48 protein-coding genes and 1 pseudogene (2 of these 49 running past the window's edge) are annotated in these 57,671 nt (G+C 47.7%); 21 read left to right on the top strand and 28 right to left on the bottom strand.

The features are described from left to right. From OXH00_23305 to OXH00_23320, 4 genes are all read left to right on the top strand, one after another. On the top strand, positions 1-118 hold the final stretch of the coding sequence (locus tag OXH00_23305) for a GerMN domain-containing protein (GenBank protein ID MCY3743953.1). The gene continues 644 nt to the left of window position 1, outside the view; the window shows 118 of its 762 coding nt (coding positions 645-762); its start codon lies off the left edge, out of view; the stop codon is at positions 116-118. 29 nt (positions 119-147) lie between these two features. Continuing rightward, positions 148-735 carry an aminoacyl-tRNA hydrolase gene (pth, locus tag OXH00_23310; protein ID MCY3743954.1) on the top strand — a complete coding sequence of 196 codons (588 nt, stop codon included), beginning with the start codon at positions 148-150 and terminating at the stop codon, positions 733-735. Positions 736-833: 98 nt separating this feature from the next. After that, the gene (locus OXH00_23315; protein ID MCY3743955.1) at positions 834-1,844 is read left to right on the top strand and encodes a 3'(2'),5'-bisphosphate nucleotidase; all 1,011 of its coding nucleotides are present in this window, start codon (positions 834-836) and stop codon (positions 1,842-1,844) included. 131 nt (positions 1,845-1,975) lie between these two features. Continuing rightward, positions 1,976-2,941 carry a zinc-binding dehydrogenase gene (locus tag OXH00_23320; GenBank protein ID MCY3743956.1) on the top strand — a complete coding sequence of 322 codons (966 nt, stop codon included), beginning with the start codon at positions 1,976-1,978 and terminating at the stop codon, positions 2,939-2,941. Positions 2,942-3,131: 190 nt separating this feature from the next. On the opposite strand, the gene OXH00_23325 is transcribed toward OXH00_23320, so the two are convergent. After that, positions 3,132-4,181, bottom strand: coding sequence for a Gfo/Idh/MocA family oxidoreductase (locus OXH00_23325; protein ID MCY3743957.1), 1,050 nt, complete (start codon positions 4,179-4,181; stop codon positions 3,132-3,134). Positions 4,182-4,321: 140 nt separating this feature from the next. On the opposite strand from OXH00_23325, the gene OXH00_23330 reads away from it, so the two are divergent. After that, positions 4,322-4,969 (top strand): tetratricopeptide repeat protein, encoded by a 648-nt coding sequence (locus tag OXH00_23330; protein MCY3743958.1) that lies wholly within the window; start codon positions 4,322-4,324, stop codon positions 4,967-4,969. Between the two features lie 58 nt (positions 4,970-5,027). On the opposite strand, the gene OXH00_23335 is transcribed toward OXH00_23330, so the two are convergent. The 11 genes and pseudogenes from OXH00_23335 to OXH00_23385 all read right to left on the bottom strand — a co-directional run bounded on the left by OXH00_23335 (position 5,028) and on the right by OXH00_23385 (position 14,183). Then, positions 5,028-5,243, bottom strand: coding sequence for an AAA family ATPase (locus tag OXH00_23335; GenBank protein ID MCY3743959.1), 216 nt, complete (start codon positions 5,241-5,243; stop codon positions 5,028-5,030). Positions 5,244-5,372: 129 nt separating this feature from the next. After that, positions 5,373-6,161, bottom strand: a complete 789-nt coding sequence (locus tag OXH00_23340) for a LamG domain-containing protein (GenBank protein MCY3743960.1) — start codon at positions 6,159-6,161, stop codon at positions 5,373-5,375. A 120-nt stretch (positions 6,162-6,281) separates the two neighbouring features. Further along, positions 6,282-6,656 (bottom strand): annotated as a pseudogene (locus OXH00_23345) (LamG domain-containing protein). A gap of 24 nt (positions 6,657-6,680) precedes the next feature. Next, positions 6,681-7,052 carry a hypothetical protein gene (locus OXH00_23350; GenBank protein ID MCY3743961.1) on the bottom strand — a complete coding sequence of 124 codons (372 nt, stop codon included), beginning with the start codon at positions 7,050-7,052 and terminating at the stop codon, positions 6,681-6,683. 627 nt (positions 7,053-7,679) lie between these two features. After that, entirely contained in the window at positions 7,680-9,344 is a 1,665-nt protein-coding gene (locus OXH00_23355) for a thiamine pyrophosphate-requiring protein (protein ID MCY3743962.1), read from the bottom strand. Between the two features lie 126 nt (positions 9,345-9,470). After that, entirely contained in the window at positions 9,471-10,283 is an 813-nt protein-coding gene (locus OXH00_23360) for a phytanoyl-CoA dioxygenase family protein (GenBank protein ID MCY3743963.1), read from the bottom strand. Positions 10,284-10,309: 26 nt separating this feature from the next. Continuing rightward, a complete protein-coding gene (locus OXH00_23365) occupies positions 10,310-11,122 on the bottom strand; it encodes a phytanoyl-CoA dioxygenase family protein (GenBank protein ID MCY3743964.1) in 813 nt (270 codons plus the stop codon). Between the two features lie 275 nt (positions 11,123-11,397). Then, entirely contained in the window at positions 11,398-12,432 is a 1,035-nt protein-coding gene (locus OXH00_23370) for a Gfo/Idh/MocA family oxidoreductase (protein MCY3743965.1), read from the bottom strand. A gap of 220 nt (positions 12,433-12,652) precedes the next feature. Further along, the gene (locus OXH00_23375) at positions 12,653-12,970 is read right to left on the bottom strand and encodes a hypothetical protein (GenBank protein MCY3743966.1); all 318 of its coding nucleotides are present in this window, start codon (positions 12,968-12,970) and stop codon (positions 12,653-12,655) included. After that, positions 12,939-13,241, bottom strand: coding sequence for a hypothetical protein (locus tag OXH00_23380; protein MCY3743967.1), 303 nt, complete (start codon positions 13,239-13,241; stop codon positions 12,939-12,941). Before OXH00_23380 ends, OXH00_23375 begins: the two co-directional genes overlap by 32 nt. A 60-nt stretch (positions 13,242-13,301) precedes the next feature. Further along, the gene (locus tag OXH00_23385) at positions 13,302-14,183 is read right to left on the bottom strand and encodes a formylglycine-generating enzyme family protein (protein MCY3743968.1); all 882 of its coding nucleotides are present in this window, start codon (positions 14,181-14,183) and stop codon (positions 13,302-13,304) included. A gap of 315 nt (positions 14,184-14,498) precedes the next feature. Here OXH00_23385 and OXH00_23390 point away from each other — a divergent pair, with 315 nt between their 5' ends. The 5 genes from OXH00_23390 (at position 14,499) to OXH00_23410 (ending at position 20,295) form a co-directional block, all read left to right on the top strand. Continuing rightward, positions 14,499-15,626: a mandelate racemase/muconate lactonizing enzyme family protein gene (locus OXH00_23390; protein ID MCY3743969.1), complete on the top strand. Its 1,128-nt coding sequence runs from the start codon at positions 14,499-14,501 to the stop codon at positions 15,624-15,626. A gap of 115 nt (positions 15,627-15,741) precedes the next feature. Continuing rightward, positions 15,742-16,542: a phytanoyl-CoA dioxygenase family protein gene (locus tag OXH00_23395; GenBank protein MCY3743970.1), complete on the top strand. Its 801-nt coding sequence runs from the start codon at positions 15,742-15,744 to the stop codon at positions 16,540-16,542. A 12-nt stretch (positions 16,543-16,554) separates the two neighbouring features. Further along, positions 16,555-17,355 carry a phytanoyl-CoA dioxygenase family protein gene (locus OXH00_23400; protein ID MCY3743971.1) on the top strand — a complete coding sequence of 267 codons (801 nt, stop codon included), beginning with the start codon at positions 16,555-16,557 and terminating at the stop codon, positions 17,353-17,355. Positions 17,356-17,499: 144 nt separating this feature from the next. Then, positions 17,500-18,564, top strand: coding sequence for a hypothetical protein (locus tag OXH00_23405; GenBank protein MCY3743972.1), 1,065 nt, complete (start codon positions 17,500-17,502; stop codon positions 18,562-18,564). 117 nt (positions 18,565-18,681) lie between these two features. After that, positions 18,682-20,295, top strand: a complete 1,614-nt coding sequence (locus OXH00_23410; GenBank protein MCY3743973.1) for a glutamate synthase-related protein — start codon at positions 18,682-18,684, stop codon at positions 20,293-20,295. Between the two features lie 93 nt (positions 20,296-20,388). Here OXH00_23410 and OXH00_23415 read toward each other — a convergent pair whose 3' ends face one another. Then, positions 20,389-21,216 carry a phosphoenolpyruvate hydrolase family protein gene (locus OXH00_23415; protein ID MCY3743974.1) on the bottom strand — a complete coding sequence of 276 codons (828 nt, stop codon included), beginning with the start codon at positions 21,214-21,216 and terminating at the stop codon, positions 20,389-20,391. 605 nt (positions 21,217-21,821) lie between these two features. Here OXH00_23415 and OXH00_23420 point away from each other — a divergent pair. The 6 genes from OXH00_23420 to OXH00_23445 all read left to right on the top strand — a co-directional run bounded on the left by OXH00_23420 (position 21,822) and on the right by OXH00_23445 (position 33,571). Beyond that, entirely contained in the window at positions 21,822-23,690 is a 1,869-nt protein-coding gene (locus OXH00_23420; protein MCY3743975.1) for a hypothetical protein, read from the top strand. A 158-nt stretch (positions 23,691-23,848) separates the two neighbouring features. Next, on the top strand, positions 23,849-25,807 hold the full coding sequence (locus OXH00_23425) for a WD40 repeat domain-containing protein (protein ID MCY3743976.1): 1,959 nt from the start codon (positions 23,849-23,851) through the stop codon (positions 25,805-25,807). Positions 25,808-25,995: 188 nt separating this feature from the next. After that, on the top strand, positions 25,996-27,000 hold the full coding sequence (locus OXH00_23430; GenBank protein MCY3743977.1) for a WD40 repeat domain-containing protein: 1,005 nt from the start codon (positions 25,996-25,998) through the stop codon (positions 26,998-27,000). A 305-nt stretch (positions 27,001-27,305) separates the two neighbouring features. Continuing rightward, a complete protein-coding gene (locus OXH00_23435) occupies positions 27,306-29,276 on the top strand; it encodes a WD40 repeat domain-containing protein (GenBank protein MCY3743978.1) in 1,971 nt (656 codons plus the stop codon). Positions 29,277-29,416: 140 nt separating this feature from the next. Further along, a complete protein-coding gene (locus OXH00_23440; protein ID MCY3743979.1) occupies positions 29,417-31,423 on the top strand; it encodes a WD40 repeat domain-containing protein in 2,007 nt (668 codons plus the stop codon). Positions 31,424-31,576: 153 nt separating this feature from the next. Continuing rightward, complete coding sequence (locus OXH00_23445; protein ID MCY3743980.1) at positions 31,577-33,571, top strand: hypothetical protein; 1,995 nt, start codon at positions 31,577-31,579, stop codon at positions 33,569-33,571. A 52-nt stretch (positions 33,572-33,623) separates the two neighbouring features. Here OXH00_23445 and OXH00_23450 read toward each other — a convergent pair whose 3' ends face one another. Further along, positions 33,624-34,799 carry a hypothetical protein gene (locus OXH00_23450; protein ID MCY3743981.1) on the bottom strand — a complete coding sequence of 392 codons (1,176 nt, stop codon included), beginning with the start codon at positions 34,797-34,799 and terminating at the stop codon, positions 33,624-33,626. Positions 34,800-34,803: 4 nt separating this feature from the next. Next, complete coding sequence (locus OXH00_23455) at positions 34,804-35,997, bottom strand: hypothetical protein (GenBank protein MCY3743982.1); 1,194 nt, start codon at positions 35,995-35,997, stop codon at positions 34,804-34,806. 116 nt (positions 35,998-36,113) lie between these two features. Between OXH00_23455 and OXH00_23460 the strand changes: the two genes are divergently transcribed. Together OXH00_23460 and OXH00_23465 are read left to right on the top strand one after the other, a co-directional pair. Then, complete coding sequence (locus OXH00_23460) at positions 36,114-36,386, top strand: hypothetical protein (protein MCY3743983.1); 273 nt, start codon at positions 36,114-36,116, stop codon at positions 36,384-36,386. A 78-nt stretch (positions 36,387-36,464) separates the two neighbouring features. Then, positions 36,465-37,025 carry a hypothetical protein gene (locus OXH00_23465; protein ID MCY3743984.1) on the top strand — a complete coding sequence of 187 codons (561 nt, stop codon included), beginning with the start codon at positions 36,465-36,467 and terminating at the stop codon, positions 37,023-37,025. A gap of 424 nt (positions 37,026-37,449) precedes the next feature. Here the strand turns inward: OXH00_23465 and OXH00_23470 are convergent, their stop codons facing one another. The 8 genes from OXH00_23470 to OXH00_23505 form a co-directional block, all read right to left on the bottom strand. After that, positions 37,450-37,965, bottom strand: a complete 516-nt coding sequence (locus OXH00_23470) for an adenine phosphoribosyltransferase (GenBank protein ID MCY3743985.1) — start codon at positions 37,963-37,965, stop codon at positions 37,450-37,452. Between the two features lie 229 nt (positions 37,966-38,194). Beyond that, positions 38,195-41,386 carry a DUF4955 domain-containing protein gene (locus OXH00_23475; protein MCY3743986.1) on the bottom strand — a complete coding sequence of 1,064 codons (3,192 nt, stop codon included), beginning with the start codon at positions 41,384-41,386 and terminating at the stop codon, positions 38,195-38,197. 172 nt (positions 41,387-41,558) lie between these two features. Further along, a complete protein-coding gene (locus tag OXH00_23480; protein ID MCY3743987.1) occupies positions 41,559-42,050 on the bottom strand; it encodes a hypothetical protein in 492 nt (163 codons plus the stop codon). A 102-nt stretch (positions 42,051-42,152) separates the two neighbouring features. Beyond that, positions 42,153-43,022 carry a phytanoyl-CoA dioxygenase family protein gene (locus tag OXH00_23485; GenBank protein MCY3743988.1) on the bottom strand — a complete coding sequence of 290 codons (870 nt, stop codon included), beginning with the start codon at positions 43,020-43,022 and terminating at the stop codon, positions 42,153-42,155. A gap of 8 nt (positions 43,023-43,030) precedes the next feature. Beyond that, the gene (locus OXH00_23490) at positions 43,031-43,450 is read right to left on the bottom strand and encodes a VOC family protein (GenBank protein MCY3743989.1); all 420 of its coding nucleotides are present in this window, start codon (positions 43,448-43,450) and stop codon (positions 43,031-43,033) included. A gap of 6 nt (positions 43,451-43,456) precedes the next feature. After that, on the bottom strand, positions 43,457-45,322 hold the full coding sequence (locus OXH00_23495) for an MBL fold metallo-hydrolase (GenBank protein MCY3743990.1): 1,866 nt from the start codon (positions 45,320-45,322) through the stop codon (positions 43,457-43,459). A 179-nt stretch (positions 45,323-45,501) separates the two neighbouring features. Beyond that, positions 45,502-46,890, bottom strand: coding sequence for a sulfatase (locus OXH00_23500; protein MCY3743991.1), 1,389 nt, complete (start codon positions 46,888-46,890; stop codon positions 45,502-45,504). Positions 46,891-47,007: 117 nt separating this feature from the next. Next, positions 47,008-47,307, bottom strand: a complete 300-nt coding sequence (locus OXH00_23505; protein MCY3743992.1) for a Dabb family protein — start codon at positions 47,305-47,307, stop codon at positions 47,008-47,010. Between the two features lie 139 nt (positions 47,308-47,446). On the opposite strand from OXH00_23505, the gene OXH00_23510 reads away from it, so the two are divergent. Continuing rightward, entirely contained in the window at positions 47,447-48,031 is a 585-nt protein-coding gene (locus OXH00_23510) for a hypothetical protein (protein MCY3743993.1), read from the top strand. A 325-nt stretch (positions 48,032-48,356) separates the two neighbouring features. Here OXH00_23510 and OXH00_23515 read toward each other — a convergent pair whose 3' ends face one another. From OXH00_23515 to OXH00_23535, 5 genes are all read right to left on the bottom strand, one after another. After that, positions 48,357-48,599, bottom strand: a complete 243-nt coding sequence (locus OXH00_23515; protein ID MCY3743994.1) for a hypothetical protein — start codon at positions 48,597-48,599, stop codon at positions 48,357-48,359. A gap of 2 nt (positions 48,600-48,601) precedes the next feature. Then, on the bottom strand, positions 48,602-49,729 hold the full coding sequence (locus tag OXH00_23520; protein MCY3743995.1) for a DUF362 domain-containing protein: 1,128 nt from the start codon (positions 49,727-49,729) through the stop codon (positions 48,602-48,604). Then, complete coding sequence (locus tag OXH00_23525) at positions 49,729-50,685, bottom strand: redoxin domain-containing protein (protein MCY3743996.1); 957 nt, start codon at positions 50,683-50,685, stop codon at positions 49,729-49,731. Before OXH00_23525 ends, OXH00_23520 begins: the two co-directional genes overlap by 1 nt. A gap of 265 nt (positions 50,686-50,950) precedes the next feature. Next, positions 50,951-51,757 carry a LamG domain-containing protein gene (locus OXH00_23530; GenBank protein MCY3743997.1) on the bottom strand — a complete coding sequence of 269 codons (807 nt, stop codon included), beginning with the start codon at positions 51,755-51,757 and terminating at the stop codon, positions 50,951-50,953. A 246-nt stretch (positions 51,758-52,003) separates the two neighbouring features. After that, positions 52,004-52,864, bottom strand: a complete 861-nt coding sequence (locus tag OXH00_23535; GenBank protein ID MCY3743998.1) for a LamG domain-containing protein — start codon at positions 52,862-52,864, stop codon at positions 52,004-52,006. Between the two features lie 589 nt (positions 52,865-53,453). Here OXH00_23535 and OXH00_23540 point away from each other — a divergent pair. Then, the gene (locus tag OXH00_23540) at positions 53,454-54,830 is read left to right on the top strand and encodes a PcfJ domain-containing protein (GenBank protein ID MCY3743999.1); all 1,377 of its coding nucleotides are present in this window, start codon (positions 53,454-53,456) and stop codon (positions 54,828-54,830) included. Between the two features lie 350 nt (positions 54,831-55,180). Further along, a protein-coding gene (locus OXH00_23545) for a site-specific DNA-methyltransferase (GenBank protein MCY3744000.1) crosses the window boundary here: on the top strand, positions 55,181-57,671 show its 5' portion. The gene runs 776 nt beyond the window's last position; 2,491 of the gene's 3,267 nt are visible here — the first part of the coding sequence; it begins with the start codon at positions 55,181-55,183; the stop codon falls past the right edge of the window.

A 57,671-nucleotide genomic window follows, 5' to 3' on the forward strand; every position in this document is an offset into this window, starting at 1 on the left:
CGTCTTTGACGCATTCCCTGATGACATTAAACAGGTTCAAATTTTAATTGATGGCGAGGAAGTGAAAACAATTGCAGGGCACCTCAACCTCTCGCAACCTTTACGCCTTCCCGAATAAAACGATATAATGCCCGAACCGGACTAAGCATGGACAAAAACACAAAACTCATCGTTGGACTCGGCAATCCAGGGATACGCTATGAACAGACAAAACATAACGTCGGTTTTCGCGTGATCGACGCGCTCTATGAAGAATTCTGCCAACGAGATTCTGAGCAGCGACCGACACACGCATCAATTTGCAACTCGCTGGTTATACAGACGACATGGCACAACGCGTCTATCATCCTCGCCAAACCGATGACCTATATGAACAACAGCGGTGCTGCTGTCGCGGCACTCGTTAGGCGGTTTGAGATTCCGCTGCCGGAACTCTGCATCGTTTATGACGATGTCCACTTAGACATCGGTGCACTTCGGATGCGGCGGAAGGGCAGCGATGGCGGGCAAAAAGGAATGAAATCTATCATCCATCACTTAGGCACCACAGAATTCCCGCGCTTGCGCATCGGTATCGGTGAACCGATCGGGGCCTTAGTCGATTATGTCCTCACCGAATTTTCGGAAGATGAAGAAATTGAAATAGCACATACTGTTGATCGTGCCGTCAATGCCCTTGAAACCCTCGTCAAAGACGACATTCTGACAGTAATGAATAAATTTAACAGTCGCTAAAATAGCAGTCAGTCCAATAATTGATAACCGAAAGATTTTTCATGCCTCGCAGTGAGAAAAAATCGTACTGACAACTATTAAAACCAAACAGGAAACTGATGACAACCCAAAAACCCTCTTTGCTGACGGACGAAAGTCTCCGAAAGCCGAAAGCCAAAATACAAACAGCCATTGATGCTGTCCTAAAAGCAATACAACTCTGTGAACAAGTGCAAGCCGAGATGGTGTCAACAGATGCGATTCAAAAGGCAGACCGAAGCCCTGTAACCGTCGCGGACTTCGGGTCGCAGGCACTGATATGTCAAGCGATTGGCGATGCTTTTCCCGATGCCACTATCGTCGCGGAGGAAAACGCAAAAGCACTCAAAGAGAACGCGTCGCTCTTGGAACGCGTCACTGACTACGTGAACCGTTTTTACAAAGACACATCGCCTTCAGCAGAAACCATTTGCGAATGGATCAATAAGGGGAGCGGTGAAGTCGGACCAAGTTTCTGGACGCTTGATCCGATTGACGGCACGAAAGGTTTTCTGCGTCGCGACCAGTACGCGATTGCCTTGGCTTACATTGTTGACGGCGTTGTTCAACTCGGTGTTTTGGGGTGCCCGAATCTGCCCTACCGACTGGACGCTGCAGAACCTGAGCGCGGATGCCTTTTTGTCGCAATTCGCGGCGAAGGCACACAACTCTACACCAAAACAGGTGAACCTTTAGAACCCGTACACGTATCAAAAGCAGTCCACCGATTCGCAGAGAGTTTCGAGTCCACACACGGTGACAGCGATGCACATGCCAAGATTGCGAACGCACTCGGGATTACAGAATCGCCTGTCCAGATGGACAGCCAAGCCAAGTACGGCATCGTTTCGCGTGGCGAAGCGTCCCTTTATATCCGTCTCCCGAATCCGGCTTTTCCAGATTACCGCGAGTGCATCTGGGACCACGCCGCGGGGATGATTGTAGTTGAGGAAGCAGGCGGTACGGTCACAGACGCGAATGGCGCACCCCTTAATTTTTTGACAGGAAAACGGATGCATGAAAATCGAGGCATTGTCGCAACCAACGGAAAACTCCATCAACACGTTTTGAAAGCACTAACTAAACTGTAATTCTGATACTCGACGAAATAGCACGTAGGTGGGATTCCCGAATCTCAACCTTCTCATCTAAAACAATTAAGGAACCTGTACGCCGAAGCGATCAAGTACAGACCTCATCACAAGAGGCCATAGTTAAAAACATGAAAGTTGGGCAAATTGTTGCACCCCGTCAGATCGAAATTATTGACATAGAACAACCGAACCTCACCAACTATCCCGACGGCACAGTGATGATTAAAACCGTCCACAGTGCCATCTGCGGAACGGATATGCCATCGTTCGTCCTTGAACACCCAGCAGAAAGTTACCCACTTGGAGCGGGGCTTTCGATTCACGAGGCGATAGGCGTTGTCACAGACAGCAAATCAGATAGATTCAAGATAGGAGATGAGGTGCTCGCACTACCACGCCACGTCGGTGGACTCTCAGAATACTTCCTCTCGGATGAAAGCGTCACGATGCCGTTGACGGACTTCCCACGAAAAGATTGCATCCTGATGTCCCAACCGCTCGGCACTGTGGTTTGGGCATGTCGGAAACTGCCGAACCTACTCAACCTTGATACAGTCGTTATCGGACAGGGACCGATGGGATTACTCTTTACACACATGCTGAGCAACCTCGGCGCGAAGACGGTAATTACGACCGATCTGGTCGATTTCCGACTCACAGTATCAAAGAAGATGTGTGCAACACATACGATTAACGCTGCCAAGGAAGACCCTGTCGCTGCCATTGAGGAAATTACGGAAGGTAGGATGGCGGATCTGGTTGTTGAGGTCGTCGGTCACCAAACAGAGACTATCAACCAGTGTCTTGAACTCTTAAAACGTGAAGGTACACTCCTCGCTTTCGGCGTACCGGATGACCATATCTACGACTTCCACTTCGCAGATTTTTTCCGTAAGAACCTCAAATTCATCGGTTCCGTTGGGCCGGATGCACAGAACGACTTCCCACTGGCGATGGATATGATTGCCCAAGGTCGCTTGGATGTGTCGCCGATTATTACACACCATCTACCTTTCACAGAAGCACAACTCGGATTTGAAATGGCACTCAACAAGAAAGACGAGGCGATTAAGATAGTTTTTGATTACCAATAGTAGTAGCTGATGAAGTTTAAGAAAATATTTCGGTAGACGGACAATAAATTGCTCTACTACAAACAGACGGGAAACCCGTAGTAGTGCGATTCTGCGGCGTACGCGAAGAAACACCCAAGCAAAACCCCAAATGCGACCTGCATTATCGCACGTTTCAACATTACCGAATTAATAAATTAATCTTCATCAGCTACAACGGTAATTCAACAGGACGTCCCTCACGGCTGGATTGATAAATAGCAAGGATAATCTCAACGGCTTTGCGTCCCTCACGTCCATCAACGAGATGTGAGGCATCACTTTCAAGTCCATTAATCAGGTTTTCCATCTGTCGCCGATGATTCGCATGATTAATCGCACGCGGGTCAGACGCACCGCCGCCGGTATCTGTCTTTTGGGCGAATTTCTCTCGGATTTCCGCATCTTCAGGAAGCTCCGGGTCGAATTCCCATGTAACGATGTCCTCTTCGGCTAAAACGACGGTCCCGTGTGTACCAGAGATTTCAGTTTTCTTAAGCATGCCGGGGTAAGCAGCAGTCGTGCCTTCAATGACACCGAGTGCACCGTTTTCAAACCGGAGCGCGGCGACCGCGGCATCTTCAACCTCTATCCGTTCATGCGCCAACGTATCGGTGAACGCTTGAACGGTTTTGACGGGACCCATAAAATACTGGAGTAGATCAATAGCGTGGATAGACTGGTTCATGAGCGCACCACCGCCGTCAAGGTCCCACGTGCCGCGCCAGCCGCCACTGTCGTAATACTCTTGGGAGCGGTACCATTTGATGTAGGCATCGCCTAAGGTCAACTTGCCGAACCGACCACTCTCAATTGTGGACTTAACGAGTTGCGTGCTTTCAGTGAAACGTGAATTGAAGATAGCACAGAGTCGAACATCTGCTGCATCGCACGCTTCAATAATCTGATCGCATCGTTGTAAGGTGATTTCCAACGGTTTTTCGACGATGACATGTTTACCGGCTTCTGCGGCGGCAACAGCAGGTTCTAAATGCGCACCGCTTGGCGTACAGACGCAGACGATATCTAAGTCGTCTCGTTTGAGCATCTCTGAATAATCGGTGTAGCTATCAACGTCGTATCGATCGGTAAGTCGTTTGGCGTTTTCAGCGTTCCGTGAACTGACTGCGACCAATTGCCCGTGTTCTAATTCAGAAATTGCGGCGGAGTGGAAATCGGAAATCATTCCGCACCCAATAATACCAAATCCGTAAGTTTTCATATTTTTAACTATGGTCCTTTGCTATAATCTGACCTACGGTCAGATTATCGGTTTCTGATGTATTCTGTATACTTTGGTAAACAAGCACAGATTTTATATCTATAGAATGAATCACACCTACGAAGCATGGAAAATAAATTATGACTTCCAACGAAAATCAAGTTCCAGAGCAGGCACCTACAGAGGAGCAAGACACTGAGCAGACACCTACCAATAAAGCCTTTAGAATCGTCTGCATGACGTTTTGCCTTGCAGTGACAGTGCTGTTTATCTGGGTCTGGCATCACCAAACCCAGTTCAATGACCACTATCGGAAGGCAACTTTCCTGATGCACAAAGGCGAAGCAAAACAAGCAATTGAAGCATATCAGAAGGCGATTAAAAATAAGACGCGTACGCTTTTCTTCACGAAAGATTCATCGATTTCCTCGGCTTACAATAACCTTGGACATCTGTACGCCAGCATAAAGGAATACGCTTCTGCTGTTGAGAATTTTAAGAAAGCGATTGAGATAGTACCCAATAGCGCGAAAGGTTACATCAATCTGACAACTGCCTATCTCCGGCAGAACTTAGCGGCAGAAGCGCGCGAGGTGTGCCTACAAGCCCTCAAAACTTTTCCGAAAACTGCCTCACTCCATTATAACCTTGCCTGTGCTTACGCCTTAGAGGACAAATCTCAAAAAGCGATAGACTCGCTCACTCAGGCGGTCCGTCTCAACCCAGAGCTTAAAACACTTGCGCAACAAGAGAATACCCTTAAGGGAATTGTGTCTGAACTTCCGTGAATTCCAAGCACTTTACAATATATCTGCTAACTTTCTACCACAGCGCGTTGTCTTAATTTCACATGATTTCCCACCAAAAGGCACTTGTAACTGGGGCCTTTTGAGTTGTTTCACTTCTAATGAGCGCGGAGAGATATGTTTTACCGGTGTTGCTCTCACCGACGAACACAGTCAGTGGACGGAGATCTATTTCTGCCTTCTCTATAGGTCCAAAATTCTCCACTGCAATACGAATATCTGGTGATTGCTGTATCTCTTTGGTTCTCTGCATCATCTTTACCTACCAGCAACGATCTTAAACCTATTATACGCCTATTCCTACCTACTGGCAACGAAAAATGGGCGAGATTGAAATCTCGCCCATCTCTATTTACAATAGGAAGTAGACAGATACAATTTACTACTATCTCTTCAAATTACCCCACATCGTCGCCAATTTACCACGCGCCGAAACATCAAGCGTATCGCTAACAATCTTCTGGAGTTCCGCTTCAGTCAGCGCATAGTTGGCTAACATTAATTCATCAATACGTCCCTGAAAGAAACGGGGACAACATCCGTTATTCTCACCGCCGAACCGTAAAGGCTTATCCGCTCTGCTTAGACCGGGTCCCTTCTGCGCGATAGCAGTGCCATCAGATTCACCATTGATATAGAAACCGGCTTCCTTGCCATCCCACACAACAGCAACATGGCTCCACTCTTTCGCTTTGATCTTGCCGTCAGAAATATGGTAACCAGGGACACTGGTCTCGTAGAAGTAGTAAGCGAGCTTCCCTTCTCCGGGTTCAATTTGCAGATAATAGGTGTTCTTGTAAAAGATAGTGAATTTATTTTCCTGACCACCCGCGGGGAGTTCGTCAGGATAAACCCACGCCATCATAGTAATGGCTTCGTCTATATCAATCTCATCGGAGTGTGCAACCTCTATGAAATCAGCTTTGCCAGCTTCACCCGCCATCTGCACGGCTTCGCCGAGAATGCCTTCAGCCCACTTGATATTTCCCTCGAATTCACCGACCAAGCCAGCAGTCGCCTCCTCGCTCTGTTTCCCGTTACCTTCGTCGAAGTGCCAGACATAAAGCTGCTTACCGAGTTGTTTCACATTACCCTTCCCGCCCGCAGTGTACCCCGCGAAGCAGAGCGATAGACTTAGAAAAACGCATAGCATCATAAGCATCTGGGTTCTCATCAGTGGTTCCTCCTTTTAGAATGAACAAAAGGGCGGGTACAAGCACCCGCCCCTACGATAAAACTTGGCAACAGGCAGGCATTGTGGCACTGCTGCTATGACAGAGAATATTTATCTACTTCACATTTTTAACTTGCCCCACGTCGTAGCAAGTTTATCCTTCGGAGACACAGCAAAGAAAACACCGTTTTCCATATCTTGGTTAATCTCTTCAACAGTGAGGGCGCGGTTGTAGATCGCCACCTCATCGACCAAGCCGACCATCCCCTTTAGTCCCGTTTGCGCCTTACCGATACGGAAGACAACATCAATGCTGTTAATCTTACCAGCAGGCGGTTCAAATTCGACATCCAATTCACCATCAATGTATTGGCGAATCATATCGCCATCGTAGGTAGAAGAGACGTGATGCCACTCCTTCAACGCCGGTTTAATGGTCTGTTTATTCCGAGAACCTTGCCATCCACCGATGTTGATCCACGTCTCGATTTGTGGGGAACCGGTAAACTGTGCACTCCACTAGAGACAATAACCCCCGACGTTCGCCCCGCTCCTGCGTCCCATCAAGTTAGAGTCACCTTGGGACTCCTCTGGGAAAAACCACGCTTGGATCGTGAGTTCATCAGTGATGTCAAGTTCAGGGACCGCGTCAACCTCTACAAATTTCTCAGTGTCTTCAAGATGGACAGCACCACCGAATTTGCCATCTTTCGACCAGACTGCACCTTCAAAGGTGCCTTCAAGGTTATTTCCACTCACGTCTAAAACTTTGCCACCGTCGTCTTCGTCAAAAGTGAAGTACAACATGAGCGCGTCATCATCGTTTATTGCCCACACACTGACACTGAAACTCAGAGCGATGACGATGAAAACTGTGATAATCGGTCTCATTACAATGGACTCCTTTTTTTATCAAATCTTCGGTGTCAAAACCCAACCCTCGTAGGTTTGGGATGTAGACACCGCCCATGTTTTTCGTTGTTTTTTTCTAATCCTTTTTCTCTCTAAATCGTCTAAATAAGTAGTGTTCGGCATAGGTTGTAGTTCATGTTGTGGTAGATACACTAAACAAGTGAGATAACTACGTAAAAGCCTCACACGACTCTATACTTGTTGAAAATCTGCTCGTCAGTCGTTAGTAGGAAAAGATTGCTTAAAAAAGCACATTCCATTTGAAACAGGCGACTCAAAACATTTCGTAAGGTGCTTTACGGCACGCAGTTAGGGCATTAGCTGTTGCAGGAGGCTTTGTAAGACTTGCTACGCAAGCCAAGGTCGTTGATCGCACGATCCGCCCCGCACAGGAGGTTTCTAAGAATCCCCCTGCTTTAGCGGGGGGAGTATGTCAAAGTTTTAACCATCAACTCGTGCCTTAACAAAAGTATCTGTAGACGAGTTGATGGTTAAAGTTATCGGTACGATTTGCCACGCAAACCTTTCAGTGGTCAGTAACAAAAGGTATTTGAAGTTCCATAAACCCTCTTAACTGACGACTGACGACTGATAACTGACAACTGCTTAGAAACTCGAAATCTGAATCTCCTTCGCGGTGATAAACTCAAGGAGGGCAGGCACGCCTTCCTGCGTTTTCTGAATGCCGCGCTGGATCGCTGGAATAATCTGGTCGGGTGTTTCGACGCGTTCGCCGTAACCACCGAATGCCTTTGCCATATCCGCGTAGTTGCCAGAAATGTCTGTAGATCTGAATTTTTCGGTGGAAACAGGCATAATCGGAATCTCAATCGCCATAGAGAAATTGTTGAAAAGAACGGAGAGGATCGGGATCCGTTCCCGTACAGCGGTCTCAAAATCCATGCCAGTAAAGCCGATGGCGGCATCACCCCAAACGTTAACGCAAAGATGATCGGGTCTCGCGAGTTTCGCACCCATAGCGAGCCCAAGACCATAGCCGAGCTGCGTTGTTTTGCCCCAACCGATATAGGTCAGCGGTGCAACAGATTGCCAGAAGGGGGACATTTGGTCGCGTGGACTCCCGGCATCGTGCGTAATAATTGTATTTTCGACATCAACAGTCCGCAGCAGATCCCAGATGACGCGATAGGGTGTCATCGGCACCTCATCAGAAGTGAGTTTAGAATTCCATTCTTCAAGCCACTCGGTTTTAACTGCACTAATTTCCCCAGTGACAGCTGCCGCGCGATCTTCGGACGCGCCGTTGGAACGGTCACGGACAGCTTCCACCAATCCATCTAAAATCAAACCCGCATCGCCGACAAGTGCCGTTTCTACGGGGACATCCTTGTTAATGTCTGCTGGGTCTAATGTCGCATGAATCACCCGTTTTCCCTCTGGAATCCTGACACCGAAACCGGTTCGGGTAAAACTACATCCGATACCAAAAATTAAGTCGGTTTTTTGGAGATAGTGATGCACAGGCTTCGGAATGGCACGCCCACCAGAACCGAGTGCCAATGGATGATTTTCAGGAAATGCGCTTTTACCACCTAAACTCGTTGTTACAGGGGCAGCGAGCAGCTCCGCCAATTCCTTCAAAGAATCCCAAGCTTGTGCATAATGCACACCCTGCCCCGCGTAGATCACAGGACACTCGGCATCAAGCAGTGCCTCCGCAACGGCTTCAATTGACGCGCTGTCAGGTCCATAGCGCACTCTCGGAACAGGTGTCGGATCAAAGGAATCCGAAATTTCTTCATTAAACAGATCCGACGGGAATTCAACGAGCGCAGGACGCGGTCTACCATTCCGAACTTGCGTAAAGGCGCGCCGCATCGCCTCCGGGACGGCTTCAGGCAATGTGACCTGTTCACATGACTTTGTCACGTGTCGATAGTTCAGAGCAGAATTGAAGTTCGGTTGGATCTGTGTTAAACCTCGGGAATAGCCGCCCGGCAGAACCACAATCGGGGCGGAATCACCGTACGCTTGTGCGACCCCTCCAAACGCGTTTTCGGAACCAGGTCCACTCTGCATACAGAAGACACCAATCTTCTTTCCAGAAGTCATTCGGCTCAGCGCATCCGCCATGTGAAGCCCAATTCGTTCCTGTCTGACAATAATCGGACGGATGTCCAGTTTCGCCGCCGCCTCAATGATATGATTAACGGGATACGCAAATAGGTATTCCACGCCTTCCGCTTTAAGGACTTTTGCAATTGCATCAACAACTTTCATATTTTTAACTTTCCTTTTTAGAGTCGTCAGTTTTCAGTTACAAGAGATTTTGGATAGTTCCAAAGTCTCTTGTAACTGAAAACTGAAAGATTTTTTTCATGCCTCGCAGTGAGAGAAAAATCGTACTAACGACTGATAACTGGGAAAAAAAAAGACTTATACACTGAGGTGCGTCGGTTTCCCAGCATCCATCACAAGCGGAAAACTATCGCCTTCCAACTTATCGCCATCATTAACGGTAACAAAAGGCTTCATGACGTGAGTGCCACTTTCATCGTAGAGCGTTTCACTGGTCATGTAATGCACTGCAATTGCGCGCCGTGGATTCTGACTCGTGTTGTCATGTGATCCATGCCATGTCAAGGAATGATGATAATGGACATACCCTTTCGGCACGGGACAGAACTCTGTCTTTAATTCGTTATCTTCAAAGCGATCCGGCATAGAATGGATGTCCTTGATGGAATGCAAGAATGGTATCTGGTTGCCCCAATGGTGAGAACCCGGGACCATACGCATACATCCGTTGCTCTCATCAACATCATCCAACGCCACCCAAGCACTTACCTGACTCGTTTTTGGGGTAAGAATAGGCCAATAGGGTGAATCCTGATGCCACATGTTGACACCCCCGACTTGCGGTGGTTTGTATTGGATCTGGTCGTGCCATACACGTAACTCTGTCGCTGACATCAGCTGTCCAATCTCTTCCACAATAATCGGGTTGTAAACGAGTCGATGGTAGGCAGAACTCGCCTCCCAAATATTAACGACTTGCCAGACAGGATTCTCCTCTCTACCCCCGAGATTGGCAATGTGCACCGGCTGCGGAATATCGACTTTCTCGTAGTCATCAATCACACGTGCCAATTCTGAGCGCAATTCCTCAACCTGTTCATCACTTAAAACACGGTTTCCGAGGAGAAAACCTTTCTCACGAAATGTGTCAACTTGGGTTTGGTTGAGCATATCTGTCTCCTATCGATTAAAAAGATTTATATATTTGCTTTTGTCGGTTTTCCTTCGTCCATCACAAGCGGAAAATGGTGACCTGCCAACTTATTACCACCATTGACGGTTACAAAACGTTTCATGATGTGATTGCCACTTTCATCATAAACAGTCTCACCCGTCATATAATGTACCGCAATCGCACGCCGCGGCCCCTCACTGGTGTTGTCATGGGACCCGTGCCATGTCAAAGCGTGATGGTAATGGACATGTCCCTTCGGTACAGGGCAGAACTCCACCGCTAACGCGTTATCTTCAAAACGATCCGGCATTGTATGGATGTCTGGGATTTCTCGTAGAAACGGCATTTGACTTCCCCAATGATAGGAACCGCGAACCATCCGCATACACCCGTTGCTCTCATCAACATCGTCCAACGCTACCCAGGCACTCACCTGACTCGTCTTCGGCATGAGAATCCCCCACAATGGCGAATCCTGATGCCAGCGATTGACCCCACCGACCTTTGGCGGTTTGTATTGGATTTGGTCGTGCCAGACCCGCAACTCTGTCGCCGACATGAGCTGTCCAATCTCTTCCACTATGATCGGATTGTGAACCAGTCGGTGATAGGCTGAACTCGCTTCCCAAATATTAACGATCTGCCAGACAGGACTCTCTTCTTTACCGCCGAGGTTGGCGATACGTACCGGCTGTGGAACTTCAGGTTTCTCATAATTATCAATGACGCGTGCCAATTCTGACCGTAATTCGTCAACCTGTTCGTCACTTAGTACACGGTTTCCGAGGAGAAAACCTTTTTCACGAAATGTGTCAACCTGCGTTTGATTGAGCATGTTTTTTAATTTTCCTTGCGGTTCGTTTAGGCGAATTGTATAAGGAAAAATCCCTTGCGTATATCCAGCCCGCCCGTTGGTTGGGCTTACACCCATTATTAGATAGGACTTACGCATTCCCTCTTAAAGTCCCCTTGATAAGGGGGATTTAGGGGGTTTAAAGGACAAAAATTACCGCTTTTTGCGTCTAAACGTCCGATATTTACGCAATGTGCGTAAGCCCTGTTAGATAAGATAGTAAGACCTTGTGATTCCTTACGCTATCATGTTTTACATTAGGTGTTAGTTACCCTGTTTTTGAGTTCCACCCATTCCTCATCGCTGAGTTTCGGGGGCCACGCAATCCGCTTGCCGATGAGCGCGGAACGATACGCTGCCATAATCAGATCAAACCCGAGCAGCGCGGGCTCCAATCTATTCCGATGCGGTTGATTTTCGTCATCAAGCCATGTCGCAATCGCCTCCGTAAACGCTCGCTGTCCGAACTTGTCATCTTCACCGAAGTGGGTTTTTTCAACGAAGTGCTCCGCCATGCCATCAAACTGATACCCCCATGACCCGTTTTCTCGCCACCACATCCGACCTTTCGTTCCCCAAAAATCGAGGTTGCACCGCGGATTACTACCGGGGAAATCAATACTCCCAAATGCCGTCCGTGCGGATTCAAAAAAGACGCGTGCCCCGTTCTCGAACGTATAAATCGCCATCAAGTCTTCAGGACATTGCCGATGCGGAACGTCATAGATTTCCGCACCTTGAACGGCACCCCACACGTGCGTAATTGGAATGTCTTTAAGCGCGAAAAGCACAACATCCATCAAGTGGGTATCCATATCGGTAATGTCGCCTTCGGTGCAGGCGCGAATGAAGTGTATATCGCCGAGGCTATCATCGGCAAAGAACTCCAGCAGCTTCTCAGCGAACGGCAGATACCGCCGTTGGTGATTGACAATAATTTTAAGTCCAGTTTTCTCATGCGCGGCGGCGAGTGCTTCTGCTTCGCTCGGTCTGAGCGCAAGTGGTTTCTCTATCACCAACGCTTTGACCCCGGCTTCAGCGGCAGGCTCTACCCAAATATGTCGCGGCACTGTCGGTTCTGTTACAGCGTGGACGATATCCGGTTTCTCTGTCTCCAACATCTCAACATAGTCTGTATACCCCGGAATGTTGAGTTCTTCCACTGCTGCTTTTAAACGTTCCTCGTCAATCTCGCAGATGGCAATTACCTTCATATTCTCAATGCCAGCATAGCATCGGGCATGGTGAACACCACGCCTACCTCCGGCAATTGCGGTACGATATGTCGCCATAATATGCCTCCTCGTTGAAGCGTGCAACTCACAGGTTTCCGAAACGTGCCATTATATTAACACGCCCACAAATTTGTGTCAACTGTTTGATTTGGAAATGATGAGAATGAATGGAAGTTGTAGGAATTCCAAATAGGACATCTTTGGACAAAGTGAGACAGGTGCTAAGAATGGAAGAATGGAAAAATCCGTCAACTTGTGGAGGTTTCCGACGGCTTGCTTATCTTTTTAAACTCTCGTAAACGACATCATGTTTTCCGATGAAAAACCAGACAAAGCCTTCCTCGTCTTTAGATGCTACTGCTCGATAACCTCTGGTAACCCTCACGGACCAATAATCATAGCCTTCAAGTTTCTCTAATCTGAGGGAGGGATGGTTTGGATCTTCTTTAAGCCGCTCAAATTGCTTGTCTGCAAGTTTTTGAATAGCCAGCGGAAGTCTTTGATAACACTCCCAAAAACGACGTGTCGTTTTGTGGACGTATTTTGGGAGTTCAGCACTTGATCTATAGATATTTGAATCTCCCTGCCTTGACATCTTCAAGTGCTTCCTTGCGCAGATGCTCCAACTTTCCGGCTTTCACATCTTCCTCAAACTTCTTTTCCCAAGTTTCTTCTTCAGCGACGAGTGCCTCATGAAGTTTTTTCTCAAGGGTTTTCAATAGCACTTCTTCTGTAGGTTCCTCACACTTGACTTCTGGAACCTCTGGAAACCACCCAAGCCAGCCCGTACCGTTTTTCTGGATGTGAGCAGTATAAATCTCCTCAAAGACCTTGTCATGAATCTCGACTGTCTTTATTTTTTCCATAGTTTTCTCCCCCAGTGAGCCAGACTTTGACTGTAAGTCATGAATAATGACGGTAGGAAGTTAGGGGTTTGTATCCCTTACACAGCGGAAACCGAAGCTGCCCCTCGGATCACGCTCACCACGATCAGCGACGCGCACAGCATGAGGAACGCAGCCGTTGCAACCATCACGCACTACACGAGACGTTTTAACCTTCGTAAAATTATCATTCAGCCACCCTACAGTATTAGCACTGGAAAGCGGATTCCAATGCGGGGACCCTGCGTAGAAATTTGGATCATATTCATCAAGACACCATTCAAACGCATTGCCCGTCATATCATACAGACCATATCCGTTTGCAGGATATGTTCCAACAGGAGTAGTATCACCAACGATTCCGCCGTAGTTCGCCTTGTCGGCATCTATTGAATCGCCCCACGGATACTTTTTGCCTACCAAGCCACCACGTGCAGCCTTTTCCCACTCTGCCTCTGTCGGTAAACGCTTACCAACCCACTTTGCATAGGCCATCGCCGCATACCAACTTACTTTCACTGGATGGTCGCCTTTACCATCAGGATAGTCATTTCCGTCCCAGTCTTTCAAGTAGTTTCCATTGTGGAATTTTCTCTTAATACGGTCTCTTTGCCACCAACGCCCTTTTTGCCACTGTGGGTTGGCATCAATGAATTTTTTGTACTGGGCATTTGTTACTTCGTGGGTATCCATATAGAACGCGTCAACGTAGACAATATGCACGGGTTGCTCAATATCGTCTCCTTCAACATCATCGCTTCCCATCTCAAACTCGCCTGCCGGAATCAGGGCCATACCTTCGGGCACAACAACCTCAGCAATCTCGTCCGCAACAGATTCAAGAGCATCTGGTTTAAACCCAATCATAAAGACGCAGAGAACGCCTACCATAACTAAAACTGAACCGCTAATTCTATTATTCACGAGAAAACTCCTTTCAATCAGACTCCTGAAATATTTCCTTGTGAGTAGATAGTATACCCCATACCAACTGAAAAGGCAAAGGTTTTTTAAGGTCAGAACCATTCAGTTTTCGGTTTTTTCGTTTAATTTCAGACCCTCCAGGCCCGGTAGGTGCGGTTTGGAACCGCACCGGATCCTGAAAAAAGTACGAGAAACTCTATAATTTCTTAAAACTGAATGGCTCTGAAGTTTTTTAGTTCTATGTTGTTAAATTCGCGCGCTTGTGATACAATGCAACGCAGGTAGATAAAAATCAACTTCTACAGGAGAGGTTATATGAAGATCGATAAAATTGAATCGTTTTTTATTAGAAACGGTTATGTGATCCGAATTCATACAGATACCGGTATCAGCGGTGTCGGACAGACCGCCTGCTGGGGCTATCCAGAAGCCGTTGATCAAATCATCAACACGTTTAAGAAATACCTCATCGGTCAAAATCCGCTGCGGATTGAACATCATTGGCAATACCTCTATCGCATGGGCCCGTTTCGTGGGACTGCGCTGAGCGGTGCGATCAGTGCAGTAGACATCGCATTGTGGGACATCAAAGGTAAACATTTCGGTGTCCCAATTTGGGAACTGTTAGGCGGAAATTGTCGTGATAAAATCCGGTTGCATCTGCTTGGCGGCGGCGGCACCCCGGAAACGATGTATGAAGCGGCAAAAGCAGCCGTTGAAGAAGGTTTCACAGCACTCAAATTTGACCCAGTGGTCGGAAATTTCCAAGATATGGCGGTCGATCGGCTCGTCAAGACCGCCCGCGACCTCGTCGCTGCTGCGCGAGAAGGCGGTGGACCCGACCTCGATCTGATTGTTGAAGTGCACCGTAAACTGACCCCGATGAACAGCATCGTGTTGGAATCCGCCTTGGCACCCTTTAATCTCTATTTCATTGAAGACCCCATTCAGATAGATACTATCACAACGCAAGGGGAATTAGCGAAACGGATGACAACCCCGCTCGCTATTGGTGAACGCAATGTAAGCATCTGGGAATTCCGAGAAATACTTGAAGCCGGGGGACCACAATATGTGCGTCCGGATGTTGGTCTCGCCGGTGGTATAACGCACTGCAAGAAAATCGCGGCACTCGCTGAGGCGTATCACAGTGCAGTTGTCACACATAATTTCCTCGGACCCCTCATCACTGCTGCATCACTCCATTTAGACACGAGCATCCCGAACTTCATCACACAGGAATACACAAAGGGAGATGAATCTGAGGATTTCGCCGTTTATAAAGTGGCATATCAGCGCGAAGGTGGATATATCCCGATTCCTGAAGCACCGGGTTTGGGTATTGAACTTGACGATAGTTTAATCGAGCAGAACCCTTATCAACCGATGAACACAGGCACAACACCTCTGCGTGAAGACGGCTCTGTCGCTTACGCAGTATAACAACAGTCAGCTATCAGCAGTTGGCTATCAGACAAGAGGTTTTTGGTGAAGTGTCCTTTTTTCATCGCTGACCGCTGAAGATTGATAGCCAGTAAAGAGGTGGAGGAAATCAAACATGAATGCTGACGAAAAATATCTATTTGATCTGAATGGTTACCTCGTTATCAAAAATGTGCTAACGCCCGAAGAGGTAGCCCTCGCCAACGAAGCGATTGACAAACATGGTGACCAAGTGCGTATCCGTCCACGGGATCAAGCATTTGACGGTGGTTCTCCTGAACTGAAAGGTGAGCAGGGGAGAGGAGACCTCGACGGTATGCTCAGCTGGGAAGAGCCGTGGTGTAACCCGTTCCGACACATGCTCGCGCATCCGACACTTGTTCCATATCTCAACGAGATACTCGGAAGAGGCTTCCGAATGGATCATCAGATGTTCCTGCTTTCAATGGACAAGGGTGCAGAGGGGCATATGTTCCATGGCTCCTCCGGTCCAGGCTTCGATCCGAACCAATACTATATTTTCCGGGACGGACGCATGCACAACGGCTTGACTGTCGTCGCTTTCCAATTGACGGATGTGCCACCCGGAGTGGGTGGATTAATCGTTATACCCGGAAGCCATAAGAGCAACTATCCGTGCCCGCAGAAGATGCAGCTCTATCAGGAACACCAAGAGCATATCCGACAGGTCGTCTGCAACGCTGGGGATGCGGCAATCTTCACAGAGGCGGTGACGCACGGAACGCTGCCGTGGACAGCTGACCATCCGAGACGCTCCATTCTAACCCGTTATACCGCAGGCAACATGGCGTATCTCCCTGCATATCCAATACCGGAATGGGCGAATGAGCGCCAGCGTGCTGTCATGGAACCACCTTATCATTCTCGATTAAATCGTCCCACCTTGGAAACGTAGGAAGGTTAAAAAATGAATGCTGACGAAAAATATCTATTCGATCTCAACGGTTACCTTGTCATCAAGAATGTGCTAACACCCGAAGAGGTAGCCCTCGCGAACGAAGCCATTGACAAACACAGTGATCATGCCCGCATCCGTCCACGCGATCAAGCACTTGACGGGGGTTCACCAGAACTGAAAGGCGAACAGGGTAGAGGCGAACAGGGCGGTATGCTCGGTTGGGAAGAGCCGTGGTGCAATCCGTTCCGACACATGCTCGCGCACCCAACGCTTGTCCCATATCTCAACGAGATACTCGGAAAAGGTTTCCGTATGGACCACCAGATGTTCCTGCTTTCAATGGACAAAGGCGCGGAAGGTTTTATTTTTCACGGATCCTCCGGTCCCGGCTTCGATCCCAACCAATACTACATCTTCCGAGACGGACGCATGCACAACGGTTTGACCGTTGTCACCTTCCAGCTGACGGATGTTCCCCCCGACGCAGGTGGGTTAATCGTCATCCCGGGAAGCCACAAGAGCAACTACCCGTGTCCACAAGAGATGCGACTCTACCAGCAACACCAAGAGCACATCCGGCAGCTGGTCTGCAACGCGGGCGATGTGATAATTTTCACCGAAGCGGTGACACACGGCACGCTGCCATGGACTGCTGACCATCCGCGACGCTCAATTCTGACGCGCTACACCGCAGGCAATATGGCATACGTCCCCGCCTACGAAATACCAGAATGGGCAAATGAACGTCAACGTGCTGTCATGGAACCGCCCTATCACTCTCGATTAAATCGTCCCGTATTGGAGACGTAGGATCGTAGGAGCGAAACCTTCTAAACCCTATGTTTTCCCTCAATTAGTATAAAAAACGCAGCGCGGAATGAAATGGAGCGCGGATTTAAGAAACCGACTCTAAAATACAAATCCGCTCGATTTAACCGCAAGGAAAATTAAAATATGTCTACTTCAACGAGTGCAATTCTTGGCTTGATCTTCTTAGGCCTCGCGAATGCCTCTGTTTTCTTGATGTTCAAACTATGGGGTTACCCATTTAACAAAGAGACACATAAGAGCGAAGCACCACCGTCCTTGATGCTGCTCCACCGACTCATCGGTTATGCGTATGCGATACTCTATATCTTTATGATGTGGCACATGGTGCCGCGTCTGTGGAACTATCAAGTCGAACTCCCACCGCGCACCGTTGCACACCTGATGCTCGGTATTACTATCGGTGTGCTGATCCTCGTCAAGATCGCCATCCTCCGGTTTTTCCGACATTTTGAGGAATCGATGCCGTATATCGGTACATGTCTGCTTATCTGCACATACCTGTTGATAGGGTTGTCAGTGCCGTTCACATTCCGCGAAGCCGCATTGCGTACACAAACAAATGCATTCAGTGATGAGGGGATCACGCGGACCCGCAAGTTGCTTGAAAACGCTGGATTGCCAGCAGAAGCACCACTTGATCAATTGGCATCAAAACGAAAACTGCGGGAAGGGCAGCATGTCTTACAACGCAAATGTGTTGTCTGCCACGACTTACGGACGATTCTTGTGAAACCACGTACCCCGACCGACTGGGTCCGCCTTGTCAATCGTATGGCAATAAAACCTATGATCGGCGAACCCATCCATCAGGAAGAAGAGTGGACGGTCTCGGCATATCTCATAGCGATTACACCCGATATCCAGACTTCCGTTCGACAACAGCGACAAGAACAGATGCGTATGGGTGAAGCGAGGGAGGCTGCGCAAATCGCAACCGTCGCTATGGAAGCGGAAACTGCGACCGGGACAGCACCAGTCGCCTATGATGAAGCAGAAGCAAAAGTGCTCTTTGAAGACAGATGCTCACAATGTCATCCCATCACGGATGTAGAAGACTATCCGCCGCGTTCGGAAGAGGAGACAACCGAACTCATAACACGGATGATAGATATCGGACTCTATCTTGAAGAGGAAGAAATTGAGTTAATAACTCGCTATATTAACGAAAACTATCTGGAAAGTGAATAGGAGGACGGACTCACTAAGAACTGTCCATCGCCTACCCTACCAAAGCTGCTGATAGGTTGGCATCTTATTGATCATACTATTCATCGGAGCGGAGAGTCTTGAATTAGTCCTATAAAAATGACGAAAACAAAAATCGCTGATCTGAACTCGCTCAATGATCGCGAACCGGCTTATGCCCTCGTTGCAAATGTGGATCTCGTCGTCATCCGATATGATAATGAAGTTTCCGTGCTTTACGGCAGATGCCATCACCGTGGCGCACTGCTCGCAGACGGTTACATTGACGGTGAAAATCTGATATGCGGTGTTCACTACTGGGATTATCGCTACGATAGCGGTGTCAGCGAATACCTCAACACAGAACGCCTCGCCAAATTTAAGGCGTGGATAGAAGATGATGCCATCTACGTTGACGCAGACGAAATCAGGGAGTGGGAACACCAGAATCCACAACCTTACCACCGCGACGAATATCAGGGGAACTACCAAGACATCCACAGCACCCCAAAAGAGCCTTATGTCGCTCAAATTCAGGAATTGGCAAAACATGGACTCAGTAAGGCGGGACACCACGGTCAAACCGAGGCAATGGGAGTACTACGTGAGGACTTACCGAATTGGGATGCGCTTCAGTTTGTGGTGGCGCAGCTGCACAAAACGCCGCACCTTGATGAAGTACCAGTCGGAACTGAATTGATTGTCGGCTCAAGAGCGAAAAAGCCGCTAAAACTGGAGATACCGATCTTTGTCTCCGATATGAGCTTCGGGGCACTGTCGGCTGAGGCGAAAATCGCATTGGCAAAGGGCGCGGAGATGGCAGGGACAGGTATCTGCTCCGGTGAAGGCGGCATGCTATTGGCAGAGGCAGAATCAAATAGCCGCTATTTTTTTGAACTCGCTTCCGCCCAATTCGGATTCTCCTACGATAAACTTGAACACGCACAAGCATTCCACTTTAAGGGTGGTCAAGGTGCGAAAACAGGGACGGGCGGACACCTCCCCGGCAACAAGGTAACAGAAGAGATAGCGGCGGTGCGGGGACTGCGTCCCGGAGAACCCGCAATCTCACCTGCCCGGTTTCCAGATTGGGAAACCCTCGACGATTTTGCGAAGTTTGCGGAACTGGTGCGGAAAGAGACCGGTGGTATCCCAATCGGGTTTAAACTCTCCGCGCAACACATCGAGAAAGATATTGAAGCCGCACTCCATGTCGGCGTGGACTATATTATTCTTGACGGTAGAGGCAGCGGCACGGGGGCGGCACCCATTCTATTCCGAGATAATATTTCAGTACCGACAATGCCTGCTTTAGCACGTGCAAGAAAATACCTTGATGAAACCGGAAATAGTGATGTTACGCTTATTATCACTGGCGGCTTGAGAACGCCTGCCGATTTTGCGAAAGCGTTGGCACTCGGGGCGGACAGCGTTGCGATTGCAAATTCAGCGATGCAGGCGATCGGTTGTATCGGGATGCGCGCCTGTCACACAAATAACTGTCCCGTCGGCATTGCGACGCAGAAGGCGCATCTCCGTTCTCGACTCAAAGTGGAAGTTTCCGCGCAACGATTAAACCGCTTTCTCGGTGCCTCTGTATCCCTCATGCAAGTCCTGGCGCGTGCCTGTGGACACAATCATCTGAATCAGTTTAACGCCGACGATTTGACGACTTCAGAGCGAGACATCGCCTATCTGACCGGCGTTAAATATGCCGGAGTTGTACCGTTGTAGGAAACATAAATACTCGTGGAACAGTTTTGTAAGCCCGATGCCCTTATCAACAAAACCCTGTTAGGCGAGGCCCCGTGCCTCGCCTACCTTTATTTATAACCGAATCTTCTTGAAAGCCTCAATCTGTGCCGTAATCGCGCGTTCGGTCGGGAGACGTTCTGCACTCGATGCGCCGTAGAAACCAACAACCCCCTCCGTATTTTCCAGAACATACGTAGCGTCTTCCGGTTCAGCAATGGGACCGCCGTGACAGATCACAAGGATCTCTGGATTGACCCCTTTCGCCGCGTCGTGGATGGATTGGACCTGTTTAGCGGCATCTTCAAGCGTGAAGGCAGTCTTTGCACCGATAGAGCCTTTTGTCGTCAACCCCATGTGTGCGACGAGGATATCCGCACCCGCATCTGCCATCTGTTCCGCCTCGGTTTCGTTGAAGGCATAAGGCGTGGTGAGCATGCCCAATTGATGTGCTGTCCGAATCATCTCCACCTCAGGTCCGTATCCCATATCGGTCTCCTCAAGCAGTTGACGGAAAGTGCCGTCAATTAGACCCACTGTCGGGAAGTTCTGAACCCCGGAAAATCCGATTGCGTCTATCTGTTGTAAGAAGACATCCATCAAGCGAAATGGATCGGTGCCACAGACGCCCGCGAGGACGGGTGTATCTGGAACGACGGGTAGCACTTCGCTCGCCATCTCAACGACAATCTGGTTCGCGTCGCCGTAGGGCATCATACCCGCGAGTGAACCCCTCCCCGCCATCCTGAATCTGCCGGAGTTATAGATAATAATCAGGTCAATGCCACCAGCTGCCTCGCATTTGGCGGAGATACCCGTGCCAGCACCCGCCCCGATGATGGGTTTACCAACATCAATATTGTTGCGTAGTTGTGTTAAAATGTCTTCACGTCTGAATTTCATTTTTCTAATCCTTTTTGGTTAACAAATATTTGAATATTACAGAAGATCCCTTGGATGGATTATACCAAAATTTCGGATTTGGTGTTATTTAATTTTCGCTTGAACCCTATGCAGATTCCTCTAAAAAATGCAAATTTATTTAATTTTTTCCCAAAATGCACGTTTTCTACCACAAAATTGTGTCTTTAAATAGCGGGAAAGATTTGTTCCTTGTTTCTAAGTGGATCCTTTAATTGATTCCGTTTTCAGCGAAAAAATAAAAAACTGTGTTGTTGCGGGATTTCACATCTGATAAAGTCTTGTAGGTCAGTAGGCGTGCTTTCTAAGCGCGCCAGGGTGTTTGAACCATGGTCGACTGCCGACAATTGATAGCCAATTATACCCTCGCTTTACCACCACCTCATGTTATAATAACGTGAGCTCGGTTTAAGAATTTTGAGTCAGGAAACGGACTGCAAATCCCCTGATAAGGGAGATTTAGGGGGTTTTCTTCAAGGTTAAACCATCATTTGCGCAATATTCTCACTTATAGCGGTTTGAATGTTTATATCGAGCTCACGTTATAATATGAATTAAAACAATCCCTCCGAAAAAGGACAATTTTCATGCAAAAAACACTGATTTTGATTTTAGCGATTGCGTTGACAATATCTGTTATTCCCAAAAACACCATCGCACAAGACACACAAGACTGGCATTTGCAGCACTTACCCGACGGTATCAGCGCGCGGATCGGTAAAGGCGAGATAAAAGGAGATATCGCAATCTCCCATGATGGAAAACGTTTAGCGGTGCCGTGTAGCATCGGTATTTGGATGTATGACACAGAGACCGACAAAGCCCTTGATCTAATAACAGGACATACGCATTGGGTTACAAGTGTAGCGTTCAGTCCGGACGGGTCCCTGTTAGCAAGTGGGAGTGTGGACAGCACTGTCCGTTTGTGGGACGCGCACACCGGCACGGAACTACACACGATGCAAGGACATTGGCACAATATTACAGACGTAGCGTTTAGTCCGGATGGCAAGACACTCGCAAGCGCAAGTTCAGACGAGACTATTCAGTTCTGGGACGTGAAAACCGGTGCCCATCTGCAGACGCTTGAAGGGTATAACAAGACAGTCAAGAGCGTAGCGTTCAGTCCGGATGGCAAGACACTCGTAAGCGGAAGCAATGACAATATGTTACATCTGTGGGATGTGCAGACAGGAACATTACTTCAAACATTGGAAGGACATAGGTCTTACGTCAATAGTGTTGTGTTTAGTCCGGATGGCAAGACACTCGCAAGCGGAAGTAGTGACGCTACCGTTCGCCTATGGAATGTGCAGACCGCGGAATTGCTTCAAAAGATGGACGGACATACGAATGGTATCGAAAGCGTTGTGTTTAGTCCGGATGGAAAGATGTTAGCAAGTTGGAGTTATGATTATACTATTCGGCTGTGGGATGTGCAGATGGGGAAACCGCTGCGGGTGTTATCTGGACATACTTATGGTCCCGTGAACGTTCTATTTAGCCCAGATGGGAAGACGCTGATGAGCAGTAGCAAGGACGACACCGTGCGCCTGTGGGATGTGGAAACCGGCGAAGAACTTCGGAAGATGGTAACGCATACGCAGGATTTCCGTAGCATCGCGTTCAGTCCAGACGGCAAAACCTTGGCAGGTGCCACTGGGGACAATGCCGTCTACCTCTGGGATGTGCAGACGTGTGTATTGTTGCGGACACTAAAAGGGCATACGAAGTCTGTTAATGACGTAGTATTCAGCCCAGACGGACGGATATTGGCGAGTGGGAGTTATGACGCGACCGTGAGTTTGTGGGATATAAAAACGGGTGCAGCACTTCCGGCACTGCCTGGAGAAACTTTTGGGTTCATAAGGGTTACATTCAGCCCGGATAGTAAAAGGTTGGCAGCTGTAGATGGTGGTGGCTATGTCTATCTATGGAATATGCAAACAGGTCTACTTATAAATAAGATGAAGGCACACCAAGCGAATGCCCATAGCATCGCATTTAGTTCGGACGGTTCTTTGTTGGCAAGCAGTGGTTATGACGACACCGTGCGCACATGGGATGGGCATACTGGTGCCCCGCTCTTGACGTTGGATAAACTACTGTATAGTGTAACGTTCAGTCCAGATGGAAAGATAGCTGCAAGTGCTGCTCGGGACAGGACCATACTTTTATGGGAGGCGGTGTCGGGTGAACCGATTCGGACGATAGAAGCGGATTGGCGGTCTATCTATAGCATCACGTTCAGTCCGGATGGAAAGATACTGACGCATGGATCTCATGATGGCTTTGTGATGCTGTCGGATGTGCATACTGGCAAACATCTGAGGATACTCGAGGAGCATCGGCGAAGTGGAGGTCCCCAAAGCTTAGTGTTCAGCCCGGATGGAAAGATACTGGCGAGTTCAAATGGTGGTATCGTGTATTTGTGGGACCTAAAGTTTGCAAAGTAGCAGACACGCACCGACGAATCAAGCAGAATACTAAAAGCGTGTTCTGCTAAGCACATTCGAGGTTGATTTGGCATAATCCGCAATTCAAACACTTCACCGCCAAACTTGATAACAACCCAATCCTATACCAATAACACACCACACAGGAGAACATACCTATGAAAAACAGATTGCTTTTGATCTTGATACTACTTTGGATAACCCCCTTATGCACACCTATCCTCATTGCCCAAGAAACCTTCATCCCCCCCAAAGGCATCATAGCACAGATCGGGAAAGGGGGAGTCGGAAGTGTCCAGCATTCCGCAGACGGCACACGGATCGGCATCATCAGTGGGACAGGCATTTGGATATACGACGCAACAACATTGCAACTCACCAGCGTTATCCCTAACACTCCGAGGCTGTATAACTCCAGATTTCCTCCAGATATCAACGTCATCGCAAGAAGCACTACTTTTAGATACTTACATATCTGGAATACCGACACAAGTCCGCATAAAGTACAACTCGCTGGAAGGGCATCTGGCAATTGTATCGCCTACAGTTCAGAAGGAGGCACAATCGCCATCGGTGGTTCAGACAGCACCACCCGTATATGGGACGCGAAAACCGGTGAACTAAAGCAAACACTTCAGAGAACAGACGATGTCCGAACGGAAATTCACAGTATAGCGTTTTCACCCGATGGAACACTACTCGCCGCTGGAGACGGACCGGACACCATCTCTATTTGGAATACAGCAACAGGCAAACACAAACACGAACTTGAAGGACACACCAATGATGTGAAAAACATGGCGTTCAGTCCGGACGGCAGCACGTTGGCAAGTATCAGTGGGGACAGCAACATCTTTCTGTGGAATACAAAAACATGGCAACAAACAGAAACACTAACCGGCGATATGACAGGTATAGAGCGCATCGCCTATAGTCAGGACGGAGAACTTTTAGCCGCAGGATGTGCGGACGGACGCATCCATTTGTGGGATGCAAACACAAGCAAGCTCCGCAAAATGCTCACCGCACACCAAAGCCGCATTTCGGGTGTCGTCTTCGTTAAGGACTCACGGATACTTATCAGTTGCAGCGAACATGGCACCCTACGTAAATGGGATGTCAATACCGGTGAAAATACGCTGTCAGTGGAAAATGATTACGACACTTTCTCCAAATTTGCATTGAGTCATGATGGGAAAAAACTCGCAGCACTGAGTGAGTTTAGCACCCCGTATCTATTTGATATCACAGTACCCACATCACCAAAACTGATAAAGAGAATCCACACCCGGCGTGTTGGAAATATCGCTTTCAGCCCGGATGGGGAAACAATCGCTACGGAGGAGACCGACGAGACCGCTTATCTATGGGACATGAAAATAGATATACCGAAACACTTGAATGGGATTCTCACGGAAATCGATACCACCCTATGGGACATGAAAATAGATAGGCCGAAGCTATCCTTCAAAGGACATACAGCACAGATCGCATGTATTGCCTTCAGCCCCGATGGCAAAACATTTGCTACCGGCGGATTTGATAATACCCTCCGTCTATGGGATACAACAACAGGTAAGGCGAAAATCGTCAAAGAACATAACGGATGGGTTGAAAGTCTCGCTTTCAGTCCCGACGGAAAAACAATCGCCAGTGGTAGCACGGATGCAACCCTCCGTTTATGGGATAGCCACACAGGTGCAGAAAAGCGAGTCATTCGTTTATCGAATACCGATCCGTTTGAAGAAAATCAGGCAATGCGTGGAGGTGGCAAGTCAATCGTAGACATCGCCTTCAGTCCAGATGAAAAAATGATCGCTGCTGCGGCTTATGATCCAAATATCTATCTGTGGGATGTGGACACAGGCAAGCGGGAGCCATTTCCGCATACGCATAGGCGGAGTATCGTCACCCTCGCCTTCAGTCCAGATGGTAAATTGTTTGTGACTGCGGATGCGGATGGGATTATGAAGATTTATGATGTCCGCGGAAAGAAGCTGCTCCGTATGTTTGACATAGGTAATAGTAGGGTTGAAAATCTGGAATTTATTATGGATGGCAAAATACTTATCAGTGTGTGCGGTGGTGTAATAACTCTGTGGGATATGACCCCGTAGGTTGGGTAGCACAAAGCGAAACCCACCAATGGCTATCAGCAGCCGGCTTTCAGCCATCAGTGATAGGCACGGTTTGTAACCATGTCGTTCTTCCTGTTGTAGATAGTCAACGATTATATGGCTTTTTGTCACTAACTCACGTTATGTTTAACTTACAAACAATCCCAACCGAAAAAGGAAACTTTCTCATGAAAAATACAGTGTTTTTGATTTTAGCGATTGGACTGGCAGCATGTGCTATTCCCCAAAACAGCGATGTGGAAACCGGCAGAAAACCTCGGAAGATGGTAGCGCGTTGGCAGAATATACTTAGCATTGCGTTCAGTCCGGATGGCAAAACACTGGCAGGTGGCACTGTGAGGGATACCGTTTATTTGTGGAATGTGCAGACAGGCAAATCTTTTCGGAAGTTGACGGCCCATAAAAGTCCCGTCGTTAGTGTCGCGTTCAGTCCGGACGGCAAAACACTGGTGAGTGGCTGTTTCGATAAGACCTTGGTTTTATGGGATACAAAAACAGGAAAATCGCTTCCGCCACTAATTGGACATATTTTTGATCCGCCAATCGTCCCAGTTAGCAACGTTGCAGCGAGCTACGTTGCATTTAGTCCAGACGGCAAAACGCTGGCAAGTGCGATAAACGATGGTAGCATCTATTTGTTGGATATGCAAACAGGTAAACGTATAAAGACGATAGCGTTGAATTGGGTTCCTTTCACAAGCATCGCGTTCAGTCCAGACGGTTCCCTATTGGCAACCGGATCTAATGACGGCACCGTGCGCACGTGGGATGTGCATAGCAGCGCACATCTCTTGAATTTGGATAAAAAAGGAAATCAAGTTAATTGCGTCGCGTTCAGTCCAGATGGAAAGATACTCGCAAGTGGGGATCTGGACAGTACTGTGATTTTATGGGATGCTGTTTCGGGTGAAAGGCTTCGGACGTTAGGAGCGCATCGGGACAACGTCAATAGCGTGGTGTTTAGTCCGGATGGAAAAATATTAGCGAGTGGCAGTGACGATCGCACCGTGATGTTGTGGGAGGTAAGCACCGGCAAACACCTGCGGACACTAAAAAGACATCGGAAAGATGTCCAAGCTGTAGCGTTTAGCCCTAACGGAAAAATTCTGGCGAGTGCGAGTAGTAGTGGCACCGTGTTGTTATGGGATATCGCGGTTGAGAATATGGATTAGAGAAACAGGCCTTCTGTAGGCGCGTTTTGTAAGAGCACTTTTTGTCTGAATCGCGGCTTGACGCGGATTTATCAGATGACGCAGATTATTGTTGGGTCTCGCTGTTTGAAATAGGTAATAGTAGGGTTGAAAAATCGGAATTTGTTATGGATGGTAAAATACTTGTCAGTGTGTGCGGTGGTATCGTAACTCTGGGGGAGATGACACCCCCGTAAGCCAAGTAGAGCAAAGCGAAACTCATCCTACGAACTAACTCATGCTATCATATAGCTCAAAACAACACCCGGAAAAAAGGAAACTTTCTCATGCAAAAAACAGTGTTTTTGATTTTAGCGATTGGATTGGCAATATGCGTTGTTCCGAAAAATACTATCGCCCAAGATACACAAGATTGGCGTTTGCAGCACTTACCCGAAGGCGCGAAAGCGCGGTTCGGTAAAGGCATGATAACAGGAAATTTCGCGAGTTCCAGTGATGGAAAACGCTTAGCAGTCACATGTGCCATCGGTATTTGGATATATGATACAGAGACAGACAAACCACTTAACCTGATAACAGGGTATACGGATTGGGTTACACATGTAGCATTCAGTTCGGACGATACCCTGTTGGCAAGTGCAAGCATGGATAGCACCGTCCGTGTGCAGGATGCGCGCACCAGCACTGAACTTTGGACGCTGCAAGCCCATGAAGACAAAATCACAGACATAGCGTTTAGTCCGGATGGAAAGACACTTGCAAGTGCAAGTTCGGACGAGACCATCCGGCTGTGGGACGCACGCACTGGCAAACATCTGCGTACGCTTGAAGGACACCTTGGGGGTGTCACAAGCGTCGCTTTTAATCCAGATGGAAAAACACTGGCGAGTGGAAGTCATGACGAAATCGTTCATCTGTGGGATGTGGAGACAGGAAAAACGCTGCACGCGTTCATAGCGCACCAAGACAAAGCCTCAGCGTTCAGCTCGAAAATCACAGACATTGCGTTCAACCCGGATGGGAAGCTGCTGGCAAGTGCGAGTGAAGACAAAACCGTCCGTTTGTGGGATGTAGAAACACGTGAGACTCTTCATAGATTGCGTGAGCGTAACAGCAATGCTTTCTTAAGTGTTGCGTTTAGCCGAGATGGGAAGACGCTGGCAGGTGGCAGTTACCATACGATCCATCTATGGGATGTGCAGACGGGGACATACCTGCGAAAGTTGGGAGATAGCATCAATAGCAAGCGTCTTGCATTTAGCCCAGATGGGAAGACGCTAATCAGCGGCAACAGATACAACACCGTGCATCTATTATTGAATGTGGAAACCGGCATAGAACTGCGGAAGATGATAACGCATACACAGTCCATCGGTAGCATCGCGTTTAGTCTGGATGGAAAAATACTGGCGAGTGGCGGTTTGGACAATACAGTTCATTTGTGGGATATGCAGACAGGCAAATTACTTCAGACAGATAATGTTGTGGAGTGGCATTTTCTTGCAGCAAGTGTAGCGTTCAGCCCGGACGGCAAAACAGTCGCAGGTAGCAGTTTGGACAAAACCGTGTTTTTGTGGGATGTAGAAACAGGGACAGTGGGTCTGGCGCCGCTTGAAGGTGTTACTGAGTACCAACCAGCAAGCATAGGCTCTCCTGGGGCTTGCTACGTTGCATTCAGTCCAGATGGCAAAAAACTTGTGGGGACACATTATAAAGGCTTACTCTATTTGTGGGATATGCAAACAGGAACACGGATAAGAACAATAACATTGAACAAGCAACCTGATGAACATATAGATATGATGGATGGAAACAGCAAGTTCACAAGCGTAACCTTCAGTCCAGACGGTTCTGTGTTGGCAATCGGATGTGATGACAGCACCGTGCGCACGTGGGATGCACATACCGGTGCCACGCTTTTGACGTTAGATAAACATAGAGATACTGTTTTTTCCGTCGCGTTCAGTCCAGATGGAAAGATACTGGCGAGCGGCAGTGCGGACAAGACCGTGCGCTTTTGGGATGCAGCCTCGGGTGAACTTATCCGGACGCTGGAAGAACATCGGGGTTCTGTTAATAGTGTCGCATTCAGTCCGGATGGCAAGATGCTGGCGAGTGGTGGTGGTGATGGCACCGTGATGTTGTGGGAGGTAAGCACCGGCAAACACCTGCGCACGCTGACAGGACATAAGGGTAGTGTCGAAGTGGCGTTCAGTCCGGATGGAAAAACACTGGCGAGTGGAAGTTGGGATGGCACCGTATTGTTGTGGGATCTCGCGGTTGATACCATGGATTAGGTTGCGCACCTCATAAGTAGGAGGGCTTTGTAAGCCCGATTGACTATCACTGATAACTGAAGCTGATAATCATATCCTTCCTATTCCTAACGCATGTTGTAAGAAAATTAAAGACAATCCGTCTGAAAAAGGAAATTCTCATGCAAAAAACATTGATTTTGATTTTAGCGATTGGATTCGCGATGTGTATTACTTCACAAAATAGCATTGCACAAGACACACAAGACTGGCATTTGCGGGGATTACCCGAAGGTACCAAAGCGCGGTTCGGCAGAGGCACAATAACTGGCAGCTTCGCGAGTTCACATGATGGGAAACGTTTGGCGGTGCCGTGTAGCATCGGTATTTGGATATACGACACAGAAACCGACAAACCACTCAACCTGCTAACACGGTATACAAGTGAAGTTTCGAGTGAGCGAACTGTTCAAGATAGAAAGTTTCTCCGGATATTTACAGAGGATATAGAAGGCGTTTTGAGCGTAGCCTTCAGTCCGGACGATACCTTGTTGGCAAGTACAAACCACGATAAAACCGTCTGTGTGTGGGATGCACGCACCGGCACCGAACTTCAGACGATGCAAGGACATAAGGATAAACCCACAGATGTAGAATTTAGCCCGGATGGCAAGCTGCTGGCGAGTGCAAGTGATGACGAGACCATCCGTTTGTGGGAGGTAAGCACTGGCACCCATCTCCGCACGCTTGAAGAACATATTGACGGTGTTACAAGTGTAACTTTCAATCCAAATGGAAAAACACTGGCAAGTGGAAGTGATGACAAAACCGTTCGTCTCTGGGATGTGGAGACAGGGAAAACGCTGCACACCTTCATGGGACATGAGTACAAAGTCTATGACCTTGCGTTCAGCCCGGATGGAAAAATACTGGCGAGTGTAAGTGAGGACACGACCGCGCGTTTATGGGATGTGCAGACAGGCGAAACGCTGCATAGATTAGATGAGCATAACCATAATGACCTCTTTAGTGTAGCATTCAGCCCGGATGGAAAATTGTTGGCGAGCGGAAGCTATAGAATTACGCTTCTATGGGATGTACAAACAGGGACCTACCTGCAAATGTTGGGAGATAGGATTGGTAGCAGCAGCCTTGCATTTAGCCCTGATGGGAAGACACTGATAAGCGGCAGCAGGTACAACACCGTGCACCTGTTGGCGGTCGAAACCGGCATAGAACTTCGGACGATGATAGCGCATACACAGACGATCCGTAGCATCGCCTTCAGCCCGGATGGAAAAACACTGGCAGCTGGCGGTTGGGACAATACAGTGCATTTGTGGAATCTACAGACGGGCAAGTCTCTTCAGATGGATAATGTTGTGGAATGGCATGCCCCCGATAGTGTTGCATTCAGTCCGGATGGAAAAACAGTGGCAGCTGGCAGCTCAAACAAGACCGTGTTTTGGTGGGATGTAGAAACAGGGGCAGTGCGTCCGGCTCCGCTTGAAGGTAATGCTGTTACCGATCCAGTCAGCCTCGTTACGAGTTGCTACGTTGCGTTTAGCCCTGATGGTAAAAAGTTTGTGAACGCGAATGAAAGGGGTTTCATTTATTTCTGGGATTTGCAAACAGGGAAACGTATAAATGAGATAACATTGGATGTGAAAACAGATAAACCTATAAAGACGAGGATCGTGAATCAACATGTGTTCACAAGCGTAGTGTTCAGTCCGGATGGAAAAATACTGGCGAATGGGAGTCATGACGGTACCGTGCGCACGTGGGATGTACATACCGGCAATCCGCTCTTGAAGTTAGATGAACATAAAGCTAATGTTTATTGCGTCACGTTCAGTCCGGATGGAAAGATATTGGCGAGTGGCGGTGCGGATAATACTGTGCGCTTTTGGGATGCAGTGTCGGGTGAACGCATTCGGACCCTAAAAGCGCATGGATTTATTTATAGTATAGCGTTTAGTCCGGACGGTAAGACCCTGGCAAGTGACGGTGGTAATCACACTGTGATGTTGTGGGAGGTAAACACTGGCAAACAGCTGCGGACACTAAAAGGGCATCGGAATGGTGTTACGAGCGTAGCATTCAGTCCGGATGGAAAGACGCTGGCGAGTAGCAGTTGGGATGGCACTGTGTTGTTGTGGGATATCGCAGTTGATACTATGGATTAGGCTGCGCACCTCATAAGTAGGAGGGCGTTGTAAGCCCGATCGACTATCACTAATAGCCGACAAATGAAAGCCAATAACCAATAATCACATCCCTTTTTATCACTAACGCATGTTGTCCTTAAAGACAATCCCTCCGAAAAAGGAAATTTTCTTATGGAAAAAATATTAGCATTGATTTTAGCGATTGGGTTCGCGATATGCGCCGTTCACCAAATCACCATCGCACAAGAGCCGCAGGACTTGCATTTAAGGTACTTACCCAAAGGCGTGAAAGCACGGCACGGGAAAGGCTCGTTATCGGGAACGATCGCAAGTTCCGCTGATGGAAAACATTTAGCGGTCGCGTGTAACATCGGTATTTGGATACATGACGTAGAAACGGGCAAAATACTTAATCTGCTAACAGGGCATACAAATTGGGTGCTAAGCGTAGTGTTTAGTCCAGATGGGAAGATGTTGGCAAGCACAAGCGAAGACCACACTGTCCGTTTATGGAACGCACAAACCGGTGCTGAACTTCGGACGATACGAGAACATGAAAAATCTACCAAGAGCGTAGCATTCAGTCCGGATGGGAAGATGCTCGCAAGTGGCAGTATAGACGAGACCATCCGGTTGTGGGATGTGGAGACCGGCACAAATCTTCGCGTGCTGGTAGCGCATGAAGGGGGTGTCATATGCGTAGCGTTTAGTCCGGACGGGAAAATACTGGCAAGCTCAGGTTTAGACAGAACCGTCCGGCTGTGGGATGTGAAAACGGGAAATTCTATTCGGACGCTAACAGGGCATCAGGGCGATGTCTATGCCGCAGTATTCAGTCCGGATGGCAAAACGCTGGCGAGTGCAAGTCAGGATCAGAGCGCGCGTTTGTGGGATGTGCATACCGGCAAGTCTCTTCAGACATTGACTGGGCATAGTTCTGTTGTTGAAGATGTAGCGTTTAGTCCAGATGGGCAGACATTGGCGAGTACAAGTGCCGACAAGACCATCTGTCTATGGGATGTGCAAACAGGGACACAGCTGCGAGTGTTGTCGGGGCATCAATGGGGTAGCGAGCGCGTTATATTTAGTCCGGATGGGAAAACGCTAATGAGCGGTAGCATGGATGACACCGTGCGCCTGTGGGATGTGGAAACCGGAAAGGAACTTAGAAAGATAGTAGATCGGATAATAATGCCTGTCTATAGCTTAGCGTTCAGCCCAGACGGTAAAATACTGGCAGGTGGCACTCGGGATTATATCCTCTACTTGTGGAATGCACAGACGGGGGCATTGTTGCGGACACTTGTGAGTGATAACTATCTTGTCAGAGGCGTTGCGTTCAGTCCAGATGGGCAGACATTGGCAACCAGCGGTTTAAACAATACCGTGTATTTGTGGGATATAAAAACAGGGGACAGACTGCCGCCACTGGTTGCACATAAACACGGGGTCTCAAGCATCGCATACAGCCCGGACGGAAAAACGCTCGCGAGTGCAAGTCGTCAAAACACTGTGTATTTGTGGGATATCCAAACAGGGAAACCTATACGTCCGATGCCCAAACATAAAAAATTGGAGGATCCGGAAGAGATACAAAAACTTACTGATCGTATGCTAAAGGGTGATAAGGAAGCAGCACAGAAGCTTCGTAAAAGTCTACATCAGGTATTGGATCCTCGGGGATTTGTCTCTCACATCACGTTCAGTCCAGATGGCACCCTGTTAGCGAGCGGCGGTGATGATGAGATTGTGCGGGTATGGAATGTGCAGACCGACACCCTTCTTTTCACTTTGGATAAACATAGTGATTCTGTAAATTGCGTAGCATTCAGTCCGGATGGAAAGATATTGGCGAGTTGCAGTACGGACGGCACCACGCGTTTCTGGGATCCAATGTCGGGTGAACTCATGCGCACGATAGAAGCACATCAGGGACATGTTTATAGCATCGCGTTCAGCCCGGATGGAAAGACATTGGCAAGTTCAGGTCTGGACGAAGCTATTCGTCTGTGGGATGTGGAAACTGGCACACATCTGCGGACACTGGATGCACATCGGAATGCTGCTATTGAAATAGCATTCAGCCCGGACGGAAAGACGTTGGCGAGTGCAAGTCCGGATGGCATCGTGTTGTTATGGGATCTCATATCTGATAATGTGGATTAGACTGCACATCAGACATTATGAGTAGGCGGGTGCTGGGACCCGCCCTTACATTTTAACGCCGCGCATACTGAGATTCCGCAGGTGCGCGGTATTTGACATTGAGGTGTGGTGTTTCTAATCTGACATGTCCTTGAAGGCGCGAAGTCAAGCAACTCTCCAATGCACCGCTTACCAACAAAGTGCGCTCTGCCGGATACGGCGCTATACCCGTCTCAAAAAGTTCCTCAATCTTGGCGATAAGACACGCGGAATAGGTGACGTTCGGGGTCGGCGTTAAGAAAAACTGCGTAGACACTGGCACTGGCTCATCCTTGAGTTTCGCGGCGAAACAGTAGTCACGGACCGCACCGTTAAGCATCAAAAGTGTCGCCCTTAATCCGTCGTTATATTCAATGAAATAGGCAGATGGGTTCTCGACGAGCCGATAGATTTCACCGTTACGGATCATATCTTGCGTTCGACCGTCTTCATCTGTTAAACCGCACGGTGTATCGCTCCTCGAAAGTGCCGCTTCCAGCAATTCCAGAGACCAACGTCCATCTTCACCTGCCTTCCAGACCTCCTCACCATCTATTAATTGGACAGCAGCGACTCCAGTTTCACCACCTTTTCGGCGTTCTATCATACACTGCATCGCCTCCAAAGCGTGATAATCCATCGGGTCTGAACCGCCAACGCCTACCATGAGCCCCTCTTCTATTTCGCACTCCAACGGCAGTTCGACATCCGGCAATCGCCACGTGACGGGCAGCGACGAACCCGAAAGCACCCCAAAACCGAGCCGGTGTCCGTCGTCTACCATCTCCTTCGCTTTCTCGAAACTGTAAGAGAGGTGTTTATCGTTGAAGATAGGCACAGCGCGTCCGTCTTCTTCAAAAACCTTGACACACTCTTTGAAAAATTCATACCGTGGGTACAACACCTGACTTTTTTCATTCGTAGGATAATCACCGTGTTCGCCAATCGAAAGCACTGCGTCCACAGCGAGTTCATCACCACCGCATCGGAGTGCCTCGGCAATCGTAGGATAAACTGAAAATCCAAATTCTCTGGCACGATCTTCGCTCTGATTGCCCTCTGGTTTCTGGTCAACATAGAGAGAAACGACTTTCATATCTGGTCGGTGCCACGTGCCCTCTTTTGGATAGCCGACAAGAAACCGATCTGCAAAATGTTGCGCATGTGATAGGTAACGGTAGATCGTGGTAATAACTGCAATTCGTTTCATAGCTTCATGTCCTCCAGAAGGTCGAATCTTTTGTTGACTGATACGCGATGTCCAGATGTGGTGTCTCCTGTCTTGTACTATCGGCAAAGAGGCTATCAACACCTGCTGCGACAAGTCCTGTCGTCAACAATGTGCGTTCAACTGGATAGGTTGCCTCGCCTGTCAGAAACATTTGCTCAATATTGTTGACCAGCGGCGAAAAGAAGTTCGCTAATGTCGTCCGCGCGGGTGGCATTGGGAGATACATCTGCGTTGAAAGGATTTCGTCGCCTGAACCGATGTAAGCAGCAAAGTTGAAATCCTGGACCAATCCGTTCATCAGAATCATCGTAGACTTCAACCCATCATTGTGTTCATACTGATACGCGATCGGGTCTTTCACAATCTCCTTTAGTTCGTCCAACGTCGGAAACGGATTGTTAAACCCTGGGCGTGATGGTGTAAGCGTATGACTCCGACAGAGTGCCGTTTCAAAGAGTTCTCGCGACCAGAGTTCGGTGTGATGCGCTTCCCAAAACGCGTCACCGCGATATGCCTGCAGCCATTTCACGCCACTTTCGCCACCTTCGCGCCGTTCTACCATACACTGTAAGGTTTCTAAGGCGTGGAAATCGTAACTATCTACACCGCCGTAGCCGACACATACCCCCTCAGAAACCGGAACACCGAGCGGCATATCAATTGACGGCGTGCGCCACGTAACGGGTAGTGATGAACCCGCCATAAAAGCAAAGTTCATGTCTTGGGAGATGTCGTACATCTCACGCGCCCATTCCCAGTTCCACGAGAGGTGTTTATCATTGAATACTGGCACACCGCGTCCGCTACGTTCAAACACCTCACCCATCTGCATGAAGTGCTCATAGCGCGGATAGAGGCGTTGTCCCTTCTCGTTGGAAGGATACTCGCCGTGTTCCCCGATAATCAGGACCCCGTCAACAGCCAATTCTTCACCGCCGAGCGTAAGTGCTTCGGCAATTGTGGGATACCCCTTCATTGAGGGGAAACGCTCCAGACGGTCGCGGCTGAGGTCATTATCTTTAACCTGTTCAACGAAGAGAGAAACGAGATCCATCGGCGGGTGATGGTGTCGGCTGTTCCACCCATACCCCTCTAAGAACCGATCAACGATGTGCTGTGTGTGTGAGTATTTATGATAAATCGTCGCAATCGCAGCAATTTTGGGTCGTTTTTCCATAATCAACTTCCTTGTTGCAGCCCAACCATGCCAAACGAGAATTATTGGGCTGTGGTATTGAGTTCCGACAGGATTGACTATTATAACGCCCAATCGAGACAAAATCAAGTAAAAAAGTGGAAGTGTTAAAAAGCCGTGAGGCGGAATTCGTCTTTACAAATGAACCGATAAAAGAGATGTTACTGTGGCATTTTGGTCGAAAATATGGTATCCTAATATGCCACATTAATTACATGGAACTTTATCCGATGTCCAGCGAGAGTGAAACTGTTACAATTGTTGCAGTGTTTTATAGTGAAGTGGGTGCTCAGGAAGCGTATAATGATGTCTTGAGTGCTATAAAGGAGGGAACAAAATTCGTTGAGATTACAGGAGATGCCTTAGATTAATTACGAAGAGAGAAGTATATTTGAGGATGTCTCAATCCAAAAATCGGCAGCTAACCGAAAACAAATAAGGAAGGTTTTATGATAAATAAAAGGTTTCTCACTGAAACGTTCACTGTTTTTCTGATGGTTCTGTTGATTTTGGTAAGCGTTGGAGACACGGCTGCCCAAACGGATATTGCAGCCGTGGCAAAACGTGATGCCGAAAGAGATGCCAAACGGGTCTCTAAATTAAAATGGTTTGCCAGCGGCTTTTTCGGGAGTGCGCTGCCTTGTCTTTCGTTGTTCGCTTTACTTTATGGCGACGCCCATGGGGTCTATATTGAAGATGATATTCCCCGTGTCTTTGGACCTGACACACTTTATATGTGTTGTACAGCGGGTATCGGCGCGGGTATGCTGCTGCCGACGGGGTATGCGATCTTCCATTCACCGACGCTCCCTGCTGAGGCGTTTTTAGGGAAATCACCGGATTACATTGCGGCTTACACTTCGGTTGACACTTTGGTTGACAGAAGACAAGCTCGAGCTCAGCGTGCCGCATTCAGCGCAATGGGGTGTCTGACCGGTATATCTGTCGGGACATTGATCCTTTCTACATGCCTCCCAGAAAGTTACGAGACAGAGGACAAGCCATTTTAGTGTGCAGAGTGTCTATCAGGACAAACTGTCTCTTTTGTTAAGTTCGAGCAAAAAACTTGACCTTATTTTCAATTGTGTTCACACGCGCTTTCCCGTTTGAAGACGTGAGTTTAAAAATTAAACGTGGGTTGAAAAATAAAATACAAATATGGATGTAGGCTCTTTCCCAGTAACGGGTGGGGCCCCGGGTTTCACTCGGTTTTTGGTAATTTCAGGTTTCTCTGCTCTCTGAAAACATTGTGCTGTGTGCGATTTTTAGTAGGTCTCCGTTCAACCTATGGGAAACACCCAAGCAAAAACACTTACAGGACGCTTCAATTTTTATTTTCAAACTCACGTTATGTTATACTCACGACATATATCAACAAAAGGTTCTTATGATGTCAACGACGTTTTGCAAACTCTGTTTCATATTTACGGATAGCTAAAATTCAAAGATAGAAAAGATTGGTAAATTCCTCATCTTTTCTCGACCGTTGAGTTCGGTGAGTTCTATTAAGAGGGCAATGCCTACAAGGTCCCCACCTGCTTTTTCAACAAGTTCAATCGTTGCTGCAAGCGTACCACCAGTAGCCAAAAGATCATCGCATAAAAGGACGCGGCTCCCCTTTGGAAAATCGTCTTGATGAATCGTGAGTGTGTCTTCTCCGTATTCAAGGTCGTAGGTCACTTCAAATGTGTCGTAGGGCAACTTCCCTTTTTTACGTACAGGAACAAAGCCTGCCCCCATCCGATACGCAAGTGCAGACGCGAAAATGAACCCTCTTGCTTCGGGTCCTGCGATTATGTCAACTCCCTCACTTTTATAGTGGTTTGCGTAAACCTCAATGACAGCATTGAAAACAGGTGCATTTGCTAAAAGTGGCGTAATGTCTTTAAACATAATACCCGGTTTAGGATAATCAGGTATAGTTCGGATAAATTTAGATAACTCGTACATAACGTTGTAAAACCTCCTGTTATTTTGTATATGGCAATTAGTAGTTTCGGACTTGTGATAATACCAGTTTTGTTCTGAAAATAAGACATATCTTAAAAAGAAAAATATAAGTGCGTTTCATTTCGGCTCTCCTTGTATTAGTACGGGGTTTTACGTCTCCCCACAGGACGCGATTGAAGCGTTTTGTTGCGGATATTTTCATCTGCCTCCGTGGCGAGGTCTTGTGTTTTCACTTCCGTATGAGCATCCTACGCGTTGCCTTAAACCCTCCGGCAGTTAGCGTGTAAAAATAGACACCACTTGCAACAAACTCACCAACGTCATTTTTACCATCCCAATATCCAGCTCGGCCCTTGTTCTGATAGATACCCGCAGGCATGAGTCCCAACGCTAATGTCCGAACTGTTGTTCCATTGATAGTATAGATTGTCACGGTCACCTCTGCTGGTTCGGATAACTGATACGGTATCCATGTCTCTGGATTAAACGGGTTCGGATAGTTCGGCAATAACGTCGTCTTTTCAGGTATAAGGACTGTTAGAAGTCGTTCGAGATTTGCAATTCCCTTTTGGAAAGTGCGCGACCCATCGTCCTCAGCGCGTGCGTGGTCTATCCACGCTTGAACTGTTGCGGGGTCTAATCCCTTTATGTCTTCTATTGCAATAGTAGTCGGCGCTGCGCCGCTTGTTGATTCACCGAGATGTTGTGCAACAAGGACTAGGTCCAAGATGTTAATAGTGCCATCGCTGTTTACATCTGCTGGCGAATTAGTGGATGTGGGTTTCCCCAGGTTTTGGGCAACGAGAACCAAATCTAAAATATTTACCCCTCCATCTTCGTTGACATCCCAAGGTAGGTTGCCTTCCAACATCAGTGAAAGATAAAGCGGACCCGCAGGGATTTCTCTACCCGTGCTATCAACGAGACTGAAGTGATTCAGCCGTAATTGTGTTTCACCCCCTGCTTTTGCTGCGAAAGTTACTGATAAGAGCACGCCTGTGCCACTCACACTGCTGCCACTACTTATTGCGTTACGGATCCCGGTAATCTTACCGGTCTGATTATCAATTGTGCCTTGCTGAAACGCGGTTACAGCACCCGCTGACTCCAGTAAATAGCCTTTATGCACCGCAAGCACTTCGAGAAGCAAGGGGTCAAAAGCGAGGTCAAACTGCCATTCCGCTAAATCGGTCACATTTTCTCCGTATAGGTCAACAGTAAAAGTTTCAGATGCGGAGAACACACCCCCAGAAAGGGCATAATTAGAAAGCGCATATCCAACACCCGCAAAAGGGAGTACTGTATATTCTGCATCTGCTTGGAAGCCAAAGTATCCGCTCCATCTGCCTGTGCCGTTACCCACAGCAACTAACAGTGTATTTTGACCTTGCTTGAGCGTGACAGGAAAAGCCCTTTGGTAATCGTAAGCATTATAATATACGATTCTTTCATGAACCAGGCTGCCATTCAGCCAAACCTTGAGCGTGTCATCATGCCCAACAAACATCCTTGTGTGCTGTTCTTCTGGAGAATTTATGGAGATAGTGCCGTAAATGACACGTTTTTCTCCGTTCCAGCCGATAGCACTTGTCATTTCGTTTATGTTGTTTGCCGCACTTGGTGAAATTTTTAAGGGAGTCCACGCATAGTCGCCAACGATGTCCCCGGGTGATGCACCATGCGTTGCGATGTGTTGCTCTGTAACACTTCCGCCACTTACTTTCGCCAATAGGTCTGTTATGCTCTCAAGATGTTCATCTGGCAACAGGACCCATAACCAGGGTCCCTCTATTTTCGGACCCCCGCGTGTTGGATCTAAGTTGACGGCTGAATCGTCAGGCGGTGTTTCAGGTCGCCCTGGATCAACGATAATGCTCCCCATAAACTTTCTATGTTCTGCTTTTGCAGCCTCCACCCATGCTGGGAGCGCACCGAATCGGTGTTCAAGTTGTGCCTCGTAAAGTGAATTAGGATAGACGTGCGTCCCAAATCCTTCAACATAAGCGTTGCGCGGGATCAAACCGCCCAGTGTTTTGTATCCGATCACACTGCCTTGAGTGATGGTATGTGCGTCGGGCACCCATAGGTCAAAAGTGCTATTCGTAAAAACAGTGTTGTTCCACCGGACGTATCCATCTAAATGGTGCGGCAAACTATCTCGCCCACCGCCAGATGCATGATGGTTCATGCAGATGTAATTATCGAACAATGAATGGCGCGCCTGCGCGCCGTGTGTATCAGGTCCCTTTACTAACGGACCTCGGACATGCCATACAACACTTCCTGCCGCGTAATGCGACACGGCTGCACCATGCCACATCCCTCTGTCGGTATAATCTTCTAAAAATGCCGTGAGGCAATATGTTGAACCAAATAGACTCCCTAAATTATGTCCGAATCTGCCATCAACGATATTACTAACAGCAGTCGTCCCATAAGAATGACCGATAAAATAGGAAGCAATCACATTAGAAATCCGACAACGGCGTATCCATGAATGTGCGGTTTCCCATAATGAAATGCCACCCCGTCCGCCTTGAACTAAATGCTCATAAACTTCATCAAAACTTCCATCAATATGGAGATATTCAAAGCCGATCCCCTCTTGTAAATCAATCCAATGTACACCCATACCGTTACTTAGGTGGGTTACAAGTGGCGCCTTTAGATAGACCCGGTTCCCTTCAATTCTATCAATCTCATGATATTCTCTAAGTGTAATCCCCTCACGGATGCGAGTATACGACTCAGGGAACTCAGCCATGGGTCGTGAGGAATATTTCTCATAATCCTCTCCACGAAGACTAAACCCTCTGATTGCAATATACTTACGGTCTATCAAACTGGTTGCGTTGTACACCTCAAAGGACTTTGCGCCACTGGGATATGACCCGCGGACATTTGTTTTTGACCCCCAATCAAATTCAGCATTGATTGTTTGAAATAAAAATGGTGAATTGGACGCTATGGCGTTATGTGCCTTAATAGTTGTCCCACCGTTGCCTGCCCCTTGCGCGCCGCTCCCACGTACGATTGTGTGATGACCTACAATGACAAACGGCTCTTTTATATCGTTATCAAGTAAAACATCATATTGTCCGGGTGGAAAAAATACGATACAGCTACCAGAAGACGCTGCGTCAAGGACTACTCTGACAGCAGCCGTATCTGACTTATTATCATCAGGGACAGCACCGTAATCGGTCACATTGTAGGTTGGATAGTCAAAATCTTCGGGGATGCCTTCTTCCCCATTTTTATAGCCTGCATAAGAAAAATCAATTAGATCAGGTGTGCCCGCCGGAACAGGTTCTCCGATATATTTCTTATAGATGTTCGGTGTGAGTTGCGCTGAGGCAAGCGGCAACATGAACAAAAATAACAGTGCAGCGGCTGCGCAGTTTCCTATTTTGTTGATCATGGTTGCTTGTCCTCACTATCGTGCAAGAAGAAAAAATAAGGTTTTCCCTTTTCCGCGGACTGAGGATCATATAACCTTTTCTCATCACCAAAGGCAAAGGGAACTCGTAGTTTTACGCTTTTAGACATGACAAAAGCGTTCCTTTCCTTGCAACGGAATCAAGAATCTACACCTATGGTGACAGTATTGTGGAATCGACATTTAACGGTCTTTCAATCAACACAACCGGTGCCTGACAGCAATCACAATTCCCCGGTGCAACAGTGCGGATATAGCATGTATCACAGTAATAGTAGAGATCGTGGAGAACACCGTTGCGGATAGACAAAAAGCGAGTTACCTCCAGCAATTGCGTCTTTGGAAAGACACGACCTTTGATGACCAGGTTCTTCTCAGGCAACCGCTCATCAACAAAGAGCGCCTCCGCTAACGATGTCCGTAAAAGCGTGTAGTATTTCCCATCCTCGGTTTTGACACCATATAGGTGATCATGCTTATTAAAGAGTTCAACCTTATAATGCGTATGCATCTCCTCCGCTAAGCAGACGATATTGCCACGGAGTTCAACGTCTTGCGGCTTCAACTCTTCAGTTGGCGGCTTCGCACCGCTCATCAGGAGGACAAGAACGATGAACAGTGGTGATAATCGTTTAAAATTACGCATTACTCATCTCCTTCAGAAAACTAAATTGTCGCAATCCTGTTTTGATCTTGGCAAAAACCGGTTTTTCGACAACGGAGAAAAACCGAGCAAAAGCCGCCATAGTTAAAGGTTTGCCCAGCGATTTGGACCGGGACCGGGTTGATGTTCATCACGAACCCGTTTAAATTCCTCAGGTGTGGTGACAACCTCTTCAGGGTGCAGTCGGCTCCGGGCAAGGAAACCGGCTTCCGGTTGATAGCCGGTCGGTTTCGCCGCGTCCTGATAGCGCGAATCAACGCTCCATCTGACTTGATTGCTGACATTCGGGATAGAACGATGCGGCGTTAGATTGGTAAATAGGAGAACGCTGCCAAACTTAACAGGAACTACAACCGGATCGACTTCCGGTAATGCATCATTCGGTATCTCAAGATAAAAACGCTCAGAGTGACGATGTCGGAAAACACCGTCCCGATGGACGTGTGGGATGACCTCCATACAGCCGTTCTCAACAGTCGCATCTATCAGCGGAATCCAGATTGTGAGTTGTAAAACCGAATCGCATTTCGGCTCCATATAGCCTGCGTCTTGATGCCATGGGACGAGGGTTCGATCGTGCTCGGGCAGTTTCGGACGGACTCGGTATGCAGGATGACACATAATTTCCGATCCGACGAGCGACTCAGCGATGTCAAGGAGCTTCGGATTGACGAGCAGCTCAAAGAGTGCGGGCCCCGTGTGCGCACCACTAAACACCTTCTGAAATACGACCGAGGATTGCGCCGTAATTTTCGCCAACCGAGTGTCAAACCCTTCCGTCTTAAATTCGGAATCCAGTTCGCCTTCCGCGTAGAGTTGTGATGCTCCAGTGTCAACAATCTCCTCAAACTCAGCGATCAGCGGATTCAGGTCGTCGGAAGAAAGCGCGTCTTCAATTAGGAGATAGCCGTTCTCGTTAAAATCGTGGATTTGGGAATCAGTCAACGCTCTCATAACGCTCCTCATATTTGGACAAGTTCAATTAAAATGCCATCTGGATCCGGCGCGCAGGCGACACCCGCGGCATCCGGCGCGCTTATAGGTTCAGATAGAAATTCGACACCGTTCTGTTTTAAGTCTTTGACAGTCTGCTGAATATCCTCAACAAAAAAGGTGAGCCAACGGACACCCGCTGAGAACTCGCCTGTTGGTGCTGGCGGTGGCGATTCAATATCCATCAACTTGATGAGTGTGTTACCTGCCTTGAGACGGACCTGCCGAAAACCGATAGGCGCAAGCCCCACGTCGCGCGCGAGGTCGTCTGGAATCTCCAGATCCAGCACAATCTCAAAACCCAACTTGTTGTGATAGAAGTCCAACGACGCTGCGAAATCACTACAGGTAATAGCAACGTCAACAGTAGCATGTGATAAGTTTAGCACAAGTTTTTAACCTCCAGTGAGAACAAAGATCGCTTCTCGGAATTGACCGAGTGGACGCGCGTTATAGGTGATGTCCACAGGTATAACAACTCGTCCTAACGTTTCGCAGTGTTGTGGAATTGGAATGGAAAAATCGATGTATCCCTCTGCTTTCGGTGGAAGCGTTGTTTCTCCGGGAACAATTTCCATACCCCATGATGCAGGAAGAATTGGCTGCGCAGTCGCTGTGCGCGGCTCGTCCGAATGGTTCGTTACCCCTACGCGCAGCTGTGCTGTTCCGCCAAGTGCAACTTCTTGTTCATAAGGATAGCAGCGTACCCAGTGTTCGTCCATGCCATAGTTGGCGTGGTCCCAAGGAAAGAGCGCGGTATAACATTTTTCTCGCTCAGCGAGTGTATCAAGCATGCACGCAATCTCAGCATCGGTAAAGTCAAACGCTGGATCGACATGGCAGTTAAAAATATGCGTCGGCTTGAGTTCCTGAATCAGACGCAGGCACTTTTCGTAGCCGACATCCGCACCGAGCAGATTCCGATTGCCGGAGCAGTAGTCATCAATCCCTGCCATCGTGAAGGAGTCCCCCGCAAAGAACATCCGTACGCCGTGTCCCTCGACAAGCAGTCCACCGTGATAATAGGTCTGACCCGGAAAATGGTAGGCGGTCATTGTAAACTCATTCCACTGCCAAGAATCACCGTCCTGTGTGACGCGATCTACCCGCGTAACAGAAGGCGAAATACATGGGAGTCGAAAACCGATCGGATTCGTGATAACCTGTGCGACAACCGTATCCGTTATCGTTTCACACGGGAAAGTTTCTTGAAATTCGGGGATAGCGTTAACGTGGTCGTCGTGGTAGTGCGTTACCCAGAATTGCGTAACCTCCGAAATTTCGTTGTCTGTCTGCAACTGTTGAATCTGTTTAATTACATTTGGCGAGCCACAATCCATGACGAACGCTTCGCCTTTCGGCGTAGCTTGCGAGCCGAAACTTGCTGTAGAAAAGTCGGAGATAATGATCCATGTTGTGCCGAAGTGACGTAAGAATTCGGGAGGCGGTTTTCCTTCACGGATCGGCATGTGCCCGGGATGTCCTTCAAACTCGGTAAAAAGCTGCGGAAAGTAGTGCCGGAGCGCAGAAATCGCCACATATTTATCGTAGCAGTACGCCAACCGCTCCAAAAGCCTGTCAATTGCCCTGTCTGAATTGTCCATGGTGACACCGTGCGTCGGAATAAGCGCAGTTGGCGATGCCTGACGCACCTTTTCAAGGCTCTCCCTGAGTTCATCTCGCGCACCGAGGAACCCGTGATAGTCGCTGGTCTGCTGTCCCTTCTGTAGACTATAGAGTTCCCACAACTGACCTTCGTCGTAGATGAGGTCCCCGGAGAAAGCGAAGCGTTTATTGTCAACATCAATGAGGTAGGTAACACTGCCATCGGTATGTCCAGGTGTTTCAATAACTTTCACGGACGCTGAACCCCACGCAATCTGTGCACCCTCGGCATACGTATCTGTCACTCGGATAGCATCGGCAAGCATGAGATTGTGTGGATGGTAATTGTAGAGGTGCCATCGGTATTGTGGATCGTTCCAAAAGGTTTCGACCTCGGCAAACCATGCTACCTCTTTCTCTGGCACGCCAACACGGACGTTCTCAGCTATCGGGAAACCGATTGTGCTATCGCGATGGTGGTGCGTAAAGAGGATCTGCTCAATATTCGTGATGCCTAACTCCGCGAGTGTTGTATGAAGGGTAGTCCCACTTGGGTCAATGAGCAGCGCGCGATCGCCATCACGGAGAATACCTGTGTTAACATGCCCGTGGTGAATATATAAGTGTTCACTGAGTTTGGAAAATCGGGGATCCATTGAAAATTCTCGCTTTTAGCCTGTTGCTGGAACAATGGTTCAACAATACGCCAATGTGTAAGAATATCTTCAGCAATAACGCCCATTTTCTCCATTTTTTAGGGCTAAAGACGGACGTTGTAGCGCAAACTAACAGTCTACGCTACAAAAAACTATCAAACTCACGTTTATCCAAAAGACTACGCCTCTGCGAACTGCGGCCTGCCGAGGGCATCCGTTCTGCCTTGGCGTTTGTAGTGCGGTAGATGTCCGCCTGCGTCGGCTAAGATCCGTTCTTGGGCAAGCGCGATCCGCTCTGCGCCTTGGTCAGCGATGTTGTGCTGGCAGTCGATGTCTGACTCAAGGTCAAACAGTCGGATACCGTCATTAAAATCAACGCTGGAGAAATACCAACTCTTCGCGTCTTTATACCAGACAGAGTTGACATAACGACAGGTCAGGTATTCACGCGATTCAAAACCGCCTTTGCCTTCAACGAGCGGGAGTAGACTCTGTCCTTGAATCTCGCCAGCAGGTTCAACTTGACTTGCTGCCATAACAGTAGCAGGCACATCCAACGTATAGACGAACTCATCGCACGTTGTACCACCATTTACCCCAGACGGGTGGCTCACGAGCATAGGAATGTCCATTGTGCCAGGATACATAAAGTTCGCAGGCTTGCCGGTGGCTTTATCCGGATTCTCTGCGAAGTTTGTGCCGTGGTCTGCGAGGAACATAATCAACGTATTTTCGCGCAGTCCGAGGCGATCAATCGTATCCACTAACCTTCCAAACCACGTATCCACGAGGGTTACCAAACCGGCGTAGTTGGCTTTAACGCTTGGCAGCCGTTCCTCAAGTTCCGCATCTTTGAGTGAACCGTAAGGGAGGTTGAGACAGATAGGTTCCCGATCTTCTCGGCTACCGTAGAGATCGTAGTAGTGGATGGGGGCTTCCCATGTCTCGTGCGGTGTGAACCCATCAACGTAGAGGTAAAACGGTGTGTTTTCATGGTTATGCTCAACGAATTCAATTGCGGAACGGAACAGTCGAGCGGTGGGCCATGTCTCCTCTGGACGTTCGGGTTGAACGTTCACAATATGTGAGCGGATACGTGCTGGATTCCCGCGGTATCGAGAGACCAATGCCGGATCGGCGTGCGCGCCGCCACGGTATCTGTCTTCGGCTTGACCACGGACAAACTGCCACTGTCGGAACCCTCTTGTGAAGTTCATTCCGGGTACGAAATAGTGCGGTACATCGGCGAAAAAGCCTGTGTGGTATCCATTTTGGACGAGCGATTCAGCGATTGCGGGTTCATCGGACGACATCGGTTGCCAACCCGGCGTATAGACGTTGTCCCACGGTACAGGCGTATACGTACTGAACGGATAGGCGCGTCTGCCGGTATGTAGGGTGCGGCGCGTCGGAATCGTCGGTAAGCATTCCGGGTGTGCGTTCGTAAATCTGACGCTCTGTTCGGCAAACCGTGCTAAATTCGGTGTCCGAATCCAATCGTTACCATAGGGACTGAGATATGCGGTTCGTAGGGTATCTGAAACAACAACGACTATGTTCCAACTCATGTATTTGACCTCCAAGGAACGAGAGAGACACTTTAAAAAAGGATCTCGCAGTAGAATAAGAGATTGGGAATTTTGTGTTGGGACCGCGGACAGCAATACTAAAGTTATTGTGTTGAATTAAGCGGAGTAATCGAAAACAAGGACATCCTCAACAAGTGGACGGATGTGTTCGCCTGCTACCTGACGGTGAAAAGGATGGGGTAGATACGCATCGCGTGCCGCTTCGTCTGTGAAACGGACGATAAACCCGTACGCGTACCCTTGACTTTTGCCTTCAGGACTGTTGTTTGTGCCAGCAGTTATAGATTCAATGCCGGGGATCTCGTCAGCCATTCCCATAAGGGCATCGGACAAGGTCTCCAATTGTGCGTTAGTAACCTCCGACTTCAACTTGAGTAGGACGATATGCTCAACCATTATGATTTCCTTCTTCCATAGAGAAATTTGTTTTGGTAAATTCAAGAAAAGTGTTGTATAATCTAAAGTATTACACAAACAGTGTTTTTTTTCAAGTTTTCTGTAGAGTTTGAAAAGCAACCTACAAAGGAGGGTCAAAATGAGACTGATTTATGTTTGCATGGCAACACTGTTCCTTGTTGCTTCGTTAATTGCCTTCGCCGAAAAGGTGGAAGTCACGAATATAGAAGACAATAAGAACGGTGCTTATCAAGCCACTGAGTTGGAAGAAAAGGGGAAATTTTTCCACGATAGGGACTACACGATTACAAATATCCCGAAAGAATTCCTTGGATTGACACAAGTCTCCACGTCAGCGGACTGTCCCGGTGGACAGGATTACCGCTTAACGTTTGAAATCGACCGACCGGCTTATGTCTACCAAGCATGGGATAGCCGTCATAAACGACCAGAAGACCGTGGGCAAGAGCCGAAGGGTTGGTTTACGGACGGATACACGGATACAGAAAAAACGCTGGTCCTTGATGCGCCACACCCACCCGTTGAGTATTTTATCTACAAATCCAATGAACCGTATCCAGAAGGTAAAGTAGAGTTGCTCGGTATTGATGAGGTTATCGGAGACCCGGTCATCATGTGGACGATCTTCGTTGAAGAAGGGCAGCTTCCGGTAAGCCCAGTTGGGAATTTGACCACAACTTGGGGCGACATCAAGACAGATTAACAGCAGTGTTTCCAAACCGAATTCCATCACAGGCGGACTTCTCAGTCCGCCTTTTATTCTCCTACTGTCTCAAAATTTCACTCTCCTTCTTCCCATAACAAACTCTACAATATAACTGAAAGTAAACTTTCAACCCTTAAATTAGCCGAGAGATATGAATCTATAGCAGCATGGGATTGGGAGGAAATCACCACTAAAAGGGGGCAGGAGAACAGATAGAGTTTCTCGGAAGGGAGACCTACCGGACCTGAAAAAAACTGAGATTACCGGTGTAAACCAAACTGCCCTACCTTGGTTGGGGAATAGAGAAACGGTTAAAAACGTCCTAATAGATGATGCACGCGCCACCGGCACAGACACTTCCGGCCTGCTGTGTGACATCGCCAGCGATGTTGTCCGCCTCGCCTGCCTCAAACTCAGCAACGAGAGACATTGCCTTATCTGTCGGCTCTGATAGACTGAGTTGGAGCGTGTCACTCTGCGTGAAAGTCACGGTACATCCTGAAAACGTGATTGCGACACAGAAGAGACCGAGCAGTACAAAAAGAAAAACACGTTTGTGTATCATAATTAAACCTCAACTTTCCGAAGATCCGCTTGATCCAGTGTATTCGTACCTAAATCAAGCTTACCCGCCGTATTGATGTGGTTCGCGAGCTTAGACACAGAATCTAACTCCAGCTCCTCGCGTTTCTGGTTGACTGTCTGAAGCACCAATACGTCAAGAACAACCGGGTCAGCACTGATAAAAAGGCTACCGTATTTCCACGCGCTTTCGGCGTGATATGTCGGCCCCTTATCGAACGAGGCGACCAGACCATCAACGATATTAAGAACAAGTTTCTCCTTCAAGACCTTATGCTCCAGAATTTCGGCAATAGCCGGGTTGCAATAGCGCGGTTTTCCATGGAATCGGCGTGTGTTATCAACACTCCCGAACGCGAGATTCTTTAAACATCCGCTCACACCCGCCATCGCATGGTGCTTCAAAACGGGGACATTGATGAGCACATCAACCTGCTGGGTAACAATCCGGGAATACCGAGAACGGGTGCTTTCATTCTCTCGACGCGTAATACTATCCTTTTCGCTCTCATAAAACACTTCATCGTCATACCCGATGCCTTCCGTGTCGGAGGCAACAGTTCGCACATCGGTCTCATCCTTGTTGATTGGATAACCGGCGTTTAAGAGATGTTCTTCAAACCGGTCCCAGATAATAATCTGCTTCCGAAGCACACCGGCACCGTATAAACCCTCAACGATTTTATCAACAATGATGGAATGTGTGCTGAGTTCTGGTCCAGCAAGCGGGTTGATTTTTATCCCGACAATATCATCGGGTAGCACAATATCTCGCCACGCCTCTTTAGCGGAGGAACGTCCAGTCAGCTTCATCATCGCCTGATCCATCAGTTCACTCACGGCATCTTCATTGAGCTGATCGTTGTCCCAAACCTTCTTACCAATAGCCTCAACGACAGGCGTAAGAGGCACTGTTTCTGTAGCAGCGTCGGGTTGCAATTGTCCACTACTCAGCTGTGCGAACGCTGGAAGTGTGCTAAGCGCGCCCCCGATACCGCCGACACCCGCAGCAAGTCGAGTTAAGAACTGCCGGCGATCGAGCGTGTTTTGATAGTGCTCCATCTCTTGGCTGTCAGCAATAATGCCTGCTATGACCTTGTCGTTAGGTTTCATCAAAGTTTACCCAATTCTGTGAGAATTTCCGCTGTTGGCACACGCACCGCTACACCATTAAGGGATTTCCAAGCGACTGTTCCGTCCTTCCGAACGATATAGGCGGCAGGACGCGCGATCCGATTGTTGCCAGGATCGACGACGTTGTAAGCAGTGATCGCCTTTTTGTCCTTATCGGAAAGCACCGGAAATTTGAGCCCGTGATTTTGAACCGTCCGTTTGGTATCGCCTTCGTTATCGGAACTGATAGCGATGAGTTCCGCGCCTACAGCTTGAATCTTCGCATAGTTGTCTTGCAACTCACCGAGTTGCCCTCTGCAGAACGGTCACCAGCCACCCCGGTAAAAAATAAGGACGACGTTTTTATCAGCAGCATAATCAGCAAATGCGTGTAATTTACCGTTGCCATCTGGCAATTCAAAGTCCGGTGCCTGGCTTCCAATGCTCAACCCTTGACCTGGATCCAACTTTTCGGGTTCCTGGAGTGCAGTGAGTTCAACAGTCAGTTCCAGTGTTTCATCAGCTGGTATCGGATGCACTGCCACTTCCTTATCTTCATAGCCCACGTGCGCAATTGTCAACGTAAAGGGTTGCTGCACGGGCAGATTTTCAAAGGTGAAAATCCCAGATGCCGTTGTTAAGGTATCGTAAACTTTCCCAGCGTCATCTGTAAGTTGGAGGTTGACCCCAGCAAGCGGTTCACCGGATGCTGCGTTTGTCAAAACACCGCGCAGATGTGAAACAGATGTTTCTAATGCGGCAAGTGCAACTTTGTCCAGTGAAATACTCTGGTCTGGGATGACGGTAACGTTCAACTCCGTCGTTTGGTATCCTTTGGCTGAAATTTGGACAGTGTAGTCTCCCACTTCAGCTTCCTTAACGTGATATTTCCCGATTCCCTGTTGTGTAGAAGAGTGGATGTTCGCGTCCGTACTTGTTGCCTTCACGCCGTGCATTTCAAATTCAATTTGTGCGAGGATTTGCCCGGCTTTCAACAAACGCATGTAGATAGTTACATCCTCGATTAATTCAACATCACCATAAAAAGATCCTGTTGCAGTGGTTTCAACCGAGGCGGTATCCACGGTTTCCTCAATGGGATTCTCTGTTCCGCAGTTCAATCCTGCAAATAACAGCATCGCGAACGCGAACATTTGTATAGCAAGTTTTCGGCTTGCAAGCTGCACCGAAAAAGTCAGTATCCGTTTCATTGTCTTTCCTCTATCTGTCTATCCGCTGCTTGATTCTGCCCCACGTCGTTGTCAGTTTGTTTACAGGTTCAACTGCGGCAGCAGTTTCAACCCCGTCGCTCATGAGAGCATCCATATCCTCTTCTTCCAGAGCGACATTGAAGAGGGCAACATCATCAATAATGCCTTCAGTATACCGGTCATAGTGTCGCGCGACATGAAACACGCCTTCACTGGTGCCGTATCCGTCTTTTGTGTTGAAATCAACCTCGGTTTCCATTTTGCCATCTACCCATATTGAGGCTTTACCAGCATCTGCATCCGCTCTGCCAGCGATAAAGTGCCATTTTTCGTCGGCAATAGGCGTAGTACCATGGGCAGGAAAACTGGTACCGGCACCATCCCGCAAATAGAGACTTACGGTGTTTTTATTTCCGTTGTCCCAAAGCAGATACCACGGTGTCGCCTGTGATGTATCCTCGTAGTTTTTGCCGACGAGCGAACCGCCGACCTTGCTGCCTTTGAAATAGCAGGTGATTGTGAAAGATACTCCCGCCTTAAACCCGACAGTATCTGAGTGTGGCACTTCAACCCAATTGCTAACACCGTCAAATTCAAGGGCTTTACCGAATTTTCCATCTACCCACTTCGCGCCATGGATTTCACCATCGTTCCCGTTTCCTGATGCGTCTGCGGCGGTACCACCTTTCCCTTCGTTAAAGAGCCACATTCCGGTGATATTATCCGGATTAATTTTGGCAAGGCCCGGCAGTGCTATGAACAAAAAGACTGCCATAAAACTCGCAAGCACTATTCGTACACTTTTAGATAAAAACATCAGGCTTCCTCCTTAGATACAAAACAAAATCGTTCCCAATTCACAACTTCAGCCACCTAACCGTGAAATACTTTCTATCTTATAGTATACCACCCACAATGCGCACATGTCAAACAGAATCGTAGAAGACTCGGTTTTCATTTTAGTTGCCAATCGTTTCGGTTTTCTTGTAAAAAATAAGACGCAGCTGGCTAAATGAAGGATTCACAATACACTATAGTATCACAGGTCACTATCAAGAGGGTTCTACTCCGCTGATTTAAGCCTACCCCAAGTGGTAGTGGTTTTTCCTGCAGCATCTACTGCCAAAACACCTTCAATTCCATTGCCGAGTGTCTTAACTTCATCCGCAGAGAGCGGCACATTAAAGATGACAATTTCATCAATGATCCCGCTCCAATGACACCGCCCCTTACCAGCATTACACCCCGCATCTGCCCCGATATAAACCGCCTCAAAAGAATCCCAAGGTTGTCCCACTGCGTCTGCGCTGTTTTGTAGTTCACCATTAACGTAGATATAGATTTTTGTGCCATCCCAGACCCCAACAAGGTAAACCCACTCATTTTCGGGAAGTGGGTCTCCGAGTGCTTCAAATCTCTCAGGCGCGCTCTTGATACGATAATGAAACGACGCTTGGTTAATTCGCCCACCGACATTTTCATGGGCACCGGTTCCAAGTAGATATTGTGACCAACTTGAACAGCCATGCCCCTTCCATATAACACATTTTCCGTTGGGAGGTGCCGTTGCAAAGACCCAAGCGTGGATCGAGAAACCCTCGGAGTCCTTAAAATTCAAGGCTGCCAAACTATCGGGATCCCCTTTCGTTCCGATACGGACGTGGTTTTGTGCGTCAACGCCGCTGAACTCTATACCACCGCCGAATTTGCCTTTTACCCATTTGATATCGCCAACAAATATGCCATCGCTACCGTTTCCAGAAAGATCCGTAACGGTTTCACCTTTACCCTCTTCAAAGGTCCACATACCTTGAATCGTATTTTCGTCAATCTTTGCATCACCTATCAATATCACCGTGAAATTAAGCACGATTATCGTGCTTATAGCGAGCATGTAATTCAGATACCGTTTTGCCAAAAACATAGTGCCTCCTATAAGTCGCGCTTGATTGCGACACCCTCTTTTCAGATAGATTGTTACTTTTAACTTAGGGATAAAAGATTACGATTTTTTAACATATTCAGTAATTATAGCATGTCTATTGTTGAATCTATAGTTGATTTTACAATTAACGTTTTTTGAGTGCATTACCGGGAATAGGTCCGCACTGCTATCCACAAGAATCGGGGTTACAAACCCCTCCCACAAGAGTGATTTGTGACAATTGAATGTCCGTTTTTTGTAAGTCTCACTATAGTTGACAATTCGCCTATCTTTTGATAAAATGAGATTTAACACCAAAAATCAACATCCCTTGAAACCTTAGCGTCCTGTTGGCTTCACAGTCCCGAAATACGAATAGCACCCAATAGACATAAAAATTGGAATATATACCGCGTCAATCGGGTTAAACACATTACGGGTAATTGAACAGCACCAGAAAACCGTCGTCATGTCTCTGAAACGGGTGGGATAGAGGCGCAATCCATGGTGTACCTATAGGGCTTAACTGATGGCTCAAAAGCGAAAAAAATCCCAAAGAAAAATACGAATAGAGGAATGCGCATTGAAAATGCAGGAGCATTTCCAGCACCTCGGCATATCTTCGGTTGAGGCGTATAAGGAATGGTGCCGTGCCCATAATTTTAGTCAGGGTTTGGATAAAAGTCCGCGCCAACGCCAAGACGAACTATACGTTATGACCCGCACACAAGCCACCAAAATGATGTCAAAAAAGAAGAAAGACAGCAACCTGAGAGAAATTCTGCCCAAGATATACAATCAAGAACTACGGTCGGAAAAACTACAGAATTCGGTTACCAGAGCCATTTCGGAAACTTTTGAGAGCAGCATAGCCCCGAAAGTTCTCTTGAAACTCCTGTTATATCTCGAAGACAATTCAGACTTGTTAAAAGAGACCGCCTATGTTCAAGGCATCGCGGCACTCGCAAACCATCATGAAAGTTGGATTCGATCCGTTGAGACGTGGAAAGTCAAGAAACATAACCGCGACCGCCAGTTCTCCGAACTCGCTCGCCACCTACTCGCGGCTTATGAAGTCCCGCTTTTTATGGATAGTGTCTGGTTTAATGGAAATGTAACGCACCAAAACTGGTTCAAACACATCGGCACTGGTCAAAATATCCGAACCACACCGGATATTCCTATACCGCTCACGAAAAAGATGGCGCACCACTTCCTTAAGGCACCGAGGCATTATACAATTGAGGAGGCACTCCGTTGGGGACAAGTACACGCCCTCGGTGGTGATAAGTATTTGGCGGACGCGCTTCGGGGAACACGACTGACCGAAACTTTTAGCAACGATGATTTCTGGATAAACGTGATCCGCTTCTTTATTGCGAATCCGATGTTGGATGTCAGTCATGTGAACCCGATTATCGATTATATCTGGCATCAGAAATACGAGAACCGTCGCGTTTTCATTGAGAGAGGGGTTGCGAGAGAAATTGGACCGGCACAACCGAACTTCAGCATGCGCCAGAGAACCCCTGAAACGCTGCTCCACCAAGTCGAGGAATGGCACGGCGAACTCGGTAGAGAATCGAAAGACAGAGAACTTGAGTGGCACGGTTCAGAGATCGGTGAATTTCATCTGTTAGAAGGGAGTGAGGAGGCACGCAATATGAAATTCTGGTCTATTCGAGAACTGCTCAGCAGCGACGAGCTGATAGACGAAAGTCGGATACTACGGCATTGCGTTTCAACCTATGCGAGATCCTGTCATACCGGACGGTCATCGATTTGGAGCATGGAAATTGAAGATGAAAATGGACGACGCAAAATTTTGACGATTGAGGTTGCACCACGCGAAAAAGCTATCCGTCAGGTTCGAGGCAGGCGGAACCGTTTACCAACACCTAAAGAGAAAGACCTATTAGGAAAGTGGGCGGAACAAGAAGATTTGCAACTCGCTGGATACATATAGCGGTAGAGTTGTCAGTTATCAGTACTCAGTTGTCAGTACTGCGTCTGACTATTAGAGAGTCATTGTCAGAACCAGGTTTTTAGGATTATACCAATTATGGAAGAAACCGAGATGATAACAAGGGGGCCGCAATTGGCAGATCGAAATTACTGGAGAACTGAATGACTTTGGTTGAGAGAAAAAAGTTGATTTCTTGATACAATTGATGCTAAACTATCTATAGTAGTCTTAGTCGGTGTAAACCACTCGCTGGGACAATTTCAAAGGAAGATTTAAAAATAATGAGGCGAACGATTGAAGAAGGATGTGAACAAATCTATGAATCAGAATGGTAAAAGGACAGTATACTAATGCTTGAATCAAACCCAACAACCGATGCCCTCAATACCCTCCGAGAAAAACTCCGCGATATGTTTCATTTCGCACATAACGACCTCGATTTCGGTATTTTTCGTATTCTCAAAATTAAGCATGATGAAGTCAATCAATTCATTGACGAAAAGTTGCCCAGCATAGTAGACGAATCACTTGTTGAAGTCGCTAAGACACTTCACAATAGTCAACTTGCTGAAGTGAAAGAATATGTTAAGAAAGAAGGCGGTGCAACGGAGCAAGGTTATCTTAACGATGTACCCGGTAATCTTCAACTGCTCATCGATTTTCTTGAATATAAACGGCAAGACGAACTCATTGCACCACTCCAGATTAATCCCGAGGATCTTAAATCCAAACTTGCCTTCAGCGTCTATAACCACGTCCACAGTTTTTTTGAAGGCTACTACCGAGATGGTGACTTCGGCTATAACGATAGAAGTACCGCACACTACAAAGTAAATTATCCAGACGAGTCAGACTATAACGGTGCAGACACTCTTTTCCACTGGAAATGTCGCGACAGTTACTACGTCAAAACAGCCACCGGTTTTAATAGTGTTGCCTTTGAAGTTGAAGGAAAACGGATTGAGTACCGGTTGGAAGGAAAGGCGAATTCCAGTATCGCACAGAATAATAATCGCGACGATTTCAAACACTATCGCTTTGATAGGATCGAACCTCCGAAACCTGACGATACTGAGCCAACATGGCGTGTTATCCTGCATTTGGCGGAGACTTCAACACCGAAAGTTGAGATATACCGTGAGATGAGCGCGCAAATTTTCAGTGAAACGGACGATGTAGACCTTTATCTCCACGAAAGTATCAATAAAGGTGCGGAACTGGGTAAACCGATTTTTAAGGGCCTCGCCAACACCTATGACAAGGTAAACGATGGCAGATTACAAGGTATCAAAGCGTTGCACATCAACTTAGAAAGTTATGCCGATAAGTTAGCAAGCCATCTTGACTTCAATGACCTTGGCAAAAACAAGACAGAGCGACAAGCGGCACTTGAAAAACGTCCAACAGTCTTACGGTTCCATACCTTTGACAAAAATCTGAATACCTTCTTCGTCGGTATGGATTCCGATTACTTTATCCACAAGGATTTGGATAGATTCCTGAAAACCGAGCAACGCCGATATATCCAGAACATTATCCTCGGTGATTTAGACACCCTTTTGAATCCCAGTCCTGAAAATCCTGCATTCGCTATTGCAACAGCATTCTGCAACGTCACTGACGCGGTGATTGCACTGCTCGTTGCTGTTGAGATGTTTCAAAAGCAGCTATTTCTGATGAAGAAAAAGGTCATCACTACCGATTATCTCATCTCTGTAGGTAAAATTTCGGAGGCAACAAAAGATGACCCTGTGCAACGTGAGATACTCGTCAAGCAGATTCTGGAAAATGAAGCACAACTTAATGACTGGCGTGAAACCTTTGGTATCGACGTTACAGAGCAATTGCCATTGCTTGAAGGGTTGTATCCTACGTTGCCATTAGATACACAATATTTTGAGGAAGGTTTTGTTGACAAACTCCTTTCACTATTTGAGAACTTAGAAGCGCAAATTGACGGTGTACTATTGAACAGCGAAAATTTTCAGGCGTTGAATTTGCTTGAGGAAAAATATAGAAGCAGATTAAATTGTGTATATATTGATCCTCCGTATAACACTCAAGGTTCTCCAATTCTATATAAAAACGATTACAAACATTCTTCTTGGTTATCGTTAATGTGCGACCGGCTTTTGTTATCAAAAAAGTTTTTGCCGAATGAAGGGATCATTTGTGTTGCTATTGATGATGTAGAGATCTCGCCATTGCGATTCCTTTTAGGGGATATTTTTCAGAAAGAGTTAGGGATCGCTGTAGTGCGTTCTAATCCACAGGGGCGAGCAAGAAAAGGTTATCTCTCACCAGCACATGAATATGCACTTTTCTTTGGAAAATCGGGAGCATCACCCGGTAGTTTACCAAAGACAGAAAAGCAGAAAAACAGTTATCCACACCAAGACGCACAAGGACGTTTTACATGGGACAATCTAATCCGGCGGCCTCCGGGCGATAACAGGGTAGATGTGCCAACTATGTTTTATCCGATTTACGTTAAACACGATAATACTATCCGAATTCCAGATATGACATGGGATGAATCAACACGTTCTTACAATATTTTAGAAAAACCTGATGAGAATGAAGTACCTGTCTGGCCTATTAAAGCAGGGGTGGAAAAAAGGTGGCGACATGGCTGTGAAAAAGTATCAAGAGAAAGAGACGAATATCGAGTTCGGCGCGCGGAAAACATTCGCGTAGAATATAAATCGCGTATGCAGGAAGACGCTGTCCCGAAAACATGGTGGAGTGAGGGAACTTATGCTGCAGCTCGTTATGGAACAACAGCATTGGAGGAAATTTTGGGAAATGGCAACTTCAATTTTCCAAAATCAGTTTACCTCG

The organism is Candidatus Poribacteria bacterium (assembly GCA_026706025.1).
GTDB lineage: Bacteria > Poribacteria > WGA-4E > WGA-4E > WGA-3G > WGA-3G.

Coding starts and splice junctions, on each gene's coding strand:
- pth (MCY3743954.1), top strand. CDS start 148: ATGGACAAAAACACAAAACTCATCGTTGGACTCGGCAATCCAGGGATA.
- OXH00_23315 (MCY3743955.1), top strand. CDS start 834: ATGACAACCCAAAAACCCTCTTTGCTGACGGACGAAAGTCTCCGAAAG.
- OXH00_23320 (MCY3743956.1), top strand. CDS start 1,976: ATGAAAGTTGGGCAAATTGTTGCACCCCGTCAGATCGAAATTATTGAC.
- OXH00_23325 (MCY3743957.1), bottom strand. CDS start 4,181: ATGAAAACTTACGGATTTGGTATTATTGGGTGCGGAATGATTTCCGAT.
- OXH00_23330 (MCY3743958.1), top strand. CDS start 4,322: ATGACTTCCAACGAAAATCAAGTTCCAGAGCAGGCACCTACAGAGGAG.
- OXH00_23335 (MCY3743959.1), bottom strand. CDS start 5,243: ATGATGCAGAGAACCAAAGAGATACAGCAATCACCAGATATTCGTATT.
- OXH00_23340 (MCY3743960.1), bottom strand. CDS start 6,161: ATGAGAACCCAGATGCTTATGATGCTATGCGTTTTTCTAAGTCTATCG.
- OXH00_23350 (MCY3743961.1), bottom strand. CDS start 7,052: ATGAGACCGATTATCACAGTTTTCATCGTCATCGCTCTGAGTTTCAGT.
- OXH00_23360 (MCY3743963.1), bottom strand. CDS start 10,283: ATGCTCAACCAAACCCAAGTTGACACATTTCGTGAGAAAGGTTTTCTC.
- OXH00_23365 (MCY3743964.1), bottom strand. CDS start 11,122: ATGCTCAATCAAACGCAGGTTGACACATTTCGTGAAAAAGGTTTTCTC.
- OXH00_23370 (MCY3743965.1), bottom strand. CDS start 12,432: ATGGCGACATATCGTACCGCAATTGCCGGAGGTAGGCGTGGTGTTCAC.
- OXH00_23375 (MCY3743966.1), bottom strand. CDS start 12,970: ATGTCAAGGCAGGGAGATTCAAATATCTATAGATCAAGTGCTGAACTC.
- OXH00_23380 (MCY3743967.1), bottom strand. CDS start 13,241: ATGGAAAAAATAAAGACAGTCGAGATTCATGACAAGGTCTTTGAGGAG.
- OXH00_23390 (MCY3743969.1), top strand. CDS start 14,499: ATGAAGATCGATAAAATTGAATCGTTTTTTATTAGAAACGGTTATGTG.
- OXH00_23395 (MCY3743970.1), top strand. CDS start 15,742: ATGAATGCTGACGAAAAATATCTATTTGATCTGAATGGTTACCTCGTT.
- OXH00_23400 (MCY3743971.1), top strand. CDS start 16,555: ATGAATGCTGACGAAAAATATCTATTCGATCTCAACGGTTACCTTGTC.
- OXH00_23405 (MCY3743972.1), top strand. CDS start 17,500: ATGTCTACTTCAACGAGTGCAATTCTTGGCTTGATCTTCTTAGGCCTC.
- OXH00_23410 (MCY3743973.1), top strand. CDS start 18,682: ATGACGAAAACAAAAATCGCTGATCTGAACTCGCTCAATGATCGCGAA.
- OXH00_23415 (MCY3743974.1), bottom strand. CDS start 21,216: ATGAAATTCAGACGTGAAGACATTTTAACACAACTACGCAACAATATT.
- OXH00_23420 (MCY3743975.1), top strand. CDS start 21,822: ATGCAAAAAACACTGATTTTGATTTTAGCGATTGCGTTGACAATATCT.
- OXH00_23425 (MCY3743976.1), top strand. CDS start 23,849: ATGAAAAACAGATTGCTTTTGATCTTGATACTACTTTGGATAACCCCC.
- OXH00_23430 (MCY3743977.1), top strand. CDS start 25,996: ATGAAAAATACAGTGTTTTTGATTTTAGCGATTGGACTGGCAGCATGT.
- OXH00_23435 (MCY3743978.1), top strand. CDS start 27,306: ATGCAAAAAACAGTGTTTTTGATTTTAGCGATTGGATTGGCAATATGC.
- OXH00_23440 (MCY3743979.1), top strand. CDS start 29,417: ATGCAAAAAACATTGATTTTGATTTTAGCGATTGGATTCGCGATGTGT.
- OXH00_23445 (MCY3743980.1), top strand. CDS start 31,577: ATGGAAAAAATATTAGCATTGATTTTAGCGATTGGGTTCGCGATATGC.
- OXH00_23450 (MCY3743981.1), bottom strand. CDS start 34,799: ATGAAACGAATTGCAGTTATTACCACGATCTACCGTTACCTATCACAT.
- OXH00_23455 (MCY3743982.1), bottom strand. CDS start 35,997: ATGGAAAAACGACCCAAAATTGCTGCGATTGCGACGATTTATCATAAA.
- OXH00_23465 (MCY3743984.1), top strand. CDS start 36,465: ATGATAAATAAAAGGTTTCTCACTGAAACGTTCACTGTTTTTCTGATG.
- OXH00_23470 (MCY3743985.1), bottom strand. CDS start 37,965: ATGTACGAGTTATCTAAATTTATCCGAACTATACCTGATTATCCTAAA.
- OXH00_23475 (MCY3743986.1), bottom strand. CDS start 41,386: ATGATCAACAAAATAGGAAACTGCGCAGCCGCTGCACTGTTATTTTTG.
- OXH00_23480 (MCY3743987.1), bottom strand. CDS start 42,050: ATGCGTAATTTTAAACGATTATCACCACTGTTCATCGTTCTTGTCCTC.
- OXH00_23485 (MCY3743988.1), bottom strand. CDS start 43,022: ATGAGAGCGTTGACTGATTCCCAAATCCACGATTTTAACGAGAACGGC.
- OXH00_23495 (MCY3743990.1), bottom strand. CDS start 45,322: ATGGATCCCCGATTTTCCAAACTCAGTGAACACTTATATATTCACCAC.
- OXH00_23500 (MCY3743991.1), bottom strand. CDS start 46,890: ATGAGTTGGAACATAGTCGTTGTTGTTTCAGATACCCTACGAACCGCA.
- OXH00_23505 (MCY3743992.1), bottom strand. CDS start 47,307: ATGGTTGAGCATATCGTCCTACTCAAGTTGAAGTCGGAGGTTACTAAC.
- OXH00_23510 (MCY3743993.1), top strand. CDS start 47,447: ATGAGACTGATTTATGTTTGCATGGCAACACTGTTCCTTGTTGCTTCG.
- OXH00_23515 (MCY3743994.1), bottom strand. CDS start 48,599: ATGATACACAAACGTGTTTTTCTTTTTGTACTGCTCGGTCTCTTCTGT.
- OXH00_23520 (MCY3743995.1), bottom strand. CDS start 49,729: ATGAAACCTAACGACAAGGTCATAGCAGGCATTATTGCTGACAGCCAA.
- OXH00_23530 (MCY3743997.1), bottom strand. CDS start 51,757: ATGTTTTTATCTAAAAGTGTACGAATAGTGCTTGCGAGTTTTATGGCA.
- OXH00_23535 (MCY3743998.1), bottom strand. CDS start 52,864: ATGTTTTTGGCAAAACGGTATCTGAATTACATGCTCGCTATAAGCACG.
- OXH00_23540 (MCY3743999.1), top strand. CDS start 53,454: ATGCAGGAGCATTTCCAGCACCTCGGCATATCTTCGGTTGAGGCGTAT.